50 protein-coding genes (2 of these 50 running past the window's edge) are annotated in these 57,671 nt (G+C 58.6%); 27 read left to right on the forward strand and 23 right to left on the reverse strand.

Going from position 1 to position 57,671, the window contains the following annotated elements:
- On the forward strand, positions 1-35 hold the end of the coding sequence (locus NOM67_RS06555) for a sterol desaturase family protein (protein ID WP_255935169.1). 1,000 nt of this gene lie to the left of the window's left edge; only the last 35 of its 1,035 coding nucleotides appear in the window; its start codon lies beyond the left edge, outside the window; it ends in the stop codon at positions 33-35.
- 124 nt (positions 36-159) lie between these two features.
- Here the strand turns inward: NOM67_RS06555 and carB are convergent, their stop codons facing one another.
- Positions 160-3,384, reverse strand: coding sequence for a carbamoyl-phosphate synthase large subunit (gene carB, locus NOM67_RS06560; RefSeq protein WP_033113583.1), 3,225 nt, complete (start codon positions 3,382-3,384; stop codon positions 160-162).
- Between the two features lie 20 nt (positions 3,385-3,404).
- Positions 3,405-4,541, reverse strand: a complete 1,137-nt coding sequence (carA, locus tag NOM67_RS06565; protein WP_255934835.1) for a glutamine-hydrolyzing carbamoyl-phosphate synthase small subunit — start codon at positions 4,539-4,541, stop codon at positions 3,405-3,407.
- A 103-nt stretch (positions 4,542-4,644) separates the two neighbouring features.
- Between carA and NOM67_RS06570 the strand changes: the two genes are divergently transcribed.
- Positions 4,645-4,977, forward strand: coding sequence for a hypothetical protein (locus NOM67_RS06570; RefSeq protein ID WP_255934838.1), 333 nt, complete (start codon positions 4,645-4,647; stop codon positions 4,975-4,977).
- A 230-nt stretch (positions 4,978-5,207) separates the two neighbouring features.
- On the opposite strand, the gene dapB is transcribed toward NOM67_RS06570, so the two are convergent.
- Positions 5,208-6,020, reverse strand: coding sequence for a 4-hydroxy-tetrahydrodipicolinate reductase (dapB, locus tag NOM67_RS06575; RefSeq protein ID WP_255934841.1), 813 nt, complete (start codon positions 6,018-6,020; stop codon positions 5,208-5,210).
- A gap of 333 nt (positions 6,021-6,353) precedes the next feature.
- On the opposite strand from dapB, the gene NOM67_RS06580 reads away from it, so the two are divergent.
- The 4 genes from NOM67_RS06580 to serA all read left to right on the forward strand — a co-directional run bounded on the left by NOM67_RS06580 (position 6,354) and on the right by serA (position 10,650).
- Positions 6,354-7,679, forward strand: coding sequence for a Na+/H+ antiporter NhaC family protein (locus NOM67_RS06580; RefSeq protein ID WP_041208560.1), 1,326 nt, complete (start codon positions 6,354-6,356; stop codon positions 7,677-7,679).
- Positions 7,680-7,797: 118 nt separating this feature from the next.
- Positions 7,798-8,394: a 5-formyltetrahydrofolate cyclo-ligase gene (locus tag NOM67_RS06585; RefSeq protein ID WP_043849489.1), complete on the forward strand. Its 597-nt coding sequence runs from the start codon at positions 7,798-7,800 to the stop codon at positions 8,392-8,394.
- A 161-nt stretch (positions 8,395-8,555) separates the two neighbouring features.
- The gene (rpiA, locus tag NOM67_RS06590) at positions 8,556-9,209 is read left to right on the forward strand and encodes a ribose-5-phosphate isomerase RpiA (protein WP_040067849.1); all 654 of its coding nucleotides are present in this window, start codon (positions 8,556-8,558) and stop codon (positions 9,207-9,209) included.
- 208 nt (positions 9,210-9,417) lie between these two features.
- On the forward strand, positions 9,418-10,650 hold the full coding sequence (serA, locus tag NOM67_RS06595; protein WP_043849491.1) for a phosphoglycerate dehydrogenase: 1,233 nt from the start codon (positions 9,418-9,420) through the stop codon (positions 10,648-10,650).
- Between the two features lie 133 nt (positions 10,651-10,783).
- Here the strand turns inward: serA and NOM67_RS06600 are convergent, their stop codons facing one another.
- The gene (locus NOM67_RS06600) at positions 10,784-11,164 is read right to left on the reverse strand and encodes a diacylglycerol kinase (RefSeq protein WP_033114340.1); all 381 of its coding nucleotides are present in this window, start codon (positions 11,162-11,164) and stop codon (positions 10,784-10,786) included.
- Positions 11,165-11,308: 144 nt separating this feature from the next.
- Here NOM67_RS06600 and NOM67_RS06605 point away from each other — a divergent pair, with 144 nt between their 5' ends.
- Positions 11,309-12,376: a 3-deoxy-7-phosphoheptulonate synthase gene (locus tag NOM67_RS06605; RefSeq protein ID WP_208735970.1), complete on the forward strand. Its 1,068-nt coding sequence runs from the start codon at positions 11,309-11,311 to the stop codon at positions 12,374-12,376.
- Positions 12,377-12,915: 539 nt separating this feature from the next.
- On the opposite strand, the gene NOM67_RS06610 is transcribed toward NOM67_RS06605, so the two are convergent.
- The 3 genes from NOM67_RS06610 to NOM67_RS06620 form a co-directional block, all read right to left on the reverse strand.
- The gene (locus NOM67_RS06610) at positions 12,916-13,701 is read right to left on the reverse strand and encodes an ATP-binding cassette domain-containing protein (RefSeq protein WP_208735969.1); all 786 of its coding nucleotides are present in this window, start codon (positions 13,699-13,701) and stop codon (positions 12,916-12,918) included.
- The gene (gene btuC / locus NOM67_RS06615; protein WP_198505988.1) at positions 13,688-14,695 is read right to left on the reverse strand and encodes a vitamin B12 ABC transporter permease BtuC; all 1,008 of its coding nucleotides are present in this window, start codon (positions 14,693-14,695) and stop codon (positions 13,688-13,690) included. Before btuC ends, NOM67_RS06610 begins: the two co-directional genes overlap by 14 nt.
- Before the next feature lie 102 nt (positions 14,696-14,797).
- Complete coding sequence (locus tag NOM67_RS06620; RefSeq protein WP_255934854.1) at positions 14,798-15,532, reverse strand: ABC transporter substrate-binding protein; 735 nt, start codon at positions 15,530-15,532, stop codon at positions 14,798-14,800.
- A 112-nt stretch (positions 15,533-15,644) separates the two neighbouring features.
- Between NOM67_RS06620 and NOM67_RS06625 the strand changes: the two genes are divergently transcribed.
- Both NOM67_RS06625 and tapW read left to right on the forward strand, forming a co-directional pair.
- The gene (locus NOM67_RS06625; RefSeq protein ID WP_005302630.1) at positions 15,645-16,001 is read left to right on the forward strand and encodes a DMT family protein; all 357 of its coding nucleotides are present in this window, start codon (positions 15,645-15,647) and stop codon (positions 15,999-16,001) included.
- 59 nt (positions 16,002-16,060) lie between these two features.
- Entirely contained in the window at positions 16,061-17,200 is a 1,140-nt protein-coding gene (gene tapW, locus NOM67_RS06630; protein ID WP_041208567.1) for a type IVa pilus ATPase TapW, read from the forward strand.
- Positions 17,201-17,266: 66 nt separating this feature from the next.
- Here tapW and NOM67_RS06635 read toward each other — a convergent pair whose 3' ends face one another.
- Positions 17,267-17,716, reverse strand: coding sequence for an isoprenylcysteine carboxylmethyltransferase family protein (locus tag NOM67_RS06635; RefSeq protein WP_255934913.1), 450 nt, complete (start codon positions 17,714-17,716; stop codon positions 17,267-17,269).
- Between the two features lie 175 nt (positions 17,717-17,891).
- On the opposite strand from NOM67_RS06635, the gene alr reads away from it, so the two are divergent.
- A complete protein-coding gene (gene alr / locus NOM67_RS06640; protein ID WP_104014423.1) occupies positions 17,892-19,118 on the forward strand; it encodes an alanine racemase in 1,227 nt (408 codons plus the stop codon).
- A gap of 55 nt (positions 19,119-19,173) precedes the next feature.
- Here alr and NOM67_RS06645 read toward each other — a convergent pair whose 3' ends face one another.
- The 7 genes from NOM67_RS06645 to NOM67_RS06675 form a co-directional block, all read right to left on the reverse strand.
- Complete coding sequence (locus NOM67_RS06645; RefSeq protein ID WP_041208571.1) at positions 19,174-20,118, reverse strand: TerC family protein; 945 nt, start codon at positions 20,116-20,118, stop codon at positions 19,174-19,176.
- A 301-nt stretch (positions 20,119-20,419) separates the two neighbouring features.
- Positions 20,420-21,415, reverse strand: coding sequence for a murein tripeptide/oligopeptide ABC transporter ATP binding protein OppF (gene oppF / locus NOM67_RS06650; protein ID WP_033114332.1), 996 nt, complete (start codon positions 21,413-21,415; stop codon positions 20,420-20,422).
- A complete protein-coding gene (locus NOM67_RS06655; RefSeq protein ID WP_041208572.1) occupies positions 21,416-22,396 on the reverse strand; it encodes an ABC transporter ATP-binding protein in 981 nt (326 codons plus the stop codon). It abuts the gene before it with no gap.
- A gap of 99 nt (positions 22,397-22,495) precedes the next feature.
- Positions 22,496-23,407, reverse strand: coding sequence for an oligopeptide ABC transporter permease OppC (gene oppC / locus NOM67_RS06660; RefSeq protein WP_041208573.1), 912 nt, complete (start codon positions 23,405-23,407; stop codon positions 22,496-22,498).
- Between the two features lie 14 nt (positions 23,408-23,421).
- Entirely contained in the window at positions 23,422-24,342 is a 921-nt protein-coding gene (oppB, locus tag NOM67_RS06665) for an oligopeptide ABC transporter permease OppB (RefSeq protein WP_041208574.1), read from the reverse strand.
- A 96-nt stretch (positions 24,343-24,438) separates the two neighbouring features.
- Positions 24,439-26,058 carry an ABC transporter substrate-binding protein gene (locus tag NOM67_RS06670; protein WP_255934919.1) on the reverse strand — a complete coding sequence of 540 codons (1,620 nt, stop codon included), beginning with the start codon at positions 26,056-26,058 and terminating at the stop codon, positions 24,439-24,441.
- Positions 26,059-26,337: 279 nt separating this feature from the next.
- Positions 26,338-26,973, reverse strand: a complete 636-nt coding sequence (locus NOM67_RS06675) for a YchE family NAAT transporter (protein WP_033114327.1) — start codon at positions 26,971-26,973, stop codon at positions 26,338-26,340.
- A gap of 754 nt (positions 26,974-27,727) precedes the next feature.
- On the opposite strand from NOM67_RS06675, the gene adhE reads away from it, so the two are divergent.
- Positions 27,728-30,391, forward strand: a complete 2,664-nt coding sequence (gene adhE / locus NOM67_RS06680; protein ID WP_208735965.1) for a bifunctional acetaldehyde-CoA/alcohol dehydrogenase — start codon at positions 27,728-27,730, stop codon at positions 30,389-30,391.
- Positions 30,392-30,839: 448 nt separating this feature from the next.
- Here adhE and NOM67_RS06685 read toward each other — a convergent pair whose 3' ends face one another.
- From NOM67_RS06685 to NOM67_RS06695, 3 genes are all read right to left on the reverse strand, one after another.
- Positions 30,840-31,580, reverse strand: coding sequence for a YebC/PmpR family DNA-binding transcriptional regulator (locus NOM67_RS06685; RefSeq protein ID WP_071911110.1), 741 nt, complete (start codon positions 31,578-31,580; stop codon positions 30,840-30,842).
- A gap of 101 nt (positions 31,581-31,681) precedes the next feature.
- The gene (gene aspS, locus NOM67_RS06690) at positions 31,682-33,448 is read right to left on the reverse strand and encodes an aspartate--tRNA ligase (protein WP_255934923.1); all 1,767 of its coding nucleotides are present in this window, start codon (positions 33,446-33,448) and stop codon (positions 31,682-31,684) included.
- A gap of 32 nt (positions 33,449-33,480) precedes the next feature.
- Positions 33,481-33,732, reverse strand: a complete 252-nt coding sequence (locus NOM67_RS06695) for an FmdB family zinc ribbon protein (RefSeq protein WP_005337686.1) — start codon at positions 33,730-33,732, stop codon at positions 33,481-33,483.
- 162 nt (positions 33,733-33,894) lie between these two features.
- Here NOM67_RS06695 and NOM67_RS06700 point away from each other — a divergent pair, with 162 nt between their 5' ends.
- From NOM67_RS06700 to NOM67_RS06725, 6 genes are all read left to right on the forward strand, one after another.
- Positions 33,895-34,743 carry a DUF72 domain-containing protein gene (locus tag NOM67_RS06700; RefSeq protein WP_255934925.1) on the forward strand — a complete coding sequence of 283 codons (849 nt, stop codon included), beginning with the start codon at positions 33,895-33,897 and terminating at the stop codon, positions 34,741-34,743.
- Between the two features lie 344 nt (positions 34,744-35,087).
- Positions 35,088-35,834, forward strand: a complete 747-nt coding sequence (cmoA, locus tag NOM67_RS06705) for a carboxy-S-adenosyl-L-methionine synthase CmoA (protein ID WP_255934926.1) — start codon at positions 35,088-35,090, stop codon at positions 35,832-35,834.
- Positions 35,831-36,808, forward strand: a complete 978-nt coding sequence (gene cmoB / locus NOM67_RS06710) for a tRNA 5-methoxyuridine(34)/uridine 5-oxyacetic acid(34) synthase CmoB (protein ID WP_209298877.1) — start codon at positions 35,831-35,833, stop codon at positions 36,806-36,808. The genes cmoA and cmoB overlap by 4 nt, the downstream gene beginning before the upstream one ends.
- Positions 36,809-36,860: 52 nt before the next feature.
- Entirely contained in the window at positions 36,861-37,649 is a 789-nt protein-coding gene (locus tag NOM67_RS06715) for an ATP-dependent zinc protease (protein WP_033114320.1), read from the forward strand.
- 3 nt (positions 37,650-37,652) lie between these two features.
- The gene (locus NOM67_RS06720) at positions 37,653-39,191 is read left to right on the forward strand and encodes an inactive transglutaminase family protein (protein ID WP_033114319.1); all 1,539 of its coding nucleotides are present in this window, start codon (positions 37,653-37,655) and stop codon (positions 39,189-39,191) included.
- 3 nt (positions 39,192-39,194) lie between these two features.
- Complete coding sequence (locus NOM67_RS06725; protein WP_033114318.1) at positions 39,195-40,160, forward strand: alpha-L-glutamate ligase-like protein; 966 nt, start codon at positions 39,195-39,197, stop codon at positions 40,158-40,160.
- 402 nt (positions 40,161-40,562) lie between these two features.
- On the opposite strand, the gene NOM67_RS06730 is transcribed toward NOM67_RS06725, so the two are convergent.
- Positions 40,563-41,165 carry a peroxiredoxin C gene (locus tag NOM67_RS06730; RefSeq protein WP_033114317.1) on the reverse strand — a complete coding sequence of 201 codons (603 nt, stop codon included), beginning with the start codon at positions 41,163-41,165 and terminating at the stop codon, positions 40,563-40,565.
- Positions 41,166-41,310: 145 nt separating this feature from the next.
- On the opposite strand from NOM67_RS06730, the gene NOM67_RS06735 reads away from it, so the two are divergent.
- The 3 genes from NOM67_RS06735 to NOM67_RS06745 all read left to right on the forward strand — a co-directional run bounded on the left by NOM67_RS06735 (position 41,311) and on the right by NOM67_RS06745 (position 43,352).
- Entirely contained in the window at positions 41,311-42,219 is a 909-nt protein-coding gene (locus NOM67_RS06735; protein WP_156853401.1) for a hydrogen peroxide-inducible genes activator, read from the forward strand.
- 181 nt (positions 42,220-42,400) lie between these two features.
- Entirely contained in the window at positions 42,401-42,850 is a 450-nt protein-coding gene (locus tag NOM67_RS06740; protein WP_041208586.1) for a C40 family peptidase, read from the forward strand.
- Between the two features lie 325 nt (positions 42,851-43,175).
- Entirely contained in the window at positions 43,176-43,352 is a 177-nt protein-coding gene (locus tag NOM67_RS06745) for a hypothetical protein (protein WP_104014414.1), read from the forward strand.
- Positions 43,353-43,448: 96 nt separating this feature from the next.
- Here NOM67_RS06745 and dsdC read toward each other — a convergent pair whose 3' ends face one another.
- Complete coding sequence (gene dsdC / locus NOM67_RS06750; RefSeq protein WP_156853400.1) at positions 43,449-44,399, reverse strand: DNA-binding transcriptional regulator DsdC; 951 nt, start codon at positions 44,397-44,399, stop codon at positions 43,449-43,451.
- Positions 44,400-44,621: 222 nt separating this feature from the next.
- Between dsdC and dsdX the strand changes: the two genes are divergently transcribed.
- Both dsdX and NOM67_RS06760 read left to right on the forward strand, forming a co-directional pair.
- On the forward strand, positions 44,622-45,959 hold the full coding sequence (gene dsdX / locus NOM67_RS06755) for a D-serine transporter DsdX (protein WP_255934966.1): 1,338 nt from the start codon (positions 44,622-44,624) through the stop codon (positions 45,957-45,959).
- 16 nt (positions 45,960-45,975) lie between these two features.
- On the forward strand, positions 45,976-47,307 hold the full coding sequence (locus tag NOM67_RS06760) for a D-serine ammonia-lyase (RefSeq protein ID WP_156853398.1): 1,332 nt from the start codon (positions 45,976-45,978) through the stop codon (positions 47,305-47,307).
- 74 nt (positions 47,308-47,381) lie between these two features.
- Here the strand turns inward: NOM67_RS06760 and icd are convergent, their stop codons facing one another.
- Both icd and NOM67_RS06770 read right to left on the reverse strand, forming a co-directional pair.
- Positions 47,382-48,635: an NADP-dependent isocitrate dehydrogenase gene (gene icd / locus NOM67_RS06765; RefSeq protein ID WP_033114311.1), complete on the reverse strand. Its 1,254-nt coding sequence runs from the start codon at positions 48,633-48,635 to the stop codon at positions 47,382-47,384.
- Between the two features lie 165 nt (positions 48,636-48,800).
- On the reverse strand, positions 48,801-49,676 hold the full coding sequence (locus NOM67_RS06770) for an AraC family transcriptional regulator (RefSeq protein WP_255934967.1): 876 nt from the start codon (positions 49,674-49,676) through the stop codon (positions 48,801-48,803).
- A gap of 129 nt (positions 49,677-49,805) precedes the next feature.
- Here NOM67_RS06770 and manA point away from each other — a divergent pair, with 129 nt between their 5' ends.
- The 3 genes from manA (at position 49,806) to NOM67_RS06785 (ending at position 54,348) form a co-directional block, all read left to right on the forward strand.
- Positions 49,806-51,005: a mannose-6-phosphate isomerase, class I gene (gene manA, locus NOM67_RS06775; RefSeq protein WP_255934969.1), complete on the forward strand. Its 1,200-nt coding sequence runs from the start codon at positions 49,806-49,808 to the stop codon at positions 51,003-51,005.
- A gap of 225 nt (positions 51,006-51,230) precedes the next feature.
- Positions 51,231-51,779 carry a hypothetical protein gene (locus NOM67_RS06780; protein ID WP_255934970.1) on the forward strand — a complete coding sequence of 183 codons (549 nt, stop codon included), beginning with the start codon at positions 51,231-51,233 and terminating at the stop codon, positions 51,777-51,779.
- Between the two features lie 928 nt (positions 51,780-52,707).
- Positions 52,708-54,348 (forward strand): methyl-accepting chemotaxis protein, encoded by a 1,641-nt coding sequence (locus NOM67_RS06785; RefSeq protein ID WP_255934971.1) that lies wholly within the window; start codon positions 52,708-52,710, stop codon positions 54,346-54,348.
- Positions 54,349-54,499: 151 nt separating this feature from the next.
- Here the strand turns inward: NOM67_RS06785 and NOM67_RS06790 are convergent, their stop codons facing one another.
- Entirely contained in the window at positions 54,500-54,646 is a 147-nt protein-coding gene (locus NOM67_RS06790; RefSeq protein ID WP_165791294.1) for a hypothetical protein, read from the reverse strand.
- A 559-nt stretch (positions 54,647-55,205) separates the two neighbouring features.
- Here NOM67_RS06790 and NOM67_RS06795 point away from each other — a divergent pair.
- Both NOM67_RS06795 and NOM67_RS06800 read left to right on the forward strand, forming a co-directional pair.
- On the forward strand, positions 55,206-57,101 hold the full coding sequence (locus NOM67_RS06795; RefSeq protein WP_255934972.1) for a PTS fructose transporter subunit EIIC: 1,896 nt from the start codon (positions 55,206-55,208) through the stop codon (positions 57,099-57,101).
- A 241-nt stretch (positions 57,102-57,342) separates the two neighbouring features.
- A protein-coding gene (locus tag NOM67_RS06800; protein WP_042031250.1) for a DNA/RNA non-specific endonuclease crosses the window boundary here: on the forward strand, positions 57,343-57,671 show its 5' portion. Its footprint extends 424 nt past the window's final position; only the first 329 of its 753 coding nucleotides appear in the window; it begins with the start codon at positions 57,343-57,345; the stop codon falls past the right edge of the window.

The raw sequence follows: 57,671 nt of genomic DNA on the forward strand, positions 1-57,671 counted from the left end.
CTCGCAGCCGCAAGCCGCAGCCTGATTTACGGTAGTTACGCTCTTCGCCCCATAAGTCCGCTCCTCGCAGCACCCAACCCGTCGTCATAAAAAAGCCCCCGCCATTGCTGGCGGGGGCTTGTCATCTATGCGGAGCGAGTCTGGCTCGCGCGCAGAGCGTTAGCGGTTGTTCACGCGCTCGTGCAGCTCCTGCACCGAGTTGACGCTGGCAGTGGCATCAACGCTGATGGCCATGCAGGTCGCGAATGCCTCGTTCATGGTGGTGGTATACGCCACCTTGTTCTGCAGGGCGGCGCGGCGCAGCTGCTTGGAGTCCTCGATGGCCACCCGCCCTTCGGCGGTGTTGACGATGTAGGTGTACTCGCCATTCTTGATGCGGTCGAGAATGTGCGGGCGACCTTCGTGCACCTTGTTGACCAGACGCGGGTTGATGCTCGCTTCGCCCAGCGCGACAGCGGTGCCGTGGGTGGCGTCGAGCTCGTAACCCAGCTCCAGCAGCTTGGCGGCCAAATCGACCACCTGCGCCTTGTCGCTGTGACGCACTGACAAGAGAGCACGGCCCTCTTTCGGTACGGCGTGGTTGGCACCCAGCTGCGCCTTGGCATAGGCCTCGGCAAAGCTGCTGCCCACACCCATTACCTCGCCGGTGGAGCGCATCTCCGGCCCCAGCAGCGGGTCAACCCCCGGGAACTTGGCGAACGGCAGTACCACCTCTTTCACCGAGTAGTAGGGCGGGATGATCTCTTTGGTAAAGCCCTGCTCTTTCAGGCTCTGACCGGCCATCACGCGGGCGGCAATCTTGGCCAGCGGCGCACCGGTCGCCTTGGAGACGAACGGCACGGTACGGGCGGCACGCGGGTTCACCTCGATGAGGTAGATGTCATTGCCCTTGACCGCGAACTGCACGTTCATCAGGCCGATAACGCCGAGCTCCAGCGCCAGCTTGCGCACCTGCTCGCGGATCTCGTCCTGAATCTTCTTGGACAAGGTGTAGGGCGGCAGGGAGCAACCGGAGTCACCGGAGTGAATACCGGCCTGCTCGATGTGCTCCATGATGCCGCCGATGACTACATCGGTGCCGTCGCAGATGGCATCCACGTCCAGTTCGGTGGCATCGTCCAGGAAGCGGTCCAGCAGTACCGGCGACTCGTTGGAGACGCTCACCGCCTCGGCGAAGTAGCGACGCAGGTCGGTCTCGTCGTAGACGATCTCCATCGCGCGGCCACCCAGCACGTAGGAGGGGCGAACCACCAGCGGGTAGGTAATGCGCTCGGCCACCACAACCGCCTGCTCCAGCGCGGTGACAGTGCCGTTTTCCGGCTGCTTGAGGCCAAGGCGCTCGACGGCAGACTGGAAACGCTCGCGGTCTTCGGCGCGGTCGATGGCATCCGGGCTGGTACCGATAATCGGCACGCCGTTGGCTTCCAGTGCACGGGCCAGCTTCAGCGGTGTCTGGCCACCGTACTGGACGATAACGCCTTTGGGTTTCTCGATGCGCACGATTTCCAGCACATCTTCCAGGGTCACCGGCTCGAAGTAGAGGCGATCCGAGGTGTCGTAATCGGTGGAGACGGTCTCCGGGTTGCAGTTGACCATGATGGTCTCGTAACCGTCTTCGCGCAGGGCCAGCGCCGCGTGCACGCAGCAGTAGTCAAACTCGATGCCCTGACCGATACGGTTCGGGCCGCCACCGATGACCATGATCTTGTCGCGGTCGGTGGGGTTGGCTTCGCACTCCTCGTCATAGCTGGAGTACATGTAGGCGGTGTTGGTAGCGAACTCGGCGGCGCAGGTATCGACCCGCTTGTAGACCGGGAAGATGTTGTGGCGGGCACGCAGCTTGCGCACCTCCCCTTCGGCCACACCGAGGATCTTGGCCAGACGCGCATCGGCAAAGCCCTTGCGCTTGAGGGCGCGCAGGAAGTCGGCATCGAGACCGGCCATGCCACGCTCTTTCACCTCTTCTTCCAGCTTCACCAGCTCTTCAATCTGCACCAGGAACCAGGGGTCAATCTTGGTCAGCTTGAAGATGCCGTCCATGGAGAGGCCTGCGCGGAAGGCGTCGGCGATGTAGAAGATACGCTCGGCACCGGCATCCTGCAGCTCGTGACGGATGCGGGTCAGGGAGTCCGGGGCGTTCAGATCCACCATGGGGTCGAAGCCCGCCTTGCCGGTCTCGAGACCGCGCAGCGCCTTGTGCAGGGACTCCTGGAAGTTGCGGCCGATGGCCATTACTTCGCCGACCGACTTCATCTGGGTCGTCAGACGGTCGTTGGCACCGGCGAACTTCTCGAAGTTGAAGCGCGGCACCTTGGTCACCACGTAGTCGATGGCCGGCTCGAAGGAGGCCGGAGTGCGACCGCCGGTGATGTCGTTCATCAGCTCGTCCAGGGTGTAACCGATAGCGAGCTTGGCGGCGATCTTGGCGATGGGGAAACCGGTCGCCTTGGAGGCCAGCGCAGAGGAGCGCGACACCCGCGGGTTCATCTCGATGATGACCATGCGGCCATCTTTCGGGTTGATACCGAACTGGACGTTGGAGCCGCCGGTCTCGACGCCGATCTCGCGCAGCACCGCCATGGAGGCGTTGCGCATCAGCTGGTACTCCTTGTCGGTCAGCGTCTGGGCTGGCGCGACCGTGATGGAGTCACCGGTGTGGATACCCATGGGGTCGAAGTTTTCGATGGCGCAGACGATGATGCAGTTGTCGTTGCGATCCCGCACCACCTCCATCTCGTACTCTTTCCAGCCGATCAGCGACTCGTCGATGAGCAGCTCTTTGGTCGGGGAGAGATCCAGACCGCGCTCGCAGATCTCGACGAACTCTTCGGTGTTGTAGGCGATGCCGCCACCTGAGCCACCCATGGTAAAGGAGGGGCGGATGATGCAGGGGAAACCAACCATCTGCTGCACGCCCCACGCCTCTTCCATGTTGTGGGCAATACCGGCACGCGGGCACTCGAGGCCGATGCTGCGCATCGCCTTGTCAAAGCGGGAGCGATCTTCGGCCTTGTCGATGGCATCGGCAGTGGCACCGATCATCTCGACGCCGAACTCGGCCAGCACGCCGTGTTTTTCCAGCGCCAGTGCGCAGTTGAGCGCAGTCTGGCCACCCATGGTGGGCAGGATGGCGTCCGGGCGCTCTTTCTTGATAATTTCGCGCACCACTTCCCAGGTGATGGGCTCGATGTAGGTGGCGTCCGCCATCTCCGGGTCGGTCATGATGGTGGCCGGGTTGGAGTTGACCAGAATGACGCGGTAGCCCTCCTCGCGCAGCGCTTTGCACGCCTGGGCGCCGGAGTAGTCAAATTCGCAGGCCTGGCCGATGACGATGGGGCCGGCGCCGAGGATCAGGATGCTCTGAAGGTCGTTACGTTTTGGCATGAAACTCTTTCCTCTTTTCCTTAGGCGCGATACTGCTTAATCAATTCAATAAAGTGGTCAAAGAGACCGGCACAGTCGTGCGGGCCCGGGCTCGCCTCGGGGTGACCCTGGAAGCTGAAGGCCGGACGGTCGGTGCGATGGATGCCTTGCAGCGACCCGTCGAACAGGGAGACGTGGGTGGCGCGCAGGCAATCCGGCAGGCTGTTCTCATCTACCGCAAAACCGTGGTTCTGGGCGGTGATCATCACAGTGTTGTCGTCCAGACTCTTGACCGGGTGGTTGGCGCCGTGGTGGCCAAACTTCATCTTGACGGTCTTGGCGCCGGAGGCCAAACCCAGCAGCTGGTGACCCAGACAGATGCCGAACACCGGCGTGTTGGTATTAAGGAAAGCCTTGATGGCGTCGATGGCGTAGTCGCACGGCTCGGGGTCGCCGGGGCCGTTGGAGAGGAAGATGCCATCCGGGTTCAGCGCCAGTACCTCGGCAGCCGGAGTCTTGGCCGGTACCACAGTCAGGCGGCAACCACGGTCAACCAGCATCCGCAGGATGTTGCGCTTGACGCCGAAGTCATAGGCCACCACGTGGTATTTAAGCTGGTCGGCATCCGGGGTGACGTGCCCCTTGCCAAGCTGCCAGCTCCCTTCGGTCCAGTTGTACGCCCCATTAACCGTGACCTCTTTGGCCAGATCCATTCCCTTCAGACCGGGGAAGGCACGGGCCTGTTCGAGGGCATAGGCCTCATCGACTTGCTTGCCGGCCAGAATGCAGCCAGCCTGGGCGCCTTTCTCGCGCAGGATGCGGGTCAGTTTGCGGGTGTCGATGTCGGCGATGCCAACGATGTTGTGAGACTTGAGGTATTCGGAGAGGGATTGCTGATTGCGGAAATTGGAGGCAAGTATCGGAAGGTCCCGGATGATCAATCCCTGAGCATGGATTTGACTGGACTCTTCATCTTCGCTGTTGGTGCCGGTGTTGCCTATATGGGGGTAAGTGAGGGTGACTATCTGACGGGAATAAGAGGGATCGGTGAGGATTTCCTGATAGCCCGTCATCGACGTATTGAAAACCACTTCACCAACGGAGCATCCCTCGGCGCCTATCGACACGCCTTTGAATACAGTTCCATCTTCCAGCACTAGCAATGCAGTGTGATTCAAGACAACCTCCAGTTATTTAGCTTTAAATTCAGCAATTTACCTGGGTGTTGCGGGCTCGGTTCCGGCCTTGGACAGGACTCGAACCCGGCAGATTTCTGGCAAATTGGGCGCATTCTACTTAAAAAAAGTGGCATTTCAACGTCTTTTCTCAGATGAAATGCATCTAAATTCAATAAAAAAGCAACATTACCCATTATCTATGCACTCAATTGCTTTTCAAGCCCCTACAGCAAAAGAAAATTTGAAATCAGACAAAAAACCCTCACAAACCACGACAAAACAGACGAGATGGAATTTTAATCCCTTTAAAAACAAAGAACTAAAAACACCACAAGAACAACCAAAGTGCAAATTTGTGCCTTTTGTGTGTAGTTTTGTTGACACAAAAAACAGCAAACGTTTTTCTGTGTTTGAATTTTTAGTCTATTTGAAGTGATGTGAAAAAATGGCTGCGGACGCCGTAAACGCATCAAAGATTGTTACCTTGTGATGACATTTCAAGGCAACAAAAGGAGTGGGAAAAATGAAATGACTATTTTTGCCTGACTGAATCAAAAGAAGCATGCTAACCAGCATTTATGTAACTTTTTGCTCAGCAAACAGCAAAAACCCCGGCAAGCCGGGGTTTGGTCAGACAGGATAATCAGACAGAAGAAAGCGGAAGAATCACTTCAGATTGAGCACATCCTGCATATCATAAAGACCGGCGCCCTGCTGGCGCAGCCACTTGCCGGCGCGCACTGCACCGTTGGCAAAGGTAAGGCGGCTGGAGGCCTTGTGGCTGATCTCTACCCGCTCGCCGATATCGGCAAACATGACGGTGTGCTCACCCACCAGATCGCCGGCGCGGATGGTGGCAAAGCCGATAGTATTGCGGTCCCTCTCGCCGGTGATCCCCTCGCGGCCATAGACGGCGCACTCTTTCAGATCCCGGCCCAGCGTCTTGGCAACCACCTCGCCCATGGAGAGGGCGGTACCGGACGGCGCATCCACCTTGTGGCGATGGTGGCCTTCGATGATCTCGATGTCGGTATAGTCACCCATCACCTTGGCGGCCTGCTCCAGCAGTTTGAACACCAGATTGACCCCGACCGAGTAGTTGGAGGCAAACACGATACCGATCTGCTTGCCTGCCTCTTTAAGGGCTGCCTTACCTGCCTCGTCAAAGCCGGTGGTGCCGATCACCATCTGCTTGTTGTGGGCCAGCGCAAAGGCCAGATTGGCCAGGGTCACCTCGGGACGGGTGAAGTCGATGATGAGGTCGAACTGGTCGCGCACCTTGTCGAGGCTGTCGCTAATCGCCACACCCAGATTGCCCAGCCCGTTGAGATCGCCCGCATCCAGACCGATCACCGCCGACCCCGGCCGCTCCAGCGCAGCGCCAACCACCACCCCTTCGGTGTTGGTGACCGCCTCCAGCAGCACCTTGCCCATACGACCATTACAGCCCATCACGGCCACACGGATCGGATTGTCCATCTCCACCCTCTCATCTCTTTTAATTATGGAAAGAGACCGTTTTACCAGCCTGCGCCGGCTTTGAAAAGCCCGCCGTGCACCAGCAGACCACTCCGACAAATAGACAGACTTTTCTTTTAAATCCGAATATTTAACGGATTTAATCAGAACAGCCAAATCAACTGACAAAAAACCTTATCCATCTGGACGTCTATCTTGACCGGGCGGGGTTGACTCACTACTGTGGGCCCCCCGATGCGGCAGGATGCCCGCGCTGTTTTCCCCCTATCCCGATCCGATAAAGGCACAAAGCAGTTCACGACAGGAGGTCATTGTTCAATTTCAGAGGAACACATGATCCAGACCCAACCCAGTGCCAGGGCCTTGCTGCCGCTACTGGTCTTTCTCGCACTCTTTATCGGTACCGGTACCTGGCTGACCCTGCAAGGGGTCGAGTTCGCCTTCTATCAACTGCCCGCCCCTGTTGCCGCCCTGCCAGCCGTGATGCTGGCGCTGCTGCTTGGCAAAGAGGGCTTCAACAGCAATCTGGAGACCTTCTTCAAAGGGGTCGGCCACAGCAACATCATGGCGATGTGCCTCATCTATCTGCTGGCGGGCGCCTTTGCCAGCGTGGCCAAGGCCACTGGCGGCGTGGACGCCACCGTGGCGCTCGGTCTGTCGCTTATCCCCGGCTGGGCGCTGCTGCCCGGGCTGTTCCTCATCTCCGCCTTTATTGCCACTGCCATGGGTACCTCCATGGGCACCATAGGTGCCGTGGCGCCGGTGGCCCTCGGTGTGGCGCAGGCGGCCGGTATTGATCCTGTGCTGATGGCAGGCACCATCCTCTCCGGCGCCATGTTTGGCGACAACCTCTCCATCATCTCCGACACCACCATCGCGGCCACCCGCAGTCAGGGATGCGAGATGAAGGACAAGTTCCGCGAGAACTTCAAGATTGCCGCCCCTGCGGCCATTGCGGTGATCCTGCTCTATCTGGCGCTCGGCTCCGTCGGTGCGGCGCCCGCCAAGGCCGGGGCAGTTGACCTGCTCAAGGTGATGCCCTACCTGCTGATCCTCGGTCTGGCGCTCTCTGGCATGAACGTGTTCGTGGTGCTGGGGATCGGCATTGTCGCCGCAGGCGCCGTCGGCATGATCAATGGCTACGCCATCGGCCAGTTCAGCAAGGATATCTATCAGGGCTTTACCGGCATGCAGGAGATCTTCCTGCTCTCCATGCTCATCGGCGGCCTCGGCGCCCTGATGGAGCGTCAGGGTGGTCTGGCCTGGATCAGCGATCGCATCGGCGCCCTGATTGCCCGCTTTACCCGCAGCCACCATGGCGAGCAGAACGAGAAAGCGGCCGAGCTCGGCATCGCCGGGGTGGTGAGCCTCACCAATCTCTGCACTGCCAACAATACCGTCGCCATTATCGTTGCGAGCAAGGTCGCCCGCGATCTGGCAGAGCATCACGGCGTCACCCCGCGCCGCGCCGCCTCCATGCTGGATATCTTCTCCTGCGTGATCCAGGGTCTCATCCCCTGGGGGGCACAGGCGCTGCTGCTGGGCTCCATCTTCGCCCTGTCACCGCTGGCGGTAGTGAGCATGAGCTTCTACCCGATGGCGCTGGCACTGGCCGCGCTGGTCGCCGTCTTTGTCAAACACCAGATGCGCCAGCGTTGATCCTGTGGGTACCGGCCCTCGTCGGTACCCGCTTTTCACCCCGTCCCCACGAGAGAATATGTTAAGGTAAGGGCCATGTACGCCCTGCCGTCCATTGCAGTCAGCCCGGAGGTTCCCCATGCAAGAGTCCCAGCCCGAACGTCAATCTCTTCGCCAACTGGTACGTCAACGCAGAAAGAGCCTTAGTCCGCTCGAACAGCAGCAGGCAGCCCAACAGCTGCTGAGCCAGTTCAAACAGCACCCCGAGATCCTCGCCGCCAAGCGCATTGCCCTCTATTTGGCCAATGACGGGGAGATCAATCCCCTGCCCGCCATCCACTGGCTGTGGGCCCAGCAGAAAGAGGTCTATCTGCCGGTGCTCCACCCCTTTACCCCCGGTCACCTGCTCTTCTTGCGCTACACCGCCACCAGCCCCATGGTGCGTAATCGCTACGGTATCGAAGAGCCCGAGCTGGATATGCAGCAGGTGGTGCCCCACAGCACCCTCGACCTCATTTGCACCCCGCTGGTCGCCTTCGATGGCGACGGCAATCGCCTCGGCATGGGGGGCGGCTACTACGATCGCACCCTCGCCATCTGGCATGAGCACAGGATGGGCCCCAAGCCGCTGGGGATTGCCCACGACTGCCAGCAGGTGGATGCGGTACCGCAGGAGGTGTGGGATGTGCCGCTGCCGCAGATCATCACCCCGAGCCGCTGCTGGCGCTTTGAATAAGCTGTTTTTGGCCAGCAGCCTCGGCTTTGTGCGCGCAAACGCAGAATAAACAGGCAAACGATTTACTTCCTGCCCCTTTTTGCCCCGGAACGTGAGCAACATGGTCGCGACGGGCGATGGGGTTGGATATAATGCGCCCGCTTTTTTCTTAAGGAACGATCATGACTCAAGATGAAATGAAGAAGGCGGCCGGTTGGGCTGCGCTCAAGTATGTGGTTCCCGGCACCATCGTCGGGGTGGGCACCGGCTCTACCGTCAACCACTTCATCGACGCGCTGGCGACCATGAAGGACGAGATCAAGGGGGCGGTATCCAGCTCCGTGGCCTCCACCGAACGCCTCAAGGGCTTCGGCATCACCGTGTATGATCTCAACGAGATCGACGCCCTCTCCGTCTACGTGGATGGCGCCGACGAGATCAACGGCACCCGTGACATGATCAAGGGCGGCGGCGCAGCCTTGACCCGCGAGAAGATTGTCGCTGCCGTGGCCGACAAGTTCATCTGCATCATCGACAACACCAAAACCGTCGACGTGCTGGGCAAGTTCCCGCTGCCGGTCGAAGTGATCCCCATGGCCCGCGAATACGTGGCCCGCGAGATCAAGAAGCTGGGCGGCAACCCGGTCTGGCGTGAAGGCGTGGTGACCGACAACGGCAACCACATCCTGGATGTGAAGGATATGGCTATTACCGACGCCAAAGGGCTGGAAGTACAGCTCAACGCCATCGTTGGCGTGGTCACCAACGGCCTGTTCGCCCACCGTGGCGCAGACGTGGTGGTGATCGGTACCCCGGAAGGCGTGGTTATCCAGTAATCCTCCCGTGGATGCAAGACGGCGCCTCATGGCGCCGTTTTTATTTATTCCTCAACAAGTTGCAAAGCTCCATTTACAACAATCGTTGATAACTTCAAAGAATTTGACTTTCGTCACAAATATTCCCTCTCCCAAACGTTTTTGCTACTTTACGGTTTTCTTCGCACACCAAATCTGCACTTACGTTTGCACATACAGAGGGATCGTCATGACCGCCAAGTTTTCATTGGACAAGGATAAAATCAAGGTACTGCTGCTGGAGGGGGTTCACCCCAACACCGTAGAGACCTTTCGTGCCGCAGGTTACACCAGTGTGGAGTATCTCAAGACCTCTCTCTCCGAAGAGGAGCTGATTGAGCGGGTTCGCGACGTCCACTTTATCGGGCTGCGCTCGCGCACCCAGATCACCGAGAAGGTACTCGATGCGGCCCCCAAACTGGTCGCCATCGGCTGCTTCTGCATCGGTACCAACCAAGTCGAGCTGGAAGCTGCCCAGATCCGCGGCATTCCGGTTTTCAACGCCCCCTTCTCCAACACCCGCTCGGTGGCCGAGCTGGTACTGGGCGAGATCCTGCTGCTGCTGCGCGGCATCCCCGAGAAGAACGCCAAGTGCCATCGCGGCGTGTGGGAGAAGCTGGCCAACCGCTCGGTGGAGGCGCGCGGCAAGAAGCTCGGCATCATCGGTTACGGCCACATCGGCACCCAGCTTGGTATCATCGCCGAGAGCATCGGCATGAAGGTCTACTACTACGACATCGAGAACAAGCTCTCGCTGGGCAACGCCATCCAAGTGCCCAATCTGGTGGAGCTGCTCAACATGTCCGATGTCATCAGCCTGCACGTGCCGGAAACCGCCTCTACCAAGGATCTCATCGGTGCCGAGCAGCTGCGGATGATGAAACCGGGCGCCGTCTTTATCAACGCCTCCCGCGGCACCGTGGTGGATATCGATGCGCTGGCTGACGTCATCAAGAGTGGCCATATCTCCGGCGCCGCCATCGACGTCTTCCCGAGCGAGCCCAAGTCCAACGACGAAGAGTTCCTCACCCCGCTGCGCGGGCTGGACAATGTCATCCTCACCCCGCACATCGGTGGCTCCACTCAGGAGGCGCAGGAGAACATCGGGCTGGAGGTGGCCAACAAGCTCATCAAGTACTCCGACAACGGCTCCACCCTCTCTGCCGTCAACTTCCCGGAAGTGTCGCTGCCGGGCCACAAGGGCTCCAGCCGCCTGCTGCACATTCACCGCAACCAGCCGGGGGTGATGAACCAGATCAACCAGATCTTCGCCGAAGAGGGGATCAACATCGCCGGTCAATACCTGCAGACCAGCAGCCATATCGGCTACGTGGTGATCGACGTGGAGACCGAGCACAGCGAGAAGGCGCTGGCCAAGCTCAAGGAGATCAACGGCACTATCCGTGCCCGCATCCTCCACTGATAGACCCTGATCTGCGCAGCAAAAAGCCCGTCGTGATGACGGGCTTTTTTATGATGCGATGCTCAACGCACGTCCGAGCCGTTGCTCCTTTCCCCCTTTTCCCCTCGTGGGAGAAGGGGGCAAGATATGTGCTCTACCACAATCCCAACAGATTGCGCCCCACCAGCGCCCCCCACACCAGCGCATTGAGAGCCAGCGCGATAAAGACGGCGGCAGAGCCCAAATCCTTGGCGCGGCCGGAGAGCTCGTGATGCTCGGGGCCGATGCGATCGACCACCGCCTCGACGGCGGAGTTGAGCACCTCGACGATCACCACCAGCCAGCTGATGATGATGAGCAGCAGGATCTGGTTGAGGGAGTCGCCAATCCAGAAGGCCAGCGGCATCAACAGCAGGATCAGCATCAGCTCCTGCCGAAACGCTGCCTCGTTGATCCAGGCTGACCTGAGTCCTTTCATGCTGTAACCGGCTGCATTGATGATGCGGGTGACCCCGGTTGCCCCTGGCTTTGCCACGCTATCTACCTCATTTGGAATCGATTTTGGCTTCACATCCTATCAGAGCCCCCCAAGGTTTCAATCGGTGGACTTTTGCTTTATTTTATCCCTTTGCATTTTCGCCCCCTGCGGCTGACACCACCCACTCGAGACTTGAGTTGTATGTCCATTCACACAGATGAATTGCGCACCCGTCGCCTGGAGTCACTGATCACTCCGAGCGAGCTTGCCCACGCGTTTCCGATCACCGACACCGTTGCCCAGAATCTGCTGGATGCCCGTCGCGAAGTGGAGGCCATTCTGGCCGGAGACGATCAGCGCCTGCTGGTCATTGTCGGCCCCTGCTCCATCCACGATCCTGCGGCCGCCCGCGAATATGCCCAGCGCCTCAACGCCCTGCGCGAGCAGTATAAAGAGAGCCTCTGCATCGTGATGCGTACCTATTTCGAGAAGCCGCGCACCATCGTCGGCTGGAAAGGGCTCATCAACGACCCGCGCCTCGATGGCAGCTTCGATGTCAACGAAGGGCTGAAACTGGCGCGCAAGCTGCTGGTCGATATCAATGAGCTCGGCATGCCCACCGCCACCGAGTTCCTCGACATGGTGACCGGCCAGTACATTGCCGACCTCATCACCTGGGGCGCCATCGGCGCGCGTACCACCGAATCCCAGGTACACCGCGAGATGGCCTCCGCCCTCTCCTGCCCGGTCGGCTTCAAGAACGGCACCGACGGCAACACTCGCATCGCCATCGATGCGGTGCGCGCCGCCCGCCACAGCCACATCTTTTACTCCCCGGACAAGGACGGCAAGATGACCATCTACCGCACCGCCGGCAACCCCTTTGGTCATGTGATCCTGCGTGGCGGCCACCGCCCCAACTACGACACCGCCAGCATCGATGAAGCGTGCGAAGCGCTGGCCGATGTGGGCCTGCCGGAGCGGCTGGTAGTCGACTTCAGCCACGGCAACAGCATGAAGGATCACCGTCGCCAGCTGCTGGTGGCGCAAGACATCTGCGATCAGCTGCGCCGCGGCCGCACCGGCATCGCCGGTATCATGGCCGAGAGTTTCCTGGTGGAAGGGCGGCAGGATGTGGAGAACGGCTGCGCTGCCACCTTTGGCCAGAGCATCACCGATGCCTGCCTGTCATGGAGCGACACCGAAACCTTGCTGACCATGCTGGCCGAGGCTGCGCAGGTTCGGTTGAACAAAGCAAAACTGCGGTAACAGCTGCGGTATCACGCTTTGGCCAGAGCATCACCGATGCCTGTCTATCTTGCATGGAGCGACACCGAAACCTTGCTGACCATGCTGGCAGAAGCGGCGCAGGTACGCCTGAGCAAGCTGGCGCGCTGACCCGCGTTACCCGAGATACACAAAGGGCCGGATATCCGTGATATCCGGCCCTTCTTTTTTGCCTGGCCACCCTTATCCGTGCGCGCAATCCCTCTGGTCAGATCGGGCAACCCGCTCACAGGGCCCGTCACCGCCTGCAAAAGGCCGACTCACAGCCAATACGATGAGCATAAATTTAATTTATGGATTTTCCCTACATGACCAAACTTTTACTTATACCGAGCGATTGACCACGCAGACTGCTAACGATTGGTCGCGGCAACCAGGCAGAGAGCAACTTCCGATCAAGGGGATAAATTGGCAACCGGCACAAGGTGGGAAATCGTGAAGCTGGGAGCCCCGGCGACAGGACAATACAGGCAAACAGAGAACACATGGCGCAGAGGCACCCTTGTCGGCACCTCCGTCACTCACAGCGTGGGCATAAACCAGACCCGCCCTGCCGCTTCGATGCGGTCGGTGCGGATCTGGAACACCTGCTCCAGCAGCGCCTCATCCACCAGCTCGACGCCCCCCTCACGCACCACGGTGCCCTGTTGCAGGCAGAGAATGCGATCGGCCCAGTCGATGGCCAGATTGATATCGTGGATGGCGAGTACCACCAGCAACCCCTGCCCGGCCAAGGTTTTCAGCAGCCGCAATAGGGCAAGCTGATGATGCAGGTCGAGCCCCGCCAGCGGCTCGTCCAGCAGCAGCACCTTGCCTGCCGGATTGAGGCTCGGCCACACCTGCAACAGGGTGCGGGCAATCAGCACCCGCTGCTGCTCGCCTCCCGACAACCGGCTGAAATCCCTCGCCAGCAAGCCATCCAGCTCCAGCGCCTGACACAAGGCGGTGATCGCCTCGTTCTGCCTGCTGGCCGGGGCGGTCTCGGCCAGCCCCAGACTCAGCACCTGAAACACCGGAATATGAAACAGCTGGGGCTGGCGCTGGGGCAACATGGCGCGCCGCTGCGCCAGCTCCGGCCAACTCAGATCCGCGATCGGCTCGCCGCCGATCTGCACACTCCCGCCAGCTGGCAAGATGCCGGCCAGGGCGCCAAGCAGGGTCGATTTGCCGCTGCCGTTGGGGCCGAGCAGGGCCACCAGCTGGCCGCCCTGCCAGACGATATCGAGGGGGGCGAGCCGGTCGGCGACCGTGAGCCCCTGCGCGGCCAGCAGGGGAAGGCTTGGGCGCAGTGCATCACGAGGCAGCATGGGCATCTTGTCTCAGCAGCAGATAGATAAAGAGCGGCGCACCGACCGAGGCGGTGATGACGCCGATGGGCAGCTCGCCGGCATTCAAGGCGGAGCGAGCCACCAGATCGGCGGCCAGCAGCAGGGCCCCGCCACCGAGCGCCGAGGCGGGCAGCAGGAAGCGCTGATCGCTGCCGCCACAGAGCCGCAGCAGATGGGGCACCACCAGCCCGACAAAACCGATGACGCCGCACAGGGATACCGCCAGTCCGGTGAGCAGGCAGACCGCCAGCACCAGCCGTACCCGCATCTTGTCCACATCCAGCCCCATCAGGCGAGCCTGGGTCTCCCCCAGCAACAGTTGTTGCAGCACCTTGCCCTGGCGGCAGAGCCAGAGCAGGGTGAGCGGCAACAGCAGCCACCACCAGCCAAGCTGCTGGCTGCCATAGGAGAGGCTGCCCATCATCCAGAACATGAACTCACGCAGCGAGCTGTCGTCAGCGAAATAGAGCAGCCAGGTCATGGCGGCATTGGTGAGAATGCCGATGGCGACGCCAAACAGCAGCAATCTGGCATGGCCGAGCCGGGCGCGCCGCGCCAGCCGAATGAGCAGCATGGTCACCAGCAGGGCGCCACCAAAGGCCGCCAGCGACAGCCCCCAGCCGGGCAGATAGACGCCGAGAGCCCTGGCCACCGCCATCGCCACCATGGCGGCCAGTCCGGCTCCACTAGACACGCCAAGCAGACCGGGTTCGGCCACCGGGTTGTGCAGCATCACCTGCAACACGGCGCCGCCACAGGCCAGTGCAGCCCCTGCCAAAAGCGCCAGCAGGGCGCGCGGCAGACGCAGCTCCAGCAAAATGCGCTGCTCAAGTTCCCCCAGCGGCTGCCAGGGCAGCAGCACGAATTCACCCCATGCGAGGGAGAAGAGAAAAAGCAGCAGGGTCAGCAGCAAGAGGCCAAGCAGCCAGCGCCGCTGCCAGCGCTGCTGACGCGCAACAAGTGAGAGATACAAGCAGGTTCCCCGCAACGAAAGAGGGTTTCTCCCCCGGTTGGCCACTCTGGCCGCGGAGGAGAATCGAGAGGGGGAATGATAACAGCGCCGTGCCACCCGAGGTCAAGGCTGATAGGGTCTGGCGATTTGCTGGATCTCGCCGTTTACCACCAGCGTTTGCAGCGCCTGCGCCAGCGGTGACTTGAGATCCTGATAGGGTGAGCGTTTGCTCATCCCAAGATACAGGGTGATGGGACGGGCTGGCCGGTAAGGGGCTTTGGCCAGGGCAAGGGCCGGTTCGCGGCTCAGGGCGTAATCGACCTGACAGTCGGTGCCAATCATCAGCGGCAGGTGGCCGCGCTGCACCATGCGCAGCAGCTGATCCTCGGTAGCGACCCCGTGCTTGTCGAGCCGGATGTCGCTGTCGAACGGTTCAAAGTAGGCGGAGTTGAGCACGAATCCCACCTTGATTCCCAGCAGGTGACTGTATTGATCGAGCCGGGCTACCTGCTCCCGCTTGCCATAGAAGGCGGGCCAGCACTGGTAGTAGGCCGGTTGCAGGTAATCGATAAATTGTGCCCGCTCCGGGGTATGAGCCAGCCCAATCATCAGATCGACCTGTCCGGTCTGCATCTGCTTGAGCGCCCGCCCCCAGGGCATCCGTTTCACCTGCAGCCGGATGCCGCTCTCCTGCTCCAGCCGGTGCAGGATCTCGATATCGATCCCCTGCAGCTGACCATCTGACTGCAAAATGCGAAAGGGGGGCCAGACATCGGTCGCGACCTTCAGCGTCGGCATCGCATTGACCCACCCCGCGGCAAACAACAGTAACAGCACAATCCTGTATAACTTGCCCATTCCGCACCAACCTCGCACGGCTCATCCTGATTGCTTAAAAATACCCTGCCCCACCGCGTATGAAAACTATCGGTTCAGGGATAAAATGCGCCGAATTTGCGAGGAGAACCCAATGAACCCGATTTTCACCAGTATCGGTCTGCTGCTGTGCAGCAACGTCTTCATGACCTTCGCCTGGTACGCCCACCTCAAGAGCATGAATCACAAACCCTGGATCATCGCCGCCCTGGTGAGCTGGGGCATCGCCCTGTTCGAATACCTGCTGCAGGTGCCCGCCAACCGCATCGGCCATACCGTGCTCTCCGTGGGGCAGCTCAAGATCCTGCAGGAGGTGATCACCCTCACCGTGTTCGTCCCCTTCTCCATCTTCTATCTGAAAGAAGATCTGAAATGGGACTACCTGTGGGCCGGACTCTGTATTCTGGGCGCCGTCTTTTTTGTCTTCCGCGAGAAACTGACCGGCGCCTGAGGCTGTACACTCAATGACATTCGAAGTAATGGCATCTGCTTGATAGACGAGGCAAAACCATGGAATTGCGAGACATGTTACAGACCCTGGCCAAACAGGATGGCTCCGACCTCTATCTGTCGACCGGAGCCCCCCCCTGCGCCAAATTCAACGGGGTGCTGCGCCCCCTGAATGAGACACCGCTCAACCCGGGCGATGTGGCGGCCATTGCAGAGGCCATCATGGACAAGGAGCAGAAGGAGCAGTTCGAGCGGGAGCTGGAGATGAACCTCGCCATCTCGCTGCCGCAGATCGGCCGTTTCCGGATCAACATCTTCAAGCAGCGCAACGAAGTGTCGCTGGTGGCGCGCAACATCAAGACCGAGATCCCCCGCTTCGAGGATCTGAAACTCCCCCCCGTGCTGCTCGATACCATCATGGAGAAGCGCGGCCTGGTGCTGTTTGTTGGCGGTACCGGCTCGGGTAAATCGACCTCGCTGGCGGCGCTTATCGACCATCGCAACCGCAATAGCGGCGGCCACATCATCACCATCGAAGATCCGGTGGAGTTTGTTCATCGCCACCGCAAGAGCATCATCAACCAGCGGGAAGTGGGGGTGGATACCCGCAGCTTCCACGCCGCCCTGAAAAACACCCTGCGTCAGGCGCCTGACGTGATCCTCATCGGGGAAATTCGCGACCGCGAGACCATGGAGCATGCGCTGGCCTTCTCCGAAACCGGCCACCTCGCCATCTCCACCCTGCACGCCAACAACGCCAACCAGGCGCTGGACCGCATCATCAACTTCTTCCCGGAAGAGCGCCGCCCCCAGCTGCTCAACGACCTTGGCAACAACCTCAAGGCGTTTGTCTCCCAGCGGCTGGTGAAGACTACCGATGGCGGACGCCGGGCGGCAGTGGAGATCATGCTGGGCACCCACACCATCCGCGACATGATCAAGCGCGGCGAGTTTGGCGGTCTCAAGGAGGTGATGGAGAAATCCAAGGCCCTCGGCATGGTCACCTTCGACAGCGCCCTGTTCGATCTGGTGGTGGAGGGTGTGATCGACGAGGAGGAGGCGGTGAAGAACGCCGACTCGGCCAACAACCTGCGCCTCAAGATCAAGCTATGGAAGGAGAAGGGCCAGATCGCCAGCAGCAGCGATGCCACCGGCTGGAGCCTCGAACCAACCAAGGACGAGAAGGGCGACCATTTCTAACCCCGTTTATCTGCCGGCAACGCTTCCGCTGCGCCGGCAATCCCTCCCCTCAATCTGCTCACCGCCTTAACACCAGCGCCGCACCTGCTGGCAATAGCGAGCATACTCTTCGCCGAACCGGGCACTGAGCAGCCGCTCCTCCGGCATGATCTGGAAACGGGTCAACCAAAGCGCCAGCAGTGCCGGGCCAGCCCAGACCCAGACTCCCCCGAGATAGCAGCCCCAGGCGGCCAGCCAGCAGAACAGCCCCAGATACATGGGATTGCGGCTGATGCGATAGACGCCACCGGTAACCAGATGACGGGTTTCATGAGGCCGGGTGGGACTGACGGTGGTCTTGTGATGCCTGAAGCGAAACAGGGCGCCAAAGCCCATGATGGCTCCCGCAGCAAACAGAAGGGCGATGAGGGCCCACATCCCCATGCCGGGGGGTGTCTCTCCCCTGACCCACCACATGGCGGTGGCACAGCAGACAAACACCAGTGGCGGTGGCAGGCGCAACTCCAGATTGACCATTTTTTTCCCCTGAAAAGTGTCGGAACAACCACGCCTGCGGTAGACTCAATCGCTTGTCCAAGTCTGCCGAGAGTGACAAAGATCATAATAATAACAACAAGTTGACGTTGAGCTACAGCCAATGTGGCCAACTCGACCCACACTATCCTCACGCGAACAACAAAAAGGAACCACCATGCACAAGAAAACACTGCTGGCCACCCTGATCCTCGGCCTGCTGGCCGGGCAAGCGGTTGCAGCCCCCTACCTGCCGCTAGCCAGCGATCACCGCAACGGCGAAGTCCAGACCGCCAGCAATGCCTGGCTGGAAGTCGATCTCGGCGCCTTCGAGCACAATATCCAGACCCTCAAGGATCGCCTCGGTGACAAGGGACCGAAGATCTGCGCCATCATGAAGGCAGATGCCTATGGCCACGGTATCGATCTGCTGGTTCCCTCGGTGGTGAAAGCGGGTATCCCCTGCATCGGCATCGCCAGCAATGAAGAAGCTCGTGTCGCCCGCGAGAAGGGCTTCACCGGCCGTCTGATGCGGGTACGTGCCGCCACCCCGGACGAAGTGGAGCAAGCCCTGCCCTACAAGATGGAGGAGCTGATCGGCAGTCTGGTGAGTGCTCAGGGCATCGCCGATATCGCCCAGCGCCACCACACCACCATTCCGGTGCATATCGCCCTCAACTCCGCCGGCATGAGCCGCAACGGCATCGATCTGCGACTGGCCGACTCCAAGCAGGATGCGCTGGCCATGCTCAAGCTCAAGGGGATCACCCCGGTCGGCATCATGACCCACTTCCCGGTGGAGGAGAAAGAGGACGTCAAGATGGGGCTGGCCCAGTTCAAACTGGACTCCCAGTGGCTGCTGGAAGCGGGCAAGCTGGATCGCAGCAAGATCACCATCCACGCCGCCAACTCCTTCGCAACACTTGAAGTGCCGGATGCCTACTTTGACATGGTGCGCCCGGGCGGCCTGCTCTACGGTGACTCCATCCCCTCCTACACCGAGTACAAGCGGGTAATGGCGTTCAAGACCCAGGTTGCCTCCGTCAACCACTACCCGGCTGGCAACACCGTCGGTTATGACCGCACCTTTACCCTCAAGCGCGACTCCTGGCTCGCCAACCTGCCGCTCGGTTACTCCGACGGTTATCGCCGCTCCCTGAGCAACAAGGCCTATGTGCTGATCCAGGGCCAGAAGGTGCCGGTGGTCGGCAAGACCTCCATGAACACCATCATGGTGGATGTGACCGACCTGAAAGGGGTGAAACCCGGTGACGAGGTGGTGCTGTTTGGCCGTCAGGGAAATGCCGAGGTGAAACAGGCGGATCTGGAGGAGTACAACGGCGCCCTGCTGGCGGACATGTACACCATCTGGGGCTACACCAACCCCAAGAAGATCAAGCGCTAAGCAGATCTCCGCCATGAAAAGGGCTCCATAGGGAGCCCTTTTGCTTGTTTGCCAATTATGCCGTTTTCTTGCGGGTCACCCAGAGGCTCAGCCCCATGGAAGCCAGCAGGATCAGCGCGACCACGCCCAATGCGATGCCGGTCGGGATCTTGAAGATATCCAGCAGCAGCATCTTGACCCCGATAAACATCAGGATCAGCGCCAAGCCGTATTTGAGCAGGGCAAAACGCTCGGCCACGCCCGCCAGCAGGAAGTACATGGCACGCAGACCCATGATGGCGAAGATGTTGGAGGTCAGCACGATAAAGGGATCCGTGGTCACCGCGAAGATGGCCGGGATGCTGTCTACCGCAAAGATAAGGTCGCTCACCTCTACCAGCACCAGGATCAGCAGCAACGGGGTGGCATAGCGCACACCGTCACGCCAGACGAAGAAGTTCTCCCCCTCCAGCGTCTCCGTCACCTTGAAGCGACGGCGCATCCAGCCCAGCAGCGGGTTGTTGGCCAGATCGGGCTCCTTGTCAGCCGCCCACAGCATCTTGGCACCGGTTAGCAGCAGGAAGGCGCCGAACAGGTAGAGGATCCAGTGGAACTGCTCGATAAGCCAGCTACCCGCAAACACCATACCGGCCCGCATCACGATGGCACCCAGTACCCCGTACAGCAGCACCCGGCGCTGAAGCTCGGCCGGAATGGCAAAGTAGCCGAACAGCATCAGCCAGACGAAGACGTTGTCCACCGCCAGCGCCTTCTCGATGAGGTAGCCGGTGAGGAACTCCAGCCCCTTCTGGTTGGCAATTTCACGGCCTGCGCTGTGATCCAGCCAGAGCCAGATGGCCAGGTTGAACAAGAGCGCCACGCTGACCCAGATAAGGGACCAGATGCCCGCCTCTTTGAGCGACACCTTATGGGATTTGCCACCACCGACAAAGCGTATGTCTATCCATAACAGGACCAGCACTATGCTGAAGAAACCGGTCCACATCCACCATTCACCCATATTCACTTCTCCCAAAAACGACAAAACCCACGACCGAGAGGCGTGGGTTTGCGTTTGGAGCAGATACACCTTGCCTCTCGGCAAGGTCTCACTTACAGCCCATTTTCATCGACTGCCCGGCTGCCGGGTGCACTGCAGGAAATGGGTGCACCGTAATGACGACAAACCGGCGAGAAGTTACTCCCCTTGTTGCGCGGATATTAACAGCGGTAAAAGATAACGCCAAGAGGCATCTTCACTCTGACAGCAAAAAAACGGGGCGCTCTATGAGCGCCCCGTTTTTCCGTTGCGACCGGCGCAATCAGAGCGGATCCACCTTGAGGCAGGAGACGGCGTGATCGAAATTGCCCTCCAACACAGGGCGGGTCTTGGCACACTCGGGGCCCGCCACCGGACAGCGGGTGCGGAACACGCAGCCTGACGGCGGATTCATCGGCGATGGCAAATCCCCTTCCAGGATCTGGATCACCTTGTTGCGCTCCAGCTCCGGATCCGGGATCGGCACCGCAGACATCAGCGCCTTGGTGTAGGGGTGCAGCGGATTGGCGAAGATCTCCTTGCGGGTCCCCAGCTCAACGGCGTTGCCCAGATACATCACCAGCACCCGATCGGAGATGTGTTTGACCACCGACAGGTCGTGGGCGATGAAGATAAGCGACAGCCCCATCTCCTTTTGCAGGGATTTGAGCAGATTGACCACCTGCGCCTGGATAGAGACGTCGAGCGCCGACACCGGCTCATCGCAGATGATCATCTTGGGCTCGAGGATCAGCGCCCGGGCGATACCGATCCGCTGGCACTGGCCGCCGGAGAACTCATGCGGGTAGCGGTTGACCAGGTTGGGCAAGAGCCCCACCTTGCTCATCATGGCCCTCACCTTCTCCTTCACCTCTTCCCGTGGCAGGTTGGGATAGAAGGTGATGAGCGGCTCGGCAATGATGTCGCCGATGGTCATGCGCGGGTTGAGGGAGGCCAGCGGATCCTGGAAAATCATCTGGATCTCTTTGCGCTTCTCGCGCAGGGCATTCTGGTCGAGCTTGGTAAGATCATCACCCAGCCACACCACCTTGCCCGCCGTCGCCGGCACCAGACCGATGATGGCGCGGGCAAAGGTGGACTTGCCGCAACCGGACTCACCCACCACCCCGAGGGTTTCTCCTTCGTAGAGGCGCAGGGTAACACCATCGACCGCTTTCAAATCGGATGGCTTGGCCCATGGCCAGGCCTTGCCACTCTTGATACTGAAGTGCACCTTGAGGTCAGACACTTCCAACAGCAATTTCTTCTCGGCACCCATTTAGTTGGCCCCCTTGTTCATGGCATCCGATACCCAGTGGCAGGCGCGCTCCCGGCCGTCATTGAACGGCGTCAGGATTGGCGACTGCTGGCCGCAAATCTCGCTCACCCGGTGGCAACGCTCCTGGAAGGGGCAGCCGGTGGGCAGACGCAGCAGGTTGGGCGGATTGCCCGGGATGGTGGGCAGCACTTCCCCTTCGGTATCGAGACGGGGAATGGCGCGCAGCAAACCTTCGGTATAGGGGTGGCTCGGGCGATAGAAGATATCGTCCACCTTGCCGTACTCCATGGTACGACCGGCGTACATCACCAGCACCTTGTTGCAGATACCGGCGACCACGCCAAGGTCATGGGTGATCATGATGATGGCGGTGTTGAACTCGCGCTTGAGCTCGTTCATCAGGGTCATGATCTGGGCCTGTACGGTCACATCGAGCGCAGTGGTCGGCTCATCGGCTATCAGCAGTTGCGGCCGGCAGAGCAGTGCCATGGCGATCATCACCCGCTGGCGCATGCCGCCGGAGAACTCGTGGGGGTACATTCCCATCCGCTTGCGCGCTTCGGGGATCTTCACCGCATCCAGCATCCGCACTGACTCCTCGAACGCCGCCGCCTTGTTCATCCCCTTGTGCAGCATCAGCACTTCCATCAGCTGATCCTGCACCTTCATGTAGGGGTTAAGCGAGGTCATGGGGTCCTGGAAGATCATGGCGATCTTCTCGGAGCGGATCTTGTTGAGCTTGGATTCGGGGAGGTTGAGGATCTCTTCGCCCTGAAATTTGGCGGAACCGGTGATCACGCCGTTCTTGGCCAGCAAGCCCATGATGGCAAACGCGGTCTGGGATTTGCCGGAGCCGGACTCGCCGACGATCCCCAGGGTTTCACCGGCAGAGAGAGAAAAGTTGAGGTCGTTGACCGCCACCACATTGCCATCCGGGGTCTTGAACTCGACCCGCAGATCTTTTACATCCAGTAATTTCATAAAAACTCCTTATCGATCTTTCGTGACGTTTTCCTGTCGATCCGATTCGCTGTCAGCGATGGGTGGCCGCGCTCTTGCGGCAGCCACTTGCCACCTTGATTAGCGATCCTTCGGATCGAGGGCGTCACGCAGACCATCCCCGAGGAAGTTGAAACAGAACAGGGTCACCACCATGAAACCGGCGGGGAACAGGAGTTGCCAGATGGCCACTTCCATCGACTTGGAGCCTTCATCCAGCAGAGCTCCCCAGCTGGTCATGGGCTCTTGCACGCCCAGGCCAAGGAAGCTCAGGAAGGATTCGAACATGATCATCCCGGGCACCAGCAGGGTGGCGTAGACCGCCACGATCCCCAGCACGTTGGGTACGATGTGACGGGTGATGATCTTCCACTTGGAGACGCCGCAGACGTGGGCCGCCTCGATGAACTCCTTGCTCTTGAGGCTCAGGGTCTGGCCACGGACAATCCGCGCCATGTCGAGCCAGCTCACCGCCCCGATGGCGATAAAGATGAGTGCCAGATTTCGGCCAAAGAAGGTGACCAGCATGATGACGAAGAACATGAAGGGGAAGGCGTTGAGGATCTCCAGTACCCGCATCATCAGGCTGTCGACCCGACCGCCGATAAAACCGGAGGCGGCGCCATAGAGGGTGCCGATAATAACGGCCACCATGGCCCCCATGATGCCGACCATCAGGGAGATGCGGCCACCCAAGAGGGTGCGCACAAAGAGATCGCGGCCCAGACTGTCGGTACCGAAGTAGTGACCCGCTTCGATGTCCGGCGCACTCTGCATGGCACCCCAGTCGGGATCGTCAAAGGTGTACTGGGAGAGGTGCGGCCCGACAATAACCGCCAGACCGATGATGGTCAGGATGATCAGGCTGGTGAGCGCCGCCTTGTTGCGCAGGAAACGGCGACGGGCATCCTTCCACAGGGAGCGCCCCTCCACCACTTCCACTTTTTGCGCGAACGCCTCGACGGCTTCGCGTTTTTCTGTTGAAACAACCATGATGCACTCCCGAATTAGTAACGGATCTTGGGATCGATAAAGGCGTAGAGAATATCGACCACTGCGTTAAAGGTGATGGTGAGGGCGCCGACCAGAATGGTCAGGCCGAGCACCATGGAGTAATCACGGTTAAGGGCACCGTTGACGAACAGCTGACCGATCCCCGGCAGACCGAAGATGGTTTCGATCACCACGGAGCCGGTGATGATGCCGACAAAAGCCGGGCCAAGATAGGAGACCACCGGCAGCATGGCCGGACGCAGCGCGTGCTTCAGGATGATATGGCGCAGCGGCAGCCCCTTGGCTCGGGCGGTGCGGATGAAGTTGGAGTTCATGGTCTCGATCATGCTGCCGCGCATGATCCGCGAGATGGCGGAGATGTAGTACATCATCATGCCAAACACCGGCAGCACCATAAACTGCACGCCACCACCCTGCCAGCCACCGGCCGGCAACCAGCCAAGATGGATACTGAAGATAAGCACCAGCAAGGGCGCCAGCACAAAGCCCGGGATCACCACCCCGGCCATGGCCGACGACATCAACAAATAGTCGATGATCGAGTTCTGTTTCAGCGCCGCTATGGTGCCGAAAGTGACCCCCAGCGTTACGGCAAAGATAAAGGCGAAGGTACCGATCTTGGCGGAAACCGGCAGCGCCTGGCTAACCAGATCGTTGACGGTAAAGTCCTTGTACTTGAAGGAGGGACCGAGATCGCCCTGCACAAGGTTGCCCAGATAGGTGAGATATTGCATCCCGATCGGCTTGTCGAGGCCATATTTGGCTTCGATGTTGGCCATTACTTCGGGGGGGAGCGAGCGCTCGCTGCTAAAGGGGTTACCCGGGGCGAAACGCATCATGAAGAAGGAGACGGTGATCAAGACCAGCAGAGTCGGGATCGCTTCCAGTAGACGTTTAAAAATGAATTTCAACATAGACAATTCCTGTCCTGTACTGCTTCCAAAGGGTCGCGGTTGTAATAAAGGCCCGCCGTCCGGCGGGCCTGCTTGTTATGCGACTTGTAACGAAAATCAGTGAGCGATGATGTACATGTCTTTGCTGTAGAGGTTATCCAGCGGGTTGGCCGGGTAGCCGCCTACATAGGGTTTCACCATACGGGCAGTCACGTACTGGTAGATGGGGGCAATCGGCATGTCCTTGGCCAGGATCTCTTCGGCCTGAACATAGAGCTTGTTGCGGGCAGCCACATCAACCTGATCGCGAGAGGAGTCCATCAGCTTGTCAAACTCCGGATTGGAGTACTTGCCGTCGTTGTTGCCGTGGGTGGTCTGCATCAGATCCAGCATGGAAGAGGCCTCGTTGTAGTCGGCAATCCAGCCGGCACGACCCACATCAAACTGACCCTGCTTCTTGGTCTCCAGATAAGTTTTCCACTCCTGGTTGACAAGGCTCACCTGCACGCCCAGCTTCTTCCACATAGAGGCAACGGCGACCGCTACTTTCTTGTGGTTGTCGTCGGTGTTGTAGAGCAGCTCGAACTTCAGCGGCTTGCTGGCATCGAAACCGGCCTCTTTCAGCAGCTCTTTGGCCTTGGCATCGCGCTCGGCCTGGGTCATCTTCGACCATTCCGGAGCCACCGGCTTGAAGCCATCCACAAAGTCCGGCACCAGGGTGTAACCCGGAGTCTGGCCCTGACCCATCACCTTGTCGGCAATCACGTTACGATCGATGGCATAGGAGAGCGCAGTACGCACACGTACGTCATCAAACGGCTTCTTCTTGACGTTGTACTGGTAGTAGTAAGTACCAACGTAGCCAGTCACCTTCAGCTCATCCGGCTTCTCTTTCTTCATCTGCTTGAAGCGCTCGATGGGCATCTGGTAAGTCATGTCCACTTCGCCGGCCAGATAGCGGTTCAGATCGGAGTTGGTGGACTGGATCGGCAGGTAAGTCACCTTCTCGATCACAGTCTTGGCGTTGTTCCAGTAGTTGGGGTTGCGCACTACATCAACCCGCTCGTTCACGACCCAATCTTTCAGCTGATAGGCACCGTTGGATACCATGTTGCCGGGCTGGGTCCACTTGTCACCAAACTTCTCGATCACCTTCTTGGGTACCGGGTAGGTGGTGGTGTGGGAGAGCATGCTGACAAAGTAAGGAATGGCTTTCTCGAGCTGCACCTCGAAGGTGTAGTCGTCCACCGCTTTCACGCCCAGAGTGTCGGCAGGTTTCTTGCCGGCAATGATCTCGGAGGCGTTGATGATGGTCGGGATCTCCAGATACCAGGAGTAAGGAGAGGCGGTTTTCGGATCGACTGCGCGTTTGAAGGCAAATTCGAAGTCGTGGGCAGTGACCGGATCACCGTTGGACCACTTGGCATCTTTACGCAGATGGAAGATGTAGTGTTTGTTGTCCTTGGTTTCCCAGGATTCGGCTACCGCAGGCAGGATCTCGCCTTTGGGACCGGAGGCAACGAGACCTTCAAACAGGTCGCGCAGGATATTGGATTCGACCGTTCCTTCGGTCTTGTGCGGGTCAAGGGTCGCGGGCTCGGAGCCGTTGCCTTTTACCAGCTGCTGAACATCAGCCAGCTTGGTTCCCGCCGGGACATCGGCAGCTTGTGCCATATTGATGCCACCAAACAGTGCAGCCATCAGCAATGTGTTAATAATTGTTTTTTTATGAGTCATTTCCATACTCCAACAAGAACATTCCATGCGTTCATTTAAGTGGCGGGCATTGACCCCGCTCCCAGCATAATTCCCTGCCAATTCCGATATTGCAATAGATATTGTCAGGACAATCATTACTTTCCGGTCAAAAAACCAGCTGCCAGCCTGTTTTTCAGAATGAAAATGCCAACGGCATGTTCATTTTTTAAACAAGCGTCCGATTCTAAAAAACGGTGACCAAAAAGCAACCAATAAAAAGCCGGTCACGAGGACCGGCTTTCATAAAACAGACCTGGCTCACATCAGGCTGGGGAAGACACCCTTGATACCCGCCACCATGATCTCGATACCGAGCGACATCATGATAAGACCCATGATACGGGTCACCACGTTGATACCGGTATTGCCCATGATTTTGAACAGCAGCGGGGCGGCGCGGAAGATTAGCCAGGAGCAGAAGGAGAAGACCACGACAACAACCGACATGCCGAGCAGCTGCTGCCAGTGGCTCTGGCTGGCATAGACGATGACCGAGGAGATGGCGCCCGGGCCTGCCATCAATGGCAGTGCCAGCGGAACCACGGCGATCGATTCACGCACTGCCAGTTCGCCCTTCTCCTGTTTGTTGTGCTTCACCTCGCCCAGCTTGCCCTGCAGCATCGACCAGGCGATCAGGGTAATCAGCGAGCCACCAGCGATACGGAACGATGCCAGCGAGATGCCGAAACCGTCGAGGATCAGCTGTCCCATATACATGGAGACCAGCAGGATGATCATCACCGCGATATTGGCGGTGGTGTTGGTTTTCATCCGTTCAGCCTGGGTGTAGTGGCTGGTCAGGCTGACAAAAACTGGCAGCAGACCCAAGGGGTTGATGATTGCGAACAAACCGACAAAAAACTTCAGATATAAAGAGACGTCAATTGCTGCCATAGGCGCCTTCCAAACGTGTGCAGGGCCCATCGGGCCAGTCCATTAATTTCGCGCGTAAATTTACATCATCCCCAGAGCGGGCACCAATCAAATAATCTCACCATTTACAGGGTTTTTTAGTTAGTTTCGCTAATGCATGGTCGCAACGTGGCATAAACCGGTGCCAACTTGCGCAAAAGGGCTCGATTGCCACCCAACACTTGTCTATGCGCCCATATCCTGGCTTATCGTCTTGGCTGCGATGGCAAAGATGGCATAGAACGGCCAGCAGCCATGCCCCAAAGATCGCTGTCACAGCCATCAATTGGATTAGTCATGGATTAAAACAACATGCAATTTCGTAACAAATGGGGTTTCAGGAGAGGTTGAATGGCGACTTCGTAACCACAACATTCATGTTTTATAACCTGAAGCGCCTGTTTCACCTCCGGCAAGCTGGCTAAAGTTTATTTAACCATTTGATACAAAGCGATTATTACCGTCTATTTACAATCCTCTTTGCTTCCTTCAGGATGCACATTCCGATAACATCCATCAAACATGGATCATGAAATAAAATTTCTTTTGTTCTTTTGTTACACATGATCCAGATCAAGTTTTTCTGAGTCAGCCCCGCTCTATAATCGACTCAGAAAGCGATTTAGTAAGGCATGTGAAAAAGCTGTTGCAACGATACCGCCTTGACAGGGCGACTATAATTGCCGGGCATTGCCAACGTCTTACTAAACAGTTTTCAAATAATCAGGAGATAAACATGGCAGTAACCAATTTGGCTGAACTGGATGCACTGGTCGCCCGCGTTAAGGAAGCACAGCGTGAATTCGCCAGCTTCTCTCAAGAGCAGGTAGACAAGATCTTCCGTGCCGCCGCCCTGGCCGCCAACAACGCCCGTATCCCCCTGGCCCAGATGGCCGTGGAAGAATCCGGTATGGGTATCATCGAAGACAAGGTTATCAAGAACCACTTCGCCTCCGAATACATCTACAACAAGTACAAAGACGAGAAGACCTGCGGCATTCTGAGCGAAGATGATCAGATGGGTACCATCACCATCGCCGAGCCGGTAGGTATCATTTGTGGTATCGTTCCGACCACCAACCCGACCTCCACTGCGATCTTCAAATCAATGATCGCGCTCAAGACCCGCAACGCCATCATCTTCTCCCCGCACCCCCGTGCCAAGAACTCCACCAATACCGCTGCCAAGCTGGTACTGGATGCAGCTGTTGCCGCTGGTGCGCCGAAAGACATCATCGGCTGGATCGACCAACCGTCTGTTGAGCTCTCCAACGCCCTGATGAAACACGACGACATCAACCTGATCCTGGCCACCGGTGGCCCGGGCATGGTGAAAGCAGCCTACTCTTCCGGTAAGCCTGCTATCGGTGTAGGTGCCGGTAACGTGCCTATCGTTATCGACGAAACCGCCGACGTGAAGCGTGCCGTTGCCTCCATCCTGATGTCCAAGACTTTCGATAACGGCGTGGTCTGTGCTTCCGAGCAGGCAGTCATCGTTGTTGATGCCATCTACGACCAGGTTAAAGAGCGCTTTGCATCCCACAAGGGTCACGTACTCTCCAAAGAAGATGCTGACAAGGTTCGTAAAGTCATCCTGATCAACGGTGCCCTGAACGCCAACATCGTTGGCCAGCCGGCTACCAAGATTGCCGAGATGGCAGGTGTGACTGTACCGGCTGATACCAAGATCCTGATCGGTGAAGGCGTCAAGCTGTGTGCAGAAGACGAGTTTGCTCACGAGAAATTGTCCCCGCTGCTCGGTATGTTCCGTGCAAGCAGCTTCGAAAACGCCGTTGATATGGCCTGTGACATGGTCAACATCGGTGGTATCGGCCACACCTCAGGTCTGTACACCGACCAGGACCGCAACGCTGACCGCATCAAGTACTTCGGCGACAAGATGAAGACCGCGCGTATTCTGATCAACACTCCGTCTACCCAAGGCGGTATCGGTGACCTGTACAACTTCGCAATGGCACCGTCCCTGACCCTGGGTTGCGGCTCCTGGAGTGGTAACTCCATCTCCGAAAACGTGGGTCCGAAGCACCTGATCAACAAGAAGACAGTCGCAAAACGGGCAGAAAACATGCTGTGGCACAAACTTCCAAAATCCATCTACTTCCGTCGTGGTTCCCTGCCGATCGCTCTGAGCGACCTGGAAGGTAAAAAGCGTGCCATGGTCGTGACCGACCGCTTCCTGTTCAACAACGGCTACGCCGATGAGCTGGTCAGCCTGCTGAAAGCACAGAATATGGAAGTGGAAGTGTTCTACGAAGTAGAAGCTGACCCGACCCTGGCTGTGGTTCGCAAGGGTGCCGAGATGGCCAACTCCTTCAAACCGGACGTTATCCTGGCACTGGGCGGTGGTTCACCGATGGATGCTGCCAAGATCATGTGGGTGATGTACGAGCACCCGAACACTGCGTTCGAAGATCTGGCCATGCGCTTCATGGACATCCGCAAGCGTATCTACAAGTTCCCGAAAATGGGCGTGAAGGCCGAACTGGTCTGTATCACCACCACTTCCGGTACCGGCTCTGAAGTGACTCCGTTTGCAGTAGTAACCGATGAAGTCTCTGGCCAGAAGTATCCGCTGGCTGACTACGAGCTGACCCCGAACATGGCCATCGTTGATGCCAACCTGGTCATGGGTATGCCGAAGTCCCTGTGTGCCTTCGGTGGTATCGATGCCGTGACTCACGCCATGGAAGCCTATGTTTCCGTACTGGCCAACGAGTACTCCGACGGTCAGGCGCTGCAAGCCCTGAAAATGCTGAAAGAGTACCTGCCGTCCAGCTACCAGAACGGTGCCAACGACCCGATCGCTCGTGAGAAGGTGCACAATGCTGCCACCATCGCCGGTATCGCGTTCGCCAACGCCTTCCTGGGTGTGTGCCACTCCATGGCTCACAAACTGGGTGCCGAGTTCCACATTCCGCACGGTCTGGCCAACGCCCTGCTGATCAGCAACGTCATCCGCTACAACGCGAACGACAACCCGACCAAGCAGACTGCGTTCTCCCAGTACGACCGTCCGCAGGCTCGTCGTCGTTACGCCGAAGTCGCTGACCACCTGGGTCTGACTGCTGCCGGCGACCGCACCGCTGCCAAGATCGAGAAGCTGCTGACCTGGCTGGACGAGCTGAAGGCTACTCTGGGTATCCCGGCCTCCATCCGCGAAGCTGGCGTTGCCGAGGCTGACTTCCTGGCCAAGGTTGACCAGCTGTCCATCGAAGCCTTCGATGACCAGTGCACCGGCGCCAACCCGCGCTACCCGCTGATCAGCGAGCTGAAGCAGGTTCTGCTGGACTCCTACTACGGCCGTCCCTTCACCGAAGCCGCTCCGGTAGCTGCTGCACCGGTTGAAGCCAAAGCCGAAGGCAAGAAGAAGTCCAAGTAATCTCGCCTGAGTAGAAATAGAAAGCCCGCGCAATGCGCGGGCTTTTTTTATATGTGCCACCCTGCACTCCCCCACTCCCTCCCTCCCCGACCTGACAACCCGTTACCCCTCTCATCCATCAGGTCATCCATACCACAGGCCTCACTGGTTCGGGATTGGGCTGCCGGTACAAAATGCGCGACAATCCCTGCAGCTCTTCTCCATCAGGCAAACAACACTGGCCCTGACGAGGGTATCTGCAAGCCACTGATATAAGGGCTGAATGGAAATCGGGATAGGAAAGGGGAAGTTCGGAAAGCCTGCCGGAGTGTGATAGCCGGGCGTGGAGATGAATACTGGCTACCGGCTGTTTCACTGATGAAATAAACAAGGCAATGTCTGTTTCACCTTTGCGACAATAAAAAATGGCAGCCATCTGGCTGCCATTTGCAAGAAGTGCGGGGTGCGATTACAGGGTCGCTGCCACTTCGTCGGAGATGGAACCGTTGTGGTAAACCTCCTGCACGTCGTCCAGATCTTCCAGCATGTCGATGAGGCGCATCAGCTTGGGCGCGGTCTCGGCATCCAGCTCCGCTTCGGTGGAGGGGATCATGGTCACTTCAGCGCTCTGGGCCTTGAAGCCAGCGGCTTCCAGACCATCCAGCACGGTACCGAAGTCGTTCGGGGTGGTGTACACCTCGATGGTGCCATCCTCTTCGGTCACCACGTCATCGGCCCCCGCTTCCAGAGCCGCTTCCATCAGGGCATCTTCATCGGCGCCCACGAAGGTCAGTACGCCCTTCTTGGTGAACAGGTAAGCCACGGAGCCGTCGGTACCCAAGTTGCCACCGCACTTGCTGAAGGCGTGACGCACTTCGGCTACGGTACGGTTGCGGTTGTCAGTCAGACACTCAACCATGACGGCAGAGCCGGCCGGGCCGTAACCTTCGTATACGATGGTCTCGAGCTGCTCGCCATCGCCACCACCGGCGCCACGCTGAATGGCACGGTTGATGGTGTCACGGGTCATGTTGTTGGTCAGGGCGGCAGCCACCGCAGCACGCAGACGCGGGTTGTTGGCCGGATCGGCATCACCCAGACGCGCGGAGGTAGTGATTTCGCGGATCAGCTTGGTGAAGATCTTGCCACGCTTGGCATCCTGAGCGGCCTTGCGGTGTTTGATGTTGGCCCATTTACTGTGACCTGCCATAGAGACTCTCCGTTATATTTTTGAAATTTCAGTAACACACGTCATTGCTAACGCAAGGGGAACAGGGAGGCCGCTACGCGACCTCCGGTGCCCGGAAGGGCTTACTCATCACCCTTGACGGTGGTTGCAATCGCCAGCTCGCCCAGTTGGGCGGCGTTGGCAAGGCTGGGGGCGTCGGTCATCAGACAGGCGGCCGCAGTGGTTTTCGGGAAGGCAATGACGTCCCGAATGTTTTCAGTGCCGGTCAGCAGCATACTGAGACGGTCCAGACCGAAGGCCAGACCGGCGTGCGGCGGGGTACCGTACTTCAGCGCATCCAGCAGGAAGCCGAACTTCAGGCGCTGCTCGGCCGGGGTGATCCCCAGGATGTCGAACACGGTGGACTGCATCTCGCTGTTGTGGATACGGACAGAGCCGCCGCCCACTTCGTAACCGTTGATCACCATGTCGTAGGCGTTGGCGTAAGCACCCAGGGGGTTGGCTTTCAGCTGCTCCGGGCTCAGGCCGCTCGGCGCGGTGAAGGGGTGGTGCATGGCAGCCAGACCGCCTTCGCCATCTTCCTCGAACATCGGGAAGTCGATAACCCACAGCGGCTTCCAGCTGTTCTCCAGCAGACCCAGATCACGGCCCACTTTCAGACGCAGGGCGCCCATGGCATCGCAGACCACTTTCTTGGAGTCGGCACCGAAGAAGATGATGTCGCCGTCGGCCGCGCCGGTACGGGTCAGGATCTCGCGCACGATGGAGTCAGAGAGGAACTTGGCAACCGGAGACTGCACGCCTTCGATACCGTTGGCCGCTTCGTTGACCTTCATCCAGGCCAGGCCCTTGGCACCGTAGATGCCGACAAACTTGGTGTATTCGTCGATCTGCTTGCGAGAGAGCTCGGCACCGCCCGGCACTTTCAGGGCAGCCACGCGGCCTTTCGGATCGTTGGCGGGGCCGGCGAACACGGCGAACTCGACAGCGGTCAGCAGATCGGCCACATCGACCAGCTCCATCGGCAGACGCAGATCCGGCTTGTCAGAGCCGTAGCGACGCATGGCTTCGTCGAAGGTCATGATCGGGAAGTCGCCCAGATCCACGTTCAGGATGTGCAGCCACAGCTTGCGGATCATCTCTTCCATCACTTCACGCACCTGCGGTGCGGTCATGAAGGAGGTCTCCACGTCGATCTGGGTGAATTCCGGCTGGCGGTCGGCACGCAGGTCTTCGTCACGGAAGCACTTGACGATCTGGTAGTAACGGTCGAAGCCGGACATCATCAGCAGCTGCTTGAACAGCTGGGGCGATTGCGGCAGAGCGTAGAACTTGCCCTTGTGCACGCGGCTCGGTACCAGATAGTCACGGGCACCTTCCGGGGTGGCCTTGGTCAGCATCGGGGTCTCGATATCGAGGAAGCCGTGCTCGTCCATGAAGCGGCGCACGAAGGCGCTGGCCTTGGCGCGGGTCTTCAGGTACTTGGCCATCTCGGGACGACGCAGATCCAGGTAGCGATACTTGAGGCTGATCTCTTCGCTGTTGACCTGGTTGAAGTCCAGCGGCAGCGGCTCGGCACGGTTGATGATGTTGAGCTCATGAGCGAACACTTCGATGGCACCGGTGGCCATGTCGCTGTTGCGCTGGGACTCGGGACGGGTGCGCACTACACCTGTCACCTGGATGCAGAACTCGCCGCGCAGCTCGGAGGCCAGGGCGAACGCTTCCGGTTTGTCCGGATCGAAGAACACCTGCACGATCCCTTCGCGATCGCGCATGTCGATAAAGATCAGACCGCCGAGATCACGACGACGATGGACCCAACCGCACAATGTAATGGTCTGCCCGGCATGGGCCTCATTGACCTGTCCGCAATAGATAGAGCGCATGGACTTCTTCCTTCGAAATTGTAGAGAGACGGTTAACCTTGGGCCGCCGGGCACGACTGGCAAGCACCGTCTGTCTCACAGCTGGCCAGATTCTTTTTCTTACCCGGTTTGAAATCAGTCTCGTACCATCCGGTTCCCTTGAGCCGGAAGCCTGCCGCCGATATCAGCTTGACCAGATTCGGCTTGCTACAGGCCGGACAGTCGGTCAGGGGGGCATCGGAAAGCTTTTGCAGTTTTGCCAATTCATGGCCACAGACGTCGCAACGATATTCGTAGATAGGCATGGGTCACAAGAAATTGAAAAACAAAAGGGCTGGCATTATAGAGGAAAACCCCCTTTTGGGTAAAATGGCCAGCAGCCTCCTTTCACCAGTTTTTTGCTCTGGATGGCAAAAAGTGGCAAAAAAAGGGGCCCGAATTCACCAAGAGCAGAGAGAGACGTCGCCATGAGCCTCTATTTGGGCCTGCCGCAGTGGTCCCACCCCGCCTGGCCAGGCCAGCTGCTGGGTCTGGGCGCCAAGCCCGCCGAGCACCTCGCCCACTACGCGACCGTCTTCAACTCGGTGGAGGGCAACACCACTTTCTACGCCCTGCCGACCCCAGATACGGTGCAGCGCTGGGCCGATGCGGTGCCTGATCACTTTCGCTTCAACTTCAAGTTTCCACAAACCATCAGCCACCAGAGCGATCTGGTGAGCGCAGAGAAACAGGTTGCCGACTTTATCCGCCTGCTCGCCCCGCTGCACGACAAGCTGGGACAGCTCACCCTGCAACTGCCTGCCCGCTTCGGCCCGGAAGGGCTGCCCCGGCTTGCGGCCTTTATCGAACGGTTGCCGCCGGAGTTTCGCTACGCCCTCGAGGTGCGCCATCCCGACTTCTTCGCCAAGGGGGAGGCCGAACGGGCATTGAACCGGCTGCTGATGGAACAAGGGGTCAACCGGGTGATGCTCGACAGTCGCCCGCTCTTCTCGGTACCAGCCACTACAACGGCCCTGATTGATGCCCAGGGTAAAAAGCCGCGCCTGCCGGTGCATCTGCTGGCCACCGCCAACGCCCCCATGGTGCGCCTGATTGGCCTGCCGGATCCGGCGGCCAACCACCCCTTCCTGCCCAGCTGGATACCCCATTGGCGCCAATGGCTGGCCGAGGGGAAGGATCTTTACCTCTACATCCACACCGCCGACAACGCCCAAGCCCCCGAACTGGCCCGTCAGGTAAGCCGTATGCTGGGGCAAGAGATGGCCCCCTGGCCGGGGGAAAACGATCGCGCGCGGCAGGGAGTGCTGCCCTTTTAACCAGTGGCACAAGCAACCCTCGCAGAGCCCCGAAAACGCAGTAAAAAAAGGGCGATTTTTGTGGTTTGGCGGGGCCCGGCGTCAAGACAAATGGCCGTCAATCCTCTACACTAGCGCCCCATGCAAGGAGCCCTGTCACCGTTACTGTTAATCAGTGGTAACAAATGACTCGGCTCCGGATAAGGGTCCGGAGATGACCCCTACGAACAGGACCGGTCACCAGGAGCTCATGACCGGCCACCCCGTTCGTAAACAGGTGATGAGCCACCCCCAGACGGGTGCCACCCAACGATTCAATTGAACAAAGCAGTCGGCCGATATGCCGGCTGTCAGGTTGCGCCAGCATGCATACCAAAGATCAAATATTTGCCGCCCCCATCGCCCGTTTGGGTGATTTCTGCTTTGACGAACAGGTCGTCGATGTCTTTCCCGACATGATCCAGCGCTCGGTGCCGGGTTACAGCAACATCATCTCTGCCATCGGCATGATGGCCGCCCGCTACGCCCAACCCGAGAGTCGACTCTATGACCTCGGCTGTTCGCTGGGCGCCGCCACTCAGGCGATGCGCCGCCATATCAGCCAGCCCGGTTGCCGCATCACGGCGGTGGATCTCTCCCACCCCATGATCGAGCGCGCCCGTGCCCACCTCTCCGGTTTCAAATCCGAGGTGCCGGTGGAGCTGGTGGAGGCGGATATCTGCGACATCGAGATTGAGAACGCCTCCGTCGTGGTGCTCAACTTCACCCTGCAGTTTGTCGAGCCCGAGAAGCGGGCTGCCCTGATCCAGCGCATTCACGATGGGCTGCGCCCGGGCGGGATCCTGATCCTGAGCGAGAAGTTCCGTTTCGAGGATGAGCCGGTCAACGAACTGCTCATCGATCTGCACCTCGACTTCAAGCGCGCCAACGGTTATAGCGAGCTGGAGATCAGCCAGAAGCGCACCGCCCTCGAGAACGTGATGCGCACCGACAGCTTGCCGGTGCATCAGGCGCGCCTGCGCGACGCCGGTTTCGTCCATCAGGATCTCTGGTTCCAGTGTTTCAACTTCGGCTCCATGATTGCCATCAAATCCAGCGACACCCAGCCATGATCGACTTTGCCAACTTCTATCAACTGATCGCCAAGAACCGGCTGAGCCACTGGCTGCATACCCTGCCCGCCCAGCTGCACGCCTGGCAACACGACAACCAGCACGGCGATCTGCCGCGCTGGAACCGCGCCCTCAACAAGCTGCCGGCCGTCGCCCCCGACCACGTCGAGCTGAAAAGCCGGGTCGAAATCGGCTCGGCCGAGAGCCTGGGCGAAGGGGAGCGCAAGAAGGTGGAGAGCCTGCTGCGCCACTTCATGCCTTGGCGCAAGGGGCCGTTCACCGTGCACGGCATCCACATCGACACCGAGTGGCGCTCCGACTGGAAGTGGGATCGGGTCTTACCCCATATCAGCCCGCTTGAAGGCCGCTACGTGCTGGATGTGGGCTGCGGCAGCGGCTATCACCTCTGGCGCATGGTGGGTGAAGGGGCCAAGCTCGCGGTCGGCATCGATCCGAGCCCGCTGTTCCTCTGCCAGTTCGAGGCGATTCGCCACTTCGCCGGCAACGACCAGCGTGCCCACCTGCTGCCACTCGGAATTCAGGAGCTGCCTGAGCTGCGGGCGTTTGACACCGTCTTCTCCATGGGGGTGCTCTATCACCGCAAATCCCCCATCGAGCACATCGAGCAGCTGCGCAACCAGCTCAAGGACGATGGCGAGCTGGTGCTGGAGACGCTGGTGATTGACGGCGGTGTCAATGATGTGCTGATGCCCACCGACCGCTACGGCAAGATGCGCAACGTCTGGTTTATTCCATCCAGCGCCGCCCTCAAGCTGTGGGTCGAGCGCTGTGGCTTCTGCGATGTGCGGATTGTCGATGAAAATATGACCAGCACGGACGAACAGCGTCGTACCGACTGGATGATTAATGAATCCCTGAGTGATTATCTGGACCCAGACAATCCGGCACTCACGGTAGAAGGACATCCGGCACCGAAACGTGCCGTACTGATTGCCAAAAAGGCCAAAGACTAGCCGATGGCGGCTGTGGAAGTTACACTGACCCAATTCCAGGAAGCACAGTTAAATGAATGACATGAAAAGCAAATTAAAAGGAATGACCCTGCTCTCCCTGCTCAGTCTCGGCGGGTGTGTCAATATGGAAAAAGCGCCCCAGGTTCCTGCACTGACACTGGCCGAGTTGCGTAGCGAGCTGAGCCAGAGCGAGCAGCGCCTGCAAACATCCATGGAGCAGCAACAGAAGCAGTATGTGCAGCAACAGCACCTGTTGGTTCAGCTCAATACAGATGTCACCAATATGAAAGAGTCCGTCAAACAAGTAGATCACAAGATCGCCGCCCTCCCCTCCGAGCCGCCCAAGCCGATGGCTGTACCTGCCGAGAAGTGTCCGGTGCCCAATCAGGGTCACACTATCGATGGCAAGCTGATGGTGGGTGAAGCGGAGTGGATCTGGGTGGATGCCGCCAATGACGCCTTCCAGGCCCGGGTCGATACCGGTGCGACCACCTCCTCCATCAGCGCTCAGGAGATCACCATTTTCGAGCGCAACGGCAAAAACTGGGTTCGCTTCCTGCTGAGCCATCAGGACGCCGACGACAAGATCCAGATCGAAGCCCCGCTGGTACGCCACGTGCGGGTACGTCAGGCCTCTGCCGACGATCTCGACCGCCGTCCTGTGGTCCGTCTGACCGTGCGCATCGGCGACATGACCGAGAAGGCCGAATTTACCCTGAAAGATCGTAGCGACATGGCCTTCCCCGTGCTGCTGGGTCGTGAATTCCTGAAAGATATCGCCGTGGTCGATGTGGCCCGCGAATATATCCAACCCAAACCCAAGCTCAAGGATGTGAAATAATCCATGGTTTCCCGTAAGCCGTTCTATTTGCTGGTAGCCCTGCTGTACATTGTCGGCCTGGGGATGACGATCTATCACCACATCGCGTTGGACGTTCCGCTCACGCCCGGTGAAAAGCGCCAGATCTGGTCTATCGAAGCCAAGCTGGAGTTTGAAGCCACCGGTGAGCCGGTGATCGCCTCCCTGGCCATTCCGGGTACCCAGCCCGGCTTTACCCTGATGAACGAAAACGCCGCTAGCCCCGGCTACGGCCTCTCCTTCGTCGAGAAAGATGGCGATGCGCGCGCCGAGTGGTCGATCCGCACCGCCTCCGGCCGTCAGGAGCTCTACTACCGCGTCGACATGATGGCGGATGCCCACGCCAAGCCGGCTGCCAACCCGCAGCCGCCCGCCATCGAGAAGCAGATCGAGAGCGAGCCCTACGCCACCGCCATGAAGCAGATCCTGGAGCGCGCCCAGGAGCGCTCTGCCGACGGCTACACCCTGACTCGCGAGATCATCAAGGAGATCGAGAAGCAGGAGCAGAACGCCGAGCTGCTGAAAAAGCACAAGAGCCGCGCCAACCTGATCGCCGAGCTGCTCAACAATGCTGACGTACCGGCCCGCGTCGTCCACGCCCTGAGCCTGGAAGATGGTCGTCGTCGTCAGGAGCTGGTCGATTACCTGCAGGTGTTCAACAGCCCGACCGACTACAAGCTGTTCAACCCGCAGACCGGCGAACAGGGCCGTCCTGGCAACCTGCTGCTGTGGGAGTACAACTCCGGCTCACTGCTGGATGTGACTGGCGGCCACAACTCCAAGGTAAGCTTCTCGATGATCGAGCAGGAGCAACCGGTGAGCGTGGCGCTGGCCCAGAAGTTTGAAAAGTCAGAGATGATGAACTTCTCCATCCACAGCCTGCCGCTGGAAGAGCAGACCCTGTTCAAGGGCTTGCTGCTGATCCCCATCGGCGTACTGATGGTGGTGTTCCTGCGGGTCATCGTCGGGATCAAGACCTCCGGTACCTTTATGCCGGTGCTGATCGCGGTCGCCTTTATCCAGACCCAGCTGATCACCGGTCTGGTGGGCTTCCTGCTTATCGTCGGCACCGGTCTGGTGATCCGCTCCTACCTGTCGCGGCTCAACCTGCTGCTGGTCGCGCGGATATCGGCCATCATCATCATGGTTATCTCGTTGATCGGGGTCTTCTCGGCGTTCGCCTTCAAGCTGGGGCTGACCGACGGCATGAAGATCACCTTCTTCCCGATGATCATCCTCTCCTGGACCATCGAACGGATGTCCATCCTGTGGGAAGAAGAGGGCCCGAAAGAGGTATTCCGCCAGGGTGGCGGCTCCCTGCTGGTGGCAGTCATCGCCTATCTGGCCATGGATAACGAGCTCATTCGTCACCTCACCTTCAACTTCCTCGGCCTGCAGCTGGTGCTGATGGCGACCGTGCTGTTGATGGGTAACTACACCGGCTACAAGCTGAGCGAACTCAAGCGCTTCAAGCCGCTGGTGGACGAGATGAAATCTGGTGCCACCCCGGGTAAGGACAAGTAACAGATGTGGTTCTGGGAAAAGTACACCACCCCGTGGAGCCTGTCGCAGGCAGGCATCCTCGGCATGAACAAGCGCAACCACTCCTATATCAGCCGCTACAATCCGCGCAGCCTCTATCCGCTGGTGGATGACAAGCTGCAGACCAAGCGTATCGCGCTGGATGCGGGCGTAACGGTGCCGGAATTGATCGGCACCATCCGCGCCCAGCACGACGTGGGGCGCATTACCGAGCTGGTCAAGGATTGGCCGGGCTTCTGCATCAAGCCTGCGCGCGGCTCGGGCGGCAAGGGGATCCTGGTGATCCTCCGTCAGGAAGATGGCCTCTTCTACAAACCCAACGGCAGTGCCAGCAACGGTCAGGATCTGGAGCGTCATGTCTCCAACATTCTGGCGGGGCTCTATTCGCTGGGCGGCAAGCCCGACGTGGCGCTGGTCGAAGGCCTCATCAACTTTGATGACGTGTTCGACGGCTACTCGTTTGAAGGGGTGCCCGATGCCCGTGTGATCATCTTCAAGGGCTTCCCGGTGATGGCGATGATGCGTCTCTCCACCTCTGCTTCCGATGGCAAGGCGAACCTGCACCAGGGTGCTGTGGGGGTGGGTCTCTGCCTGCGTACCGGCCGCGCCCTGCGGGCGGTGCAGTTTGGCAATCCGCTGCGCCACCATCCGGATACCGGCCTCGATCTCTACGAGCTCAAGGTGCCCCACTGGGATACCCTGCTGACGCTGGCCGCCTCCTGCTACGAGATGTCGGGGCTGGGCTATATCGGTACCGACATGGTGCTCGACAAGTTCCGCGGCCCCATGCTGCTGGAGCTTAACGCCCGCCCGGGTCTGGCCATTCAAATCGCCAACGGCCGCGGTCTGGTACCCAACCTCAAGACCATCGAGAAGCTGGGTCAGGTCAAGATGAACGTGGAGCAGCGGGTCAACTTCGCCAAGGAGCACTTCGGGGTCTTTGACGAATAGCCGCTGATTCCCGCAAACAAGCGCGCCCAAGGCGCGCTTTTTTTATCCTTCGCATTTCTCTGCGGGCAAACCCACTGCGCACCGCTCAACTCTCCCAGCCATGCCGCTTGCACATTACCTCTGCCATCCTTTTGCTGATATGGGCCAACACGGCGCTTCACTAGCGCCTATTCCGGCGACGCTTCTGCCCCCTCCCGGACTCATATTGTTGCAAATTAAGATGGGAAATCTTGATATCCGTTGCATAGGTGAAACAATTTCAGCGCCAGATAGCGGCCCGATGTGCCATGGGCAATAAGCAAGACCTGCATGACCTTGCGCTATGAACATCGGAGCAATGAATTGCAGATATAAAAAAACCGGTGCCTTGGCACCGGTTTTTCAAGCAGAGAGCTAACTCTATTACAGGGAGTCAGCGTTCTCGGACAGGTACTTGGCAACGCCGTCCGGAGAGGCTTGCATACCTTTTTTGCCTTTTTCCCACTGAGCCGGGCACACTTCACCGTGCTCTTCGTGGAACTGCAGGGCGTCGACCATGCGCAGCATTTCGTCGATGTTACGGCCCAGCGGCAGATCGTTGACAACCTGGTGACGAACAACACCGTTCTTGTCGATCAGGAAGGAGCCACGGAAAGCAACACCGGCTTCCGGATGCTCAACGTCGTAAGCTTTGCAGATTTCGTGCTTGACGTCGGCGATCAGCGGGTACTTGACCTGACCGATACCACCATCTTCCACTTTGGTATTGCGCCATGCGTTGTGGGAGAACTGGGAATCGATGGAAACACCGATCACTTCCACGCCACGTTTCTGGAACTCTTCATAGCGGTGGTCGAAGGCAATCAGCTCGGACGGGCAAACGAAGGTGAAATCGAGCGGATAGAAGAAGACAACGGCAGCTTTGCCTTTGATGTGGGATGACAGGGTGAAAGTGTCAACAATCTCACCATTACCCAGAACAGCTGCAGCGGTAAAATCGGGTGCGGGACGGCCTACCAATACCATATTCAATTCCTCTTTATGTGAAGTGAACAATCCAGTCAGGATTGGGCTACCTAGAGCCAAGTCCGTCTAATTCAAGCGACAAACTATATACCCGGTGGTAGATTAGTAAATCAAATTAAATAGATAGCATTAATCGGGTTTTTCTATGCAACGTTGGCCCAGCCTCAAACAGCTGCAATATCTGGTTGCTCTCGACGAGCACAAAAACTTCAATCGCGCCGCCAAGGCCTGTCATGTCAGTCAATCGACCCTGAGTACCGGGATCCAGACGCTGGAGGACATGATGAACCTGCAACTGGTGGAGCGTGACCACAAGAGCTTCATTATGACCCCGGTCGGCATGGAAATCGTCGAGCGAGCTCGCAATTTGCTCTCCGATGCGCGGGATCTGATGGAGCTTGGCCTCAATCAGGGTGGGGTGATGCAGGGCACGGTGCGGCTCGGCTGCATTCCCACCATTGCCCCCTTCCTCCTGAGCAAGCTGCTCAAAGAGTGCAGCAAGGCCTATCCTGACCTCGAATTGTTGCTGCGGGAAGACACCACCAGCAATCTGCTCAAACAACTTGAGCAGGGGCAGCTCGATCTGCTGATCCTCGCCCTGCCCATCGAGATTGGCGGCTTTCACTGCAAGACGGTCGGTCAGGACCCCTTCCACATGGTGATGCCCGCCAGCATGGCGGCCGGTCTGCACACCCCGTTCGACTACAAGGAGCTGCCCAACCAGAGCATCTTCCTGCTGGAGCGGGAGCACTGCCTGACCGAGCATGCGGTGAGCGCCTGCCGACTGCGGGACAAGAGCAAGATCAACCCGTTCGCCGCCACCAGCCTGCACACCCTGGTGCAGATGGTGGAGGCAGGTCTTGGCACCACCTTCCTGCCGCAGATGGCCATCGATGCCGGTATTCTCGACAACTCCGATCTGGTGGCCATCCCGCTGCCCGGCGAACACCCCTACCGCGAGATCGGGCTGGTGTGGCGCCCCAGCACCACCCGGGTGCAAACCTTCTACAAGCTGGCCGATCTGCTCAAGCCGCTTATCAGCCCCGCCTCCTGACCTGTGACGCCAGACCCCAAGCGCCAGCCACCGTGCTGGCGTTTTTTTGCAACAAAACGACCATTTTTGTCACATGTAGCTAGGTATCTGACCAATACCTTGTTTATGATGGAAAAGTTGTCGTGCCGAACGTGTCCTGTCGCACCTGTTTTGCCACGTTTGTTCTGGAGAATGTGCCCCGATGTACCGTCCGTTGCTGCTCATCCTGCTGACCCTGCTGCTGGCCGCCTGTTCCAGTACGCCTGAACCGCCGCCAGCCCCGCGCCAGAGCAGCGCCTTCGACGGCTTCTATCAGCAGTGGCGAGGAGTGCCCTACCGGATGGGCGGCACCAGCCGCGCCGGGCTCGACTGCTCTGCCTTCACCCAGCTCGCCTACAACCAGGTGCTGGGGGTCAACCTGCCAAGAACCACCGAATCCCAGGCCAATATCGGCCAACCCGTCGATCGCTACCGGCTGCAGCATGGCGATCTGGTCTTCTTCAAGACCGGCTGGCAGCAGTATCACGTGGGTGTCTACACCGGTGCCGGCGAGTTTATCCACGCCTCCACCAGCAAGGGGGTGATCCGCTCGCGGCTCGACAATGTCTACTGGAACAGCCGCTACTGGCAGGCACGCCGCCTCACTCAGTAATTTTCCAACCATACAGCCCGCAACAGACCAGAGAGGGGCACAAGCTTTCTGGCCCCTTCTGTCGCTATCCGGCTCAATTTTCGCCCGATTTATAACCCAATTGACCCCAAAACCTGATCTTCACATCTTTTTGTGATAAGGTAGTGGCCAATTTTTGACACCTTCGCTCTTTTCTCGACCGCTATCTGTCTGAATTGACACTTATAACGGCGAAAAACAGGGAGATCCGCAGACAAGGCGCAAGGTGCCTGCGACCGGGCCCGTTCAGGGTGTGGAGCCGTCGCAGCCGCAGTATCAATCGTCAAATTGATAAGGAGATCGTGCAATGAAACAGTACCAAAGCTGGCTTGGACAATATCTGATGAGCCGCCGCGATGGCGACCACGCCATGGCATCCGAGCTTGCCAGCTCCATCTGCGAGTTCTGGCAGCAGCAAGGGGATGAGACCGAGCTGGACAAGTGGCAGCAGATTTACCAGCACCATCTGGAAAGAACCACCTGATCCTTCGACTATTCGCCTTGCAGCACCACGCTGCAAGGCGCTTGTTTATCCCCTCCCCCAATAACCCCTGTTTTGTTTTTCCAGCAACCGGCCCCATCAGGCCGATGCAGTCTCTTGCGCCATCTGCTGCGCCCACTCGATAAACGCCTGGATCTTGGGACACTGGCGATTGGGCAGGGTCGCAATGTAGTAACGCTGCTCGCACTTCACCTCACGACCCGAAAACGGGGTCACCAGTTCGTTGCGCGCCAACCGCTTGCTCACCAGATTCTTGCGTCCCATGGCAATGCCCCCGTGGTTCATGGCGGCGATGATGGCGAGATCGGAGCGATCAAAGCCCATATTTAGCCGGCATTCTGCGAGGCTCACTCCGTGGTGGCGTGCCCAACTCTCCCACTCATCGCCATCGGAGTCATACCCCCAGGCCTGCCGATCGTGCAGCAGCCGACAGTGCTGCAAGTTGCCGGGATTCTCCAACAGGTTGTGTTGCATGGCATATTCGGGGCTGCAAACTGGCACTATGTACTCATCCATCAGATGGTGGATGGCGAGCCGCTCCGGTACCTTCTCGTCGAAGTAGAGGGTCAGATCGATGCCATAACCGTGCAGATTGATGTTCTCGTTGCCGGTCACAATGTTCAGCTCGATCTGGGGATGCAGTCTTGAGAAGTCGGCCAGCCTTGGCACCAGCCAGCACTGGGCGATGGAGGGGCGCGAGTAGATGGTCAGAGTGCCCGAGAGCTCCTGATTCCTGATCTCCAGGATCTCCTGATTAATGAACTCCAGCGAGGATTTAAGCGCCCAGAACACCCGCTGCCCTTCCGCCGTCAACACCACCTTGCGATGGAAACGCTCAAAGAGCTGAAAGCCCAATTCCTCCTCCAGCGCGCTGATCCTGTGGCTCACGGCGCTGGGACTGAGGCATAGCTCGTCAGCAGCCATGGCAAAAGAGCCGTGGCGCGCTGCCGCCTCGAAGGTGTGCAGCTTGGCCAGCTGGTAGCCATTCAGCAGCTTGTTGCGCGATATGTAGTGATCCGCGATATACATTCAAACTCCTCTCACCGGTTCACGTACATCATACCGCGCAACCCCCCTTTCCAGATGCAATGGAAAGACCCAATAAACATCATTTACAGAAAATGTGACCAATAAGGCCATTTTGCATCACTTCAGCTCATCCAAGTGGTCGATTTCATCATTTGTCAGCCCCGCCTCATTTTCATTCAATAGCGCATAAACAATCACACACAACAGATGTCGAGGCGCAGTATGAGTTCAGAGGTATGGGTCATCGCTACCTTGCTAAGTAGCATCGTTCTTATCGTGGTCACCATAGTGAAGGGCAAGATCCACCCCTTTCTGGCCCTGCTGTTGGCCAGCTTCTATGTGGGCACCCTGATGGGGATGGAGCCCCTCAAGATGGTCAGCGCCATGGAAGAGGGGATTGGCGGCACGCTCGGCTTTCTCGCCGCCGTCATCGGCCTTGGCACCATACTCGGCAAGATGATGGAGGTGTCGGGCGCGGCGGAGCGCATCGGCCTCGCCCTGCAAAGATGCCGCTGGCTTTCGCCGGATGTCATCATGGTGCTGGTTGGTCTGGTATGTGGCATCACCCTGTTTGTCGAAGTCGGCGTGGTGCTGCTGATCCCGCTGGCCTTCTCCATCGCCCGCAAGACCAATACCTCGCTGCTCAAGCTGGCCATTCCGCTCTGCACCGCCCTGATGGCCGTGCACTGCATAGTGCCGCCGCACCCTGCTGCCCTCTATGTCACCAATCAGCTGGGCGCCGATGTGGGTTCCGTCATCGTCTATGGTCTGGCGGTCGGCCTCTTTGCTTCTCTTATCGGCGGCCCCCTGTTCCTCAAACTGCTGGGCAACCGGCTCCCGTTCAAGGGGGTACCCGATGCCTTTGCCGACATAAAGGCGCGCGATGAGGCCACTCTCCCGACCTTGAGCGCCTCGCTCTTTACCGTACTGCTGCCCATTCTGCTGATGCTGGCCAAGACGGTCGCCGAGCTCAACATGGATCACGCCAGCCACCTCTACACTGTGCTGGAATTTATCGGCAACCCCATCACCGCCATGTTTATCGCAGCCTTCAGCGCCTACTACGTGCTGGGGATCCGCCAGCAAATGAAGATGGAGGGACTGCTTAACAAGACCGAGGAGTGCTTCTCCTCCATCGCCAACATTCTGCTCATCATCGGTGCGGGTGGCGCCTTCAACGGGGTGCTCAAGGCAAGTGGCCTGGGCGATAGCCTGGCCACCATCCTCTCCCAGCTGGATATGCACCCCATTCTGCTGGCCTGGCTGGTTGCCATCGTGCTGCACGCCGCAGTGGGCTCCGCCACCGTCGCCATGATGGGCGCCACCGCCATCGTCTCCCCCATCATGGTGCACTACCCGAACATCAGCCCGGAGATCATGACGCTCGCCATCGGCTCCGGTGCCATTGGCTGCACCATGGTGACTGACTCTCTGTTCTGGCTGGTCAAGCAGTATTGTGGCGCCACCCTGAACGAAACGCTCAAGTACTACACCACCGCCACCTTTGTCGCCTCCCTGATGGCGCTGGCCGGTACCTTCCTGCTCTCCTTTATCGTGTAACAAGACCGAGAACACTATGAAAAACATCGACGTACAACAGCTCACAGCGCAATTTCCACTGGTGCAATCCCTGATCGCGCTTGAGCAGGTCACCTGGTTCAACCCCAACACCACCACTCTGGCTGCCGGTCTGCCCTATGTGGGGCTCGATAACAACAATGTGGCGGACGCTTCCGCCCGGCTGGCCCGCTTCGCCCCCTACATGTGCGAAGCCTTCCCCGAGACCCGCGCCAGCAACGGTATTCTGGAGTCCGACATCGCCGCCATTCCGGCGATGCAGGCCACGCTCAACCAGCGTTACGGCGTTGAAGTCACCGGCAGGCTGCTGCTGAAAAAAGACAGCCACCTGCCCATCTCCGGCTCCATCAAGGCGCGCGGCGGCATCTACGAGGTGCTGGCCCATGCCGAGCAGCTGGCCATCAAAGCCGGTCTGCTGCGAGAAGAGGATGACTACCGCAAGCTCTTTAGCGAGGAGTTCCGCCAGTTCTTCAGCCAGTACAGCATCGCGGTAGGCTCCACCGGCAATCTTGGCATGTCCATCGGCATCATGAGCGCCAAGCTCGGCTTTACCGTCACCGTCCACATGTCTGCCGACGCGCGGGAGTGGAAGAAACGCAAACTGCGTGAACATGGAGCCATCGTGGTCGAATATGCCGAAGATTACGGGGTCGCGGTGGAACAGGGGCGCAAAGAGGCCGAGCGCGATCCCAACTGCTTCTTTATCGATGACGAGAACTCCCGCACCCTGTTCCTCGGCTACTCGGTGGCGGGCGAGCGGGTGAAAAAGCAGTTCGACCAGATGGGCATCAAGGTGGATGCCGACCACCCGCTGTTCGTCTACCTGCCCTGCGGCGTAGGCGGCGGCCCGGGCGGGGTGGCCTTTGGTCTCAAGCTCGCCTTTGGTGACCATGTCCACTGTCTGTTTGCCGAGCCGACCCACTCCCCCTGCATGCTGCTGGGGGTCCATACCGGATTGCACGATGCCATTGCGGTGCAGGATCTGGGCATCGACAACCTCACCGCAGCCGATGGCCTCGCAGTGGGGCGCGCCTCGGGTTTCGTCGGCCGCGCCATGGAGCGGCTGCTGGCGGGCTTCTACACCCTGAGCGATCAGGAGATGTATGACCTGCTGGGACTGCTGGCGCGCGATGAGCAGATCAAACTAGAACCTTCTGCTCTAGCTGGCATGGCTGGCCCGTGGCGCGTAGCGGCCGAACCGGCATGGCAAACCGCGCAGGGACTGGACGCGGCAACCATGGCCCGCGCCACTCATCTGGTGTGGGCCACCGGCGGCGGCATGGTCCCGGCCGAGGAGATGGCCAAGTATCTGGCAGCGGCCAACATCTGACCTTCTCCACTCACTCGAGATAAAAAAACCGGCGCTCATGGCGCCGGTTTTGTCTTTTCTGGCAAGCAGAGACATTACATCTGGTCGATCATGTCCTGAGCAAACTGGGAGCAGGAGCGCAGGGTCGCCCCTTCCATCAGACGCTCGAAGTCATAGGTGACGGTCTTGTTGCGGATCGCCGCTTCCATCCCCTTGATGATGAGATCGGCCGCTTCGACCCAGCCCATGTGGCGCAGCATCATCTCGGCGGAGAGGATGAGGGAACCCGGGTTGACCTTATCCTGACCGGCATATTTCGGCGCAGTGCCGTGAGTTGCCTCGAACAGGGCCACGCCGTCACCGATGTTGGCACCTGGTGCGATACCGATACCGCCCACCTGCGCGGCCAGCGCATCGGAGATGTAGTCACCGTTGAGGTTCATACAGGCGATAACGTCGTACTCGGCCGGACGCAGCAGGATCTGCTGCAGGAAGGCGTCGGCGATGACATCCTTGATGACGATGGTCTTGCCGGTTTTCGGGTTCTTGAAGGAGCACCAGGGGCCGCCATCGATCAGCTGGGCACCATACTCGTTCTGAGCCAGAGCATAACCCCAATCCTTGAAGGCACCTTCGGTGAACTTCATGATGTTGCCCTTGTGCACCAGAGTCACGGAGTCGCGATCGTTGTCGATGGCATACTCGATGGCGGCACGCACCAGACGCTCGGTACCGGCCTTGGACATCGGCTTGATGCCGATCCCGCAGGACTCGGGGAAGCGAATTTTCTTCACGCCCATCTCGTTTTGCAGGAAGGCGATCACCTTGTTCGCTTCGGCGCTGTCGGCCTTCCATTCGATGCCGGCGTAGATGTCTTCGGCGTTTTCGCGGAAGATCACCATGTCGGTCAGATCAGGACGTTTCACCGGGCTCGGGGTGCCGTCGTAGTAACGCACCGGGCGCAGGCAGATGTAGAGATCCAGCTCCTGACGCAGAGCCACGTTGAGAGAGCGGATACCGCCACCGACCGGAGTAGTCAGCGGGCCCTTGATGGCCACGCAGTATTCGCGAATGAAATCGAGGGTTTCGGCCGGCAGCCAGGCACCTTCGCCATAGACATGAGTCGACTTCTCGCCGGTGTAGATCTCCATCCAGGCGATCTTGCGCTCGCCCTTGTAGGCTTTCTCGACCGCAGCATTCACCACATTCAACATGGCCGGGGTTACGTCAACACCGATGCCATCCCCTTCGATAAACGGAATGATCGGATGGTTGGGAACCTGCAGCTTGCCGCTGGCGTCGACTGTGATTTTCTGGCCCTGGGTCGGGATAACTACTTTGCTTTCCATCGGCATCTCCTAACTTCCGTTTGTTATCAACTTGTTTGTTGCGCGCGGCCATCTTAGCCCATTCATTTTCATAATAAAATGGCGAGCTCGCATGTCAGACCAAAGAGGTAGAGCCCCGTTGGCAGTGGCGATTGCACTCCGACCACGACCCTTTTTTGCCCCCGCTTATTGCGCCAGCTCATGACTCTGGTTCTGGGGCTGGCTCAGGGAGCGATACTGGGTCGGGGTCAATCCCGTCTTCTGCTTGAACACCCGGCAGAAGTAGTTCACGTCGCTGTAGCCGCAACGGCTCGCCACCTCTTCAAGGCGAAAGCGGTACTTTTTCAGCATGAATTTGGCCCGATCGATCCGTACCCAGCTGATGTAATCGGCAAGGCGCATATGGCCCTGCTCGCGAAACAGGTGCGAGAGGTGGCTGGCCGAAACGTTGAAGCGGTGGGCGATGGAGTCGCGGGTGATGGGGCGGTGAAAATTTTCCTGGATATAGATGCAGATCCCGTGGAAGAGATCCGCCCCCCGCGGTCGATCTGTGGCAGAGGCGATCAGCAGTTGCCGAGCACTCGACAACAACGCCTGCAGCAGGTGGTCGTCGGTGGGAGAGCGACCGGGATCCTCGGCCAGCACGTTGAGCGCCGCCAGTATGTGTTCGATGACGTGGCCCGCTCGCGCCATGATGCTGTGCTTTTGCACATCGAAGAAATCGGGGTCTTCCCGTCGCTTGCTCACCAGACTGAAGCCCAGCTGGCGCTTGCCAAAGAGCAGGCTCAGCACCGAGCAGTCGGTGGTCCAGAGCGGCTTGTTCCAGCCGTTGGGGGGAATATAGAGCGCCTGTCCCGGCAATACGCTGATCTCCCTGACCCCCTCCTCCCTGTCCCAGATCTGGTTGAGATACTCGCCGCTGAACACCAGTTCGAGGCGGGGAAAGTTGACCTGATAGCTGAAACCGGGGGGTACCCCCTGTTCACTGGCAAACCAGATTTGGTCAAATGGAACCTGTTCGCTCAGGGCTCCGTCGAGCAGTTGGCTGAAGATGAGAGACATGGTGATCCTGATCAAGAGAGAGGCAAGCGGTTGCGGCGCGCGCGACCGCCCATGTTATAGTCCGGTCCACAGCAGCAATGCCACCCTTTTCTGCACCCGATTTTCTTCAAACTAGACGAGGCGTCCCTTATGAGCAGTAGCGATCTGCCCTCCTTTCTGTTGATGCAAAACCCGATTCAAGGCTATGACTGGGGCAGTCATGACTCCCTCACCACCCTGTTTGGCATTGCCAATCCGGAGGGCAAACCCCAGGCCGAGCTCTGGATGGGCGCCCACCCCAACGGCTGCTCCGACGTAGTCGTGGCGGGCCAGACCCAGAAGCTCTCGACCCTGATCGAGCGCGCCCCCGCCGCCGTGCTGGGTGAGGCCACCCTCGCCCGTTTTGGCAGCCTGCCATTCCTGTTCAAGGTGCTGTGCGCCGAGAAGGCCCTCTCCATTCAGGTGCACCCGAGCAAGGCTCAGGCCGAAGCGGGCTTTGCCAAAGAGGAGGCCGCAGGCATCGATATCAAGGCGAGCAATCGCAACTACAAGGACCCGAACCACAAGCCGGAGCTGGTGTTTGCCCTCACCCCCTATCAGGCAATGAACGGCTTTCGCGCCATCCCCGCCATTCTGGCACTGTTCGAGCGGGTCAATCTGGCGGCCATCGCCGATCTGACCGCAGCCCTTGCCGCCAACCAGAATGAAGCGGGGCTGCAGCACTTCTTCCACCAGCTGCTGGTACTGGAAGGGGCGCGCAAGGAGGAGGCGCTGGCGGGGCTGCTGGCCTTTGCTAGCGAGCATCAGGATGAGGAGACCTTTGCACTGATCACCAGTCTGGCGGCCCAGTATCCGGGCGACGTCGGCCTCTTCTCGCCGCTGCTGCTGAACGTGGTGACCCTCAAGCCCGGGCAGGCGATGTTCCTCGATGCCTGCACCCCGCACGCCTATGTACGCGGCACCGGCCTCGAGATCATGGCCAACTCGGACAACGTGCTGCGCGCCGGCCTCACCCCCAAATACATCGATGTGGCAGAACTGCTGGACTGTACCCGCTGCCAGGCCAAACCGGACGACCAGATCCTGCTTGCTCCCCATGTTGAAGGATCGGTGCAGCACTTCGAGGTACCGGTACCTGACTTCACCTTCAGCGTCTATCCGGCTGGCGAGCACCAGCTCACCACCGCCAGCGCAGAGATCCTGTTTGCCATCGATGCAACCGTGATCCTCAAGCGCGGCGATGAGACACTGCGTCTCGAGAAGGGCCAGTCTGCCTTTATCCCGGCCACCACCGGCAGCTACCAGCTGCTGGCCGAAGGGCGGGTCGCCCGCGCCGGCAACCGCAGCTAAGGCGCAAACGCCATTACCGAATAAACGAAGGGGCCATCATCGATGGCCCTTTTTCTTGCGAATCAGTTCATTGCGCAGTTTTCAGCCGAAAAGCTGGCTCCATTCGGATGTGACCTTTGCTGCCAAAATTCTTGATGTGCGGCATAAATTCACCACATTCCTCTTTCGCAACGCCCATCGTTGACTATGATGCCCGTTTAACCCCCCCTTTTTCCGGAGACCGCCATGACCCTTCCTCGTCAACCGGCACAGGTCAGGAACCACACCATGAAAGCCCGCACTGCACTCCCGCTTCTGCTGCTGGCACTGCTGGGCAACCCGGTTTATGCCGCTTGCGACGACGGCGTTGCCATCAAGCATGCCAAGGCGTTCTGGGAGCATCACCGGAACTTCTATTACACCGATCCGGCCAGGATCAAAGAGTTGCTGACCCCGGACTTTTTCAGCGTGCTGAGCCGCGAGGCCGAGTGCAATGCCGACGGGGAGGTGTGCGCCATTGATGCCGATCCCTGGACCAACGCGCAGGATGGTGATGTGGTTGAGCCCATCACCTTCAGTGCGACCAGCAGCAGCGACAGCACGGTGGCCGTAACCATGCGCTACCGTCTGGCGATGACAGATACCCGGCAGGAGCCGCAGGAGGTCACCCTCCAGCTGCAAAAATCGGGCGATCAACGCTGCTTTTTGCTCGACGACTTTATCCCCCCGGGCGAAGGCTCCCTGAAAAAGCAGTTGCAGCAGTGGCAGTTGCAAAATGATGGCGGGCAACAATAAATAGCCACGGAAGGGCTGTGGGGGAAGGCCAGCTCTCCTGGCGCTCAATGAAAAGGGGCTGATATTCCCTATCCCTCTCACAACTCCCTCACACAGCACATATGAACTATTTGGCAAACCGCTCAGTTTTTCGGTATGCCTCTCCTCTGCTTACTCTCTTTTGGCGGCTCAGCTTGGCTCTGCCATCGCACCTTGAACCTAACACTAAACTCAACCCTGCTGTGCTTCCCACTGGCCGTCAGTGCTTGATTAACTCCTGATTCAGAGAGCTCACTCTGCTGGAGGAACATATTCGGCGTCCGCTCAAACAGGAATGATATCCGGATCATCTGGATAATATGAGGAGAGAAAAATAATAGTGCACTCCTTATCTCTTTTATTTATCGGTTCCAATAAGAACCAAAATAACCATGGAGATAGCTCGCCGATGCATTTTTTTCATGCCATTTCCTAGATGTCGTCATATGTCATTCTGGTACAACCACGAAGCAAGCCTCAGTGAAATGAAAGAGTTCTCTTTTGATTAACCAAAACCTGCTCGCCGTCATTTCACTTAGCAGATAAATAGTGTCAAACGGACATAACCAGCCAACACCCATCAGCAATCCAAAAAAAACAAAGCAATTGAATTAAAAAGAAAAAACAACGACAAAACTTGATAGCCATGACCACACTGGATTTAAAAATACAAAGTGATTCGACAAAAATAACTAGATGGTTCTATCAATAATAAAAATGACTGGTGATGGATCTGATATTTATTTCTGGCATGTCAGCCAAACACGGTTGATGTCAGAAAATGAACATTTCATTTCCCTTGTGATTAATCTCGCTTTTATTTGATTTATTTTTAAGGTATCACATCCCGTGGTCGATATAAAAATTCACATATCGATTTCCTTGAAAAATGATAGATACAAGAGGCTATATGCTGACAAAAATGACAATAGGGCAAAAGCTGATAATGGCGTTTACCACTCTCGCATTGTTGATGCTTGGGTTTGCCTGGTTTGCCACTGCGCAACTATCCAATATTTACCGTGATGCCAGCGAGGTCACTGATAATATTGTCCCCTCCATCCGGGCATCCAGCCAGATGCACGTGGCCTTGCTGGATGCTCGCCGTGCCGAGCTGAACATGGTGATCGATGCACTGGGTAAGGATTCCGCCTCCCTCAGCAACAGCACACAGAATTTCGAGGCGGCAAAAAACCAGTTCACTGCCGCCGAACAACGGTATGGATCTATGCCTTTTGTCTCGGAACAAGATCGCAATATCTTCGCCGACCTGCAGGCTGCTGCAGCCAAATACTTCTCCGTCCATGACAACCTGCAAACGGCCATCGTACAGGGCGACATGGTTCGGGTGCTGTCGTTGATCAAAAATGAGTCCCGCACAGCACTTGAACAGGCCGGGCAGGATGGTCTGGAACTACGCAAGGAGAACGATCGGGTCGCCAATCAACTGACCAAACAGAGTGAGGCTTCCTATGAGCGAGCCAAACTGCTGAGCACTACGATCGGTGCGCTAACCCTGTTGTTCGTGATTATTGTGGCCTGGCTGCTGATCCGGCAGATCCGCAATCCGGTGATGACCCTGCTGGAGCAGACCCGCCAGGTGGCAGCAGGCAACCTCACCAGCCAGCTCGATATGCAATGCTTCTCCCATGACGAGCTGGGCAAACTGGCTCAGGGATTCAACGAGATGCAATCCAATCTTCGCATGCTGGTCAACGAGGTTTCTGGCTCGGTGGTGCAACTGGGAGCGGCAGCTGAAGAGATCAGCGCGGTGGCACTGCAATCGGCCAACAACATGGGGACACAGCAGCACGAGCTCAACCAGCTGGCCACCGCCATGAACGAGATGCAGGCCACGGTACTGGAGGTTGCCCGCAACACCAACGACGCCGCCAGCGCAGCGACTTCCGCCAGCGATACTGCTGCACAGGGCAGCGAGACCGTCAATGACTCCATCGGCAGGATCGAGAAAGTGGCTACCGCCATCGAAGAGACTGCACTGGTAATCCGCCAGCTGGGTGATGACAGCCGAAATATCGGCATGGTGCTTGAAGTGATTCAGGGGATTGCCGAGCAGACCAACCTGCTGGCACTGAATGCAGCAATCGAGGCCGCACGGGCAGGTGAACAGGGTCGTGGTTTCGCCGTGGTCGCCGATGAAGTACGCACTCTGGCCAAACGCACCCAGGACTCCACCTCCCAGATCAATCGCATCATCTCCGAACTGCAGCTGCGCGCCAACGAAGCGGGCGTCACCATGCAACAGAGTCAGGATATGATGACGGAGACGGTTCATACAGCCCGCGAGGCAGGTGCCGCCATTGGCGAGATCAGCAGCTCGGTCAATAGCATTTCCCATATGAACATCCAGATCGCCACGGCAACCGAAGAGCAGGGAGCTGTCAGCGAGGAGCTCAACCGCAACGTGGTCAATATCAGCAACGCCTCGGAAGAGGTCGCCACCGGCGCCAAGCAAATGGCTCAGGCTTGCAACGACCTCAACCTGCTGGCAAGCCAGCTGCAGGATGTGGTGCGCAAGTTCCGGATCTGAAGACTACTCTTCGAGGGCAAGTCAATCTGACGCGTTCCCCAAATAAACAACCCCGCAGCGTACAAGCGTTGCGGGGTTGCGTTATTACGCAGAGTTGCCAATAGCAAAACCGGACTGTGGCTCTTATCGGCTCACACGATAAATTGAGCGGTTACCCTACCTCTTCTTCCTGATAATCACCGGAGCGCTCCTGCTGCAGTGCATCGACTCTCGCCTGCCACTTGTTGTGGGCTTGCTGCTGTAGCTGACGCTCCAGCTCCTGGCGCATGGTGTCGACCTCTTGGTCTAGTTTTTCCATCAGAATATCTCCTTGTTTTAGCGAGTCACACATGTTGAACGCGACTCAGGGCTGACGGCACTTGGCCAATGTATCACCTGTTTCGACAACCGGATCCCGCCAACTGCCCAATCAAATAAACGATTGCTTTTAGCTGAGCCAATCGAATATTTGGGCTGGTCATCACTCTCTCCTCCTCCCTTTGCTCCTCACTCTCGTCACAACATTGCTCAGCGGGTCCCTCACCCAAATCCTGTTTTTTGCTGCCCTCTTCACACTTTTTATGGCGGATCCACTCACACAAATCTCCATCTGCAGGATTGCCAGAATGGCGTCACTCAAACAGAGATTAATAATGAGCAGCAATTCAACCATATGTTTATAAAGGATTTTATTTATTCATCATGGTTAAACCCAAGGCTGTGTAAATTGCGAGCAGGGTCACAGGGCGGAGGATGTCACACAAAAATCCAGTAAACGGCACATTTGTCCGATTTCGACGAGGGGGCAACGGGAGAACAATATTCCAGTCAACCCAATCCCCACCCAGCGAGCTCAGGAACGGAGCCAGGAGAGTGCAATGTTACCCACCATAACCAACGGCAGACTTATCTGTCTGGAGCTGAAGGCCACCAGCAAGGAGGCCCTGTTTGACGAGATGGCGCAGATGCTGGCGCGCGATGGCGCCGTCTCTGACCAAGAGCAATTTGTCAAAGATGTCTGGGCCCGCGAGCAGCTCGACTGCACCGGGTTCGAGCAGGGTGTGGCCCTGCCCCACGCCAAGAGCGCGGCAGTCAGTCGCCCGGCTATCGCCATCGGGATCAGCAAGCAAGGGATCGAGTACGGTGCCGAAGATGGCAAACCGACCCGACTGATCTTCATGATCGCCTCCCCGGATGGCGGTGCCAACCACCACATCGAGGTGCTGGCCGAGCTCTCGACCCGTCTGCTGGAGCCGGGCTTTATCGAGCAGATGAAGGCCGCCGCCACCACAGAACAGGCGCTGGCTCTGCTCAAACAAGGCCCGAGCGTTGCAAAACCGGCCCCGGCCGCCAAACCGGCAGCCACTACACCGGTTGAACCCACCGAGCGCACCTTCAAGGATCGCCTCAACACCATGAAGCAGCACCTTCTGTTTGGTACTTCCCACATGATCCCCTTTATCGTGGCGGGCGGTGTGCTGCTCTCCCTGTCGGTGATGATGAGCGGCAAGGGCGCGGTGCCGGAAGCGGGCTTCCTCAAGGATATGGCGACCATGGGTATCGCCGGCCTGACCCTGTTTACCGCCGTATTGGGCGGCTACATCGCCTACTCGCTGGCTGACAAACCGGGTCTGGCGCCGGGCATGATCGGCTCCTGGATTGCCGTGCAGCACTATCAGACCGGTTTTCTCGGCGCCATTCTGGTGGGCTTTATCGCCGGCTTCGTGGTCAATCAACTCAAACGGATCAAGTTGCCGGACTCCATGAGTTCCCTTGGCTCCATCTTCATCTACCCGCTGATCGGTACCTTCCTGGTGTGCGGCATCGTGATGTGGGGGATCGGCGCCCCGATCGCCGCCATGATGGAGGGGATGAACCACTGGCTCTCCAGCATGGCGGGCTCAGGTAAAGTGATGCTGGGTGCCATTCTGGGTGGTATGACCGCCTTCGATATGGGCGGCCCGGTCAACAAGGTTGCTACCCTGTTTGCCCAGACTCAGGTCAACACCCAGCCCTGGCTGATGGGCGGCGTCGGTATCGCCATCTGTGTGCCGCCGCTCGGCATGGCGCTGGCCACCTTCATGTCTCCGAAGCGCTACAAGAAAGAGGAGCGTGAATCCGGCAAAGCGGCCGCCATCATGGGGATGATCGGTATCAGTGAAGGTGCCATCCCGTTCGCTGCCGCTGACCCCGTCCGCGTTATCCCGGCCATCGTGGCAGGCGGCATCGTCGGCAACATCACCGGCTTTATGATGCACAGCATCAACCACGCCCCCTGGGGTGGCTGGATTGTGCTGCCGGTGGTGGAAGGCAAGATGGGCTATATCCTCGGCACCATCCTCGGCGCCCTGACCACAGCCGTCATCGTCAACATTCTGAAAAAACCGGTAAGTGAAGAGGAAGAGGTCACCACCACAGATAGCGACTATCAGGTGATTGAAGCGGAAGGGGAAGCGGACGTACTGGCCATCACCGCCTGCCCGTCCGGCGTAGCCCACACCTTCCTCGCCGCCAAGAGCCTGCAGAAGGCCGCCGCCAAACAGGGGATCAAGATCAAGGTCGAGACCCAGGGCGCCAACGGCATCATCAACCGCATCACCGCCAAGGATGTCGCCAACGCCCGCTGCGTCATCTTCGCCCACGACGTGGCGATCAAGAACCGGGAGCGCTTCACCGATATCGAGGTCATCGACGTGAAGACCAAGGAGGCGATCCACAACCCGGAAGCACTGCTGGCTCGCACGCTGGCAGACAAGGGAGAGCAGGCGGCCTGAGACGACTGACCCTCGCAATCTTGTACCAAAACAAGGGGCCCACTGTGGGCCCCTTGTTTTTAGCCTCAATCAACTCTCCATCATCTCATGGTGAAAGGCGTTGATTTAAAACACATTAGCCATCCACGCGACAGTTCTTGGCGAGACGTCACAAATCCGGAAAGTGTCATCAAGCTGCAATTGAAGCTCCTTCGAGATGTGTATCAAATGATGCGGCCTACTAAACTGGAGCATCACAAAAATGATAAAAATCAATAAATTGGTTCTGGCTGTCACCCTCTCCCTCGGCACTGCACCGCTCTTTGCTGCGGGCTTTGTCTGCGGGGAACACATGCGCTTTGGCACCCCCTCCGAAGCGGATCAGAAACTGTGCCGCGACGGCTATGCCGCAGGCTACAACTACGACCACAAGGTCTCCGAGTGGGTGTCTTACCGGATGACCGCCCAGAGCGCACAGGGCAAGATCAAGCGCAAGGATGCCTTTGCCGAGGACAAGGAGGTGCCGGTCGCCTATCGCGCAACCCTGTCGGACTACAAGGGATCTGGCTACGACCGTGGCCATCAGGCTCC

The organism is Aeromonas sp. SG16 (assembly GCF_024436135.1).
In the GTDB taxonomy this organism is placed as follows: domain Bacteria; phylum Pseudomonadota; class Gammaproteobacteria; order Enterobacterales; family Aeromonadaceae; genus Aeromonas; species Aeromonas jandaei.

Excerpts from the sequence above, each read along its gene's own strand:
- NOM67_RS06685 (WP_071911110.1), bottom strand. The coding sequence starts at position 31,580 with ATGGCAGGTCACAGTAAATGGGCCAACATCAAACACCGCAAGGCCGCT.
- NOM67_RS06635 (WP_255934913.1), bottom strand. The coding sequence starts at position 17,716 with ATGGTCAATCTGGAGTTGCGCCTGCCACCGCCACTGGTGTTTGTCTGC.
- NOM67_RS06580 (WP_041208560.1), top strand. The coding sequence starts at position 6,354 with ATGATCCAGACCCAACCCAGTGCCAGGGCCTTGCTGCCGCTACTGGTC.
- icd (WP_033114311.1), bottom strand. The coding sequence starts at position 48,635 with ATGGAAAGCAAAGTAGTTATCCCGACCCAGGGCCAGAAAATCACAGTC.
- NOM67_RS06735 (WP_156853401.1), top strand. The coding sequence starts at position 41,311 with ATGCAACGTTGGCCCAGCCTCAAACAGCTGCAATATCTGGTTGCTCTC.
- NOM67_RS06795 (WP_255934972.1), top strand. The coding sequence starts at position 55,206 with ATGTTACCCACCATAACCAACGGCAGACTTATCTGTCTGGAGCTGAAG.
- NOM67_RS06745 (WP_104014414.1), top strand. The coding sequence starts at position 43,176 with ATGAAACAGTACCAAAGCTGGCTTGGACAATATCTGATGAGCCGCCGC.
- oppF (WP_033114332.1), bottom strand. The coding sequence starts at position 21,415 with ATGGGTGCCGAGAAGAAATTGCTGTTGGAAGTGTCTGACCTCAAGGTG.
- NOM67_RS06605 (WP_208735970.1), top strand. The coding sequence starts at position 11,309 with ATGTCCATTCACACAGATGAATTGCGCACCCGTCGCCTGGAGTCACTG.
- dsdC (WP_156853400.1), bottom strand. The coding sequence starts at position 44,399 with ATGTATATCGCGGATCACTACATATCGCGCAACAAGCTGCTGAATGGC.
- cmoB (WP_209298877.1), top strand. The coding sequence starts at position 35,831 with ATGATCGACTTTGCCAACTTCTATCAACTGATCGCCAAGAACCGGCTG.
- oppC (WP_041208573.1), bottom strand. The coding sequence starts at position 23,407 with ATGGTTGTTTCAACAGAAAAACGCGAAGCCGTCGAGGCGTTCGCGCAA.
- NOM67_RS06610 (WP_208735969.1), bottom strand. The coding sequence starts at position 13,701 with ATGCTGCCTCGTGATGCACTGCGCCCAAGCCTTCCCCTGCTGGCCGCG.
- NOM67_RS06760 (WP_156853398.1), top strand. The coding sequence starts at position 45,976 with ATGAAAAACATCGACGTACAACAGCTCACAGCGCAATTTCCACTGGTG.
- serA (WP_043849491.1), top strand. The coding sequence starts at position 9,418 with ATGACCGCCAAGTTTTCATTGGACAAGGATAAAATCAAGGTACTGCTG.
- NOM67_RS06670 (WP_255934919.1), bottom strand. The coding sequence starts at position 26,058 with ATGACTCATAAAAAAACAATTATTAACACATTGCTGATGGCTGCACTG.
- NOM67_RS06770 (WP_255934967.1), bottom strand. The coding sequence starts at position 49,676 with ATGTCTCTCATCTTCAGCCAACTGCTCGACGGAGCCCTGAGCGAACAG.
- oppB (WP_041208574.1), bottom strand. The coding sequence starts at position 24,342 with ATGTTGAAATTCATTTTTAAACGTCTACTGGAAGCGATCCCGACTCTG.
- NOM67_RS06700 (WP_255934925.1), top strand. The coding sequence starts at position 33,895 with ATGAGCCTCTATTTGGGCCTGCCGCAGTGGTCCCACCCCGCCTGGCCA.
- tapW (WP_041208567.1), top strand. The coding sequence starts at position 16,061 with ATGGAATTGCGAGACATGTTACAGACCCTGGCCAAACAGGATGGCTCC.
- NOM67_RS06720 (WP_033114319.1), top strand. The coding sequence starts at position 37,653 with ATGGTTTCCCGTAAGCCGTTCTATTTGCTGGTAGCCCTGCTGTACATT.
- NOM67_RS06695 (WP_005337686.1), bottom strand. The coding sequence starts at position 33,732 with ATGCCTATCTACGAATATCGTTGCGACGTCTGTGGCCATGAATTGGCA.
- alr (WP_104014423.1), top strand. The coding sequence starts at position 17,892 with ATGCACAAGAAAACACTGCTGGCCACCCTGATCCTCGGCCTGCTGGCC.
- NOM67_RS06780 (WP_255934970.1), top strand. The coding sequence starts at position 51,231 with ATGACCCTTCCTCGTCAACCGGCACAGGTCAGGAACCACACCATGAAA.
- dsdX (WP_255934966.1), top strand. The coding sequence starts at position 44,622 with ATGAGTTCAGAGGTATGGGTCATCGCTACCTTGCTAAGTAGCATCGTT.
- aspS (WP_255934923.1), bottom strand. The coding sequence starts at position 33,448 with ATGCGCTCTATCTATTGCGGACAGGTCAATGAGGCCCATGCCGGGCAG.
- adhE (WP_208735965.1), top strand. The coding sequence starts at position 27,728 with ATGGCAGTAACCAATTTGGCTGAACTGGATGCACTGGTCGCCCGCGTT.
- NOM67_RS06715 (WP_033114320.1), top strand. The coding sequence starts at position 36,861 with ATGAATGACATGAAAAGCAAATTAAAAGGAATGACCCTGCTCTCCCTG.
- NOM67_RS06790 (WP_165791294.1), bottom strand. The coding sequence starts at position 54,646 with ATGGAAAAACTAGACCAAGAGGTCGACACCATGCGCCAGGAGCTGGAG.
- dapB (WP_255934841.1), bottom strand. The coding sequence starts at position 6,020 with ATGGACAATCCGATCCGTGTGGCCGTGATGGGCTGTAATGGTCGTATG.
- NOM67_RS06725 (WP_033114318.1), top strand. The coding sequence starts at position 39,195 with ATGTGGTTCTGGGAAAAGTACACCACCCCGTGGAGCCTGTCGCAGGCA.
- NOM67_RS06620 (WP_255934854.1), bottom strand. The coding sequence starts at position 15,532 with ATGGGCAAGTTATACAGGATTGTGCTGTTACTGTTGTTTGCCGCGGGG.
- NOM67_RS06655 (WP_041208572.1), bottom strand. The coding sequence starts at position 22,396 with ATGAAATTACTGGATGTAAAAGATCTGCGGGTCGAGTTCAAGACCCCG.
- NOM67_RS06625 (WP_005302630.1), top strand. The coding sequence starts at position 15,645 with ATGAACCCGATTTTCACCAGTATCGGTCTGCTGCTGTGCAGCAACGTC.
- NOM67_RS06785 (WP_255934971.1), top strand. The coding sequence starts at position 52,708 with ATGCTGACAAAAATGACAATAGGGCAAAAGCTGATAATGGCGTTTACC.
- NOM67_RS06730 (WP_033114317.1), bottom strand. The coding sequence starts at position 41,165 with ATGGTATTGGTAGGCCGTCCCGCACCCGATTTTACCGCTGCAGCTGTT.
- carB (WP_033113583.1), bottom strand. The coding sequence starts at position 3,384 with ATGCCAAAACGTAACGACCTTCAGAGCATCCTGATCCTCGGCGCCGGC.
- NOM67_RS06585 (WP_043849489.1), top strand. The coding sequence starts at position 7,798 with ATGCAAGAGTCCCAGCCCGAACGTCAATCTCTTCGCCAACTGGTACGT.
- manA (WP_255934969.1), top strand. The coding sequence starts at position 49,806 with ATGAGCAGTAGCGATCTGCCCTCCTTTCTGTTGATGCAAAACCCGATT.
- NOM67_RS06740 (WP_041208586.1), top strand. The coding sequence starts at position 42,401 with ATGTACCGTCCGTTGCTGCTCATCCTGCTGACCCTGCTGCTGGCCGCC.
- NOM67_RS06675 (WP_033114327.1), bottom strand. The coding sequence starts at position 26,973 with ATGGCAGCAATTGACGTCTCTTTATATCTGAAGTTTTTTGTCGGTTTG.
- NOM67_RS06645 (WP_041208571.1), bottom strand. The coding sequence starts at position 20,118 with ATGGGTGAATGGTGGATGTGGACCGGTTTCTTCAGCATAGTGCTGGTC.
- rpiA (WP_040067849.1), top strand. The coding sequence starts at position 8,556 with ATGACTCAAGATGAAATGAAGAAGGCGGCCGGTTGGGCTGCGCTCAAG.
- cmoA (WP_255934926.1), top strand. The coding sequence starts at position 35,088 with ATGCATACCAAAGATCAAATATTTGCCGCCCCCATCGCCCGTTTGGGT.